Genomic DNA, 51,263 nt, shown 5'->3' on the forward strand with positions numbered 1-51,263 from the left:
TTTTTCATGACACCGGTGTCACAATAAGGGCGGTTTTATTCATTTTGTTTGTCAAAACGTATTAGCTACCTTTATTATTAAAGGTAGCATTTTTTTACTAGTGATAGCTGCTTTGAGGTGATAGCTCAAAGTAAATAAGTATCAATGATACCCCATTAAAATAATAAGTACTCATTACTTAAACAAAAGAGATAACACTATGGGTTTACACTCTAGCACACACTTTGATCCTATTCTGGTTGCCGATATTGGCGGCACAAATGCTCGTTTTGCGTTGATCACTGGGTTCGACGAATCAAGTAATCAATTTACCATTGAGCATAATCATACTTTTCCCAGTGCTAACTATGGATCGCTCGAAAGTGCTACCGAGTACTACTTATCAACAGTGTCTCATATAACCCCTAAACGCGCATGCCTTGCAGTAGCAGGCCCTATAAATGCAGGGCAAGTTCATTTAACTAATTTAGGTTGGCACTTTAGCGTTAATGATTTTAAACACCACTTTGACCTTGCTCAATTAAGCGTTATAAATGACTTTGCTGCTTTTGCCTACGCAGCACCGTATTTAGACCCTTCACAAAATGTCACCGTTAAACCTGGCCAAGCCGATGGGTCTGCCAATATAGGTGTAATGGGGCCAGGCACCGGTTTTGGTGCAGCGTGCTTAGTGAGAACCGCGCATTCGTGCGCGGTGATGAGTTCAGAAGGCGGGCATATTTCGTTAGCAGCCGTTAATCAACTTGACGCTCAACTAATTCAAGAACTTAAAAAAGATCACCCTCATGTATCAGTAGAAACGGTATTTTCGGGCCCAGGTATTGCTCATTTATATAAAGCCATGGCTGCGGTTAAAGGGGTGGCAGCAAAAAATTTAGATGCCGCACAAATTAGTAGCTTAGCTAATAGCGGTGAATGCGAAGTGTGTGATGCAACGCTTAATCAATTTTGTGACTGGATTGGCAGTGTTGCAGGCGATTTAGCGTTGGCCTACGGCGCCTTAGGCGGCCTTTATATTGGCGGGGGGATTTTACCACGCATGCAGGCTCGTTTACTTGAAAGTCGTTTTATTGAGCGCTTTTCGCAAAAAGGCATTATGTCGCAGTACACAGGTCAAATTCCGGTGACGTTAGTAACACAAGACAACATCCCTTTAATTGGGGCTGCCGCGTGTTTGCATACGAGCCAACAGGTTTAATCGCTTTGCATAGGTTTGGAAATAAATAGATGAAAAAAGTCACTATAAACAGCGTTGCCAGTCATGCAGGTGTTTCTAAAAAAACCGTATCGCGAGTACTCAACAATGAGCCTAATGTCAGTGCAGCTACACGCGAAAAAGTGTTAGCCGTATTTAAAGAGCTAGATTACACCCCAAACCCAATTGCACGCGGCCTTGCACAAAATCGCAGCTTTATCATTGGTTGCATTTACGATAACCCCAGTAAAAGTTATATCACCCGTGTGCAAACAGGCGCACTGGCTGCCTGCCAAGAGAACAACTATAACTTGCTTATTCATCCTTGTGAGCTCAGGGGCGATGCACTCATTAACAATATTGAGCAGTTATTGCAGTCATCACGCCTTGACGGTTTAGTATTAACCCCGCCATTTTGTGATTTTGGCGAGTTGGTAGATTTTTTAAAGTCGAAAAAAATCCCTTATGCTCGAGTTGCTTCTGCAATTTTAGATGATGATTCTATTTCTGTGACCAGCAACGACGAGCAGGGTGCGTTTGAAATTACCGAGCATTTAATAAATCTAGGACATACGTCTATCGCGTTTATTAAAGGTCACCCAGATCACAGTGCCACTGAGCAGCGTTTTAAAGGTTACAGGCGCGCATTAACAACTCATGGCATTGAATTTAACGAACGCTTAGTTGAAGAGGGTAACTTTAGTTACCATTCAGGAGTAGACAGTGCGCGTAGTATTTTAGATTTATCACCACGTCCTACCGCTGTATTTGCATCAAACGACTACATGGCAGCGGCAGTGCTCAAATTAGCCACGCAGCGTAACTTACGTGTACCTGATGATATTTCTATCGCTGGGTTTGATAATGCACCAATAGCGCGCCACATTTGGCCTGGGCTGACCACCATAGCGCAACCTGTAGAAGAAATGACAAAACAAGCCGTTACGCAATTGATCACCCATATTATTGAGCCGCAAGAGTCGCCATATAAAGTGATTTTAGAAGCAAAATTAATCACGCGTGAGTCTACCGCAGCCGTAAAATAACACCGATTTTTCACAGTAGCCCGAGTATGAGTGACGCTTACTCGGGCTTTTTTTATCTGCATTTTTAATCTTCATTATTTTCCACTGATATTTCATTAAAAATTCACGTTTATTTATTGTACATGTTAAAAAAAAGGACTATTTTTATTACTCAGGGTTGACACCGGTGTCAGTGTCATGCGTTAATACCCTGACACCGGTGTCAGGGTTGTTGTGAGAGGCTCCCTGGTAGCGTACCTTTGAACGGGTAAGTCAAAGATGCTCAGTACAGTTATTTTCGTGGAGTCTATAATTGTTACTGAGCCTTTATCCTCTAACGAATAGAGATGAGTAAAATTATGTTGCACCCTCGAATTCAAGAAGTCACAGAACGCGTTATTGAGCGCAGTAAACAAACCCGTCAAGCCTATTTAGATCGTATTTCGCACGCAAAAAAACAAACAAGAGTTCGTGCTGGTTTAGGCTGTGGCAATATCGCCCATGTTATGGCTGCGTGCAGCAGCGACGACAAAGCGCGTTTAAAAGCAGATGAGGTTCCAAACCTTGCAATTATTAATTCATATAACGACATGTTATCTGCGCATGTGCCTTACAAAGAATACCCAGATTTAATTAAAAGCATTGCCACTAAATTTGACGCGACCGCGCAAGTTGCTGGCGGTGTTCCTGCGATGTGTGATGGCGTTACCCAAGGGCGTGACGGCATGGAACTATCGCTGTTTTCTCGTGACGTGATTGCTATGTCTACTGCGGTATCTTTATCGCATGACGTGTTTGATGGTGTGTTTTGTTTAGGAGTATGTGACAAAATTGTCCCAGGCCTATTAATTGGCGCTTTATCCTTTGGCCACTTACCTGTGTATTTCTTACCAGCAGGGCCAATGCAGTCAGGTATTCCAAATAAAGACAAAGCACGTATTCGTCAAAAGTTTGCACAAGGCTTAGTGTCTCGTGAAGAGCTATTAGAGGCAGAAAGCGCATCTTACCACAGCGCTGGTACCTGTACCTTTTATGGCACTGCAAATTCAAACCAAATGCTAATGGAAATTATGGGCTTACACCTTCCAGGTAGCTCGTTTATCAATCCATACACAGAATTGCGCGATGGCTTAACCGGTAATGCGGTTGAAACCATGCTCAAGCAGCTTACAGAAAACAAAGATGGCCCGTGTTTAGCGGATGTGATCAGCGAAAAAACCATTATTAATGGTCTCGTTGGTTTGCTATCAACTGGTGGCTCAACTAATCATGCAATCCATATTGTGGCAATTGCAAAAGCGGCTGGTATTCAGGTTACGTGGAAAGACATGTCTGATTTATCAGCAGTTGTACCACTACTGACGCGTATTTACCCTAACGGTTCAGCAGATGTGAACCATTTCCAAGCAGCCGGTGGTATGGGCTTCTTAATGCGTGAATTAGCAGGTGCTGGTTACCTACATACAGATGTGATGACTATTTTAGGCGAAGGTCTTGCACCTTACATGTGTGAGCCGCTACTCGATAAAGACGATAACTTGATTATGAGTAATGCAAATGGCCCAAGCAAAGTTAAATGGGTTGCGTGTCCTGAAAACTCACATGATGAAGAAGTTCTTCGCCCTGTGAGTAATCCATTTAGTAAGCAAGGCGGTTTACAGCTACTAACGGGTAACTTAGGTAAAGCCGTTATTAAAGTATCAGCCGTTGCAGAGTCGCATCAAGTGGTGTCTGCGCCAGCTAAAGTATTTAGCTCACAAGGTGAGTTACAAGATGCCTACAGCCGTGGTGAACTTAACCAAGATTTTATTGCAGTTCTTAAAGAGCAAGGCCCTAAAGCTAAAGGTATGCCAGAGCTTCATAAACTCACTCCGGTAATGGCAACATTGCAAGATCAGGGCTACAAAGTGGCCATTGTTACCGACGGACGTATGTCGGGTGCATCAGGTAAAGTACCTGCGGCAATTCACTTAGCACCTGAAGCGGTTGAAGGTGGCATTATAGCCAAGATACATGAAGGCGATATTGTTACTTTAGATGCGCCAAATGGTATTTTAAAACTGCATGTGAGTGATGAAGAGCTTGCTCAGCGTGAGCTACAGATTAGCCAAGCAACGCAAACATTTGGTACAGGACGTGAATTATTTACTGGATTTAGAAATATCGTAAGCAGTGCCGATTTAGGTGCAAGTGCTTTTGGACTTGAATAATAATTAGCCATCTTGGGTAATGAGGAACAAGTAATGAGTATTGAAAAAATCTTAGCATCGGCACCGGTTGTGCCAGTAGTGGTAATCGAAAAATTAGAAGATGCCGCACCACTTGCAAGAGCGTTATACAACGGTGGCTTAAAAGCACTTGAAATTACACTACGTACGCCAATTGCTGCACAAGCTGTAAAGCTAATGAAAGCTGAGGTACCAGAAGCTTATGTAGGTACTGGCACTGTGGTTGATAAAGCAAGCTTTAACGCCTCAGTAGAAGCGGGCGCTGACTTTATGGTTAGCCCTGGTGTAAGTGATGAACTGTTAGCATTGGCACAAGAGTCGAGTATCCCTTTTTTACCAGGTGCAGCTACCCCAAGCGAAGTGATGAACTTGGCAGCGTATGGCTTTAAATTTTTAAAGTTTTTCCCTGCAGAAGCCGCAGGCGGTACTGCAATGATTAAGTCGATTGGCGGCCCATTACCTGATATTACTTTTTGTCCAACCGGTGGCATTAGTTTAGCTACTGCGCCTGATTACTTAGCACTTAACAATGTTATTTGCGTAGGTGGTACCTGGATGTTAGATAAACAACTTATTGAAAATAAAGACTGGCAAGCTATTGAAACGCTTGCTCGCCAAGCATGTGAAGTTAATAGGAGTCAAAAATGATTAATGTAGCAATTAATGGCTACGGCCGTATCGGTCGTAATGTATTGCGTGCACTGTATGAGTCAGCGCAAAATAATGAAATTAAAATTGTAGCTATTAACGATTTAGCGCCAGCCAATGTAAATGCTCATCTGACTCAGTTTGACTCAGTACATGGTCGTTTTTCACAGCAAGTAACACTTAAAGATAATACTATGCTAATTGGCGATGATGTGATCACGCTAACGCAAGAGCGTGACCCTGCTAATTTACCGTGGAAAGCTCTAAACGTCGATATCGTACTTGAATGTACGGGGTTATTTACTTCTCGCGAAGCAGCTAATAAGCATATTGAAGCGGGCGCGAAAAAAGTAGTGGTATCGGCTCCTGGTACTGATATGGATGCAACGGTAGTACACGGTGTAAATAGCGATGTAATTAATGCCGATAGCAACATTATTTCTAATGCTTCATGTACAACCAATTGTTTAGCGCCTGTTGCTAAAGCGATTAACGATACAGTAGGAATTGAACAAGGTAGCATGACCACCATTCATGCTTACACTAACGACCAAAATTTATCTGATGTATACCACCCAGATTTATACCGTGCGCGTAGTGCAACTCAATCTATGATCCCAACTAAAACGGGCGCAGCGAAAGCAGTTGGTTTAGTACTGCCTGAACTTGCAGGTAAATTAGATGGCATGGCGGTTCGTGTACCAACCATCAATGTCTCGTTAGTTGATTTAACCTTTATTGCTAAGCGCGATACAAGCATTGAAGAAATTAACCAAGTGGTTAAAGACGCTGCGTTTGGCTCTATGAAAGGTATTTTAGAGTACAACGAGCTACCGCTTGTTTCTATCGACTTTAACCATAACCCAGCATCATCTATTTTTGATGCAACGCAAACGCGTGCTGATGGTAAATTAGTTAAAGTAATGGCGTGGTACGACAACGAATGGGGTTTCTCAAACCGCATGTTAGATCAAGTTAAAGCGCTGGGTGCTTATTTATAATTTTTCCGTGTAGTTAAATTTTACTTTATCCAGCCAAGCCACGCACTGCGTGGCTTTTTTTATTTATAATACCAATCCGCAATAATACTTAATCATTTTGCGGGGCTAAACGTGTCGCTACCTGTGTTAAAAAATTCTCATTTACGACTGCATGGATGCAGAAGGTAGAGCAATGCAGGAGCAATTGCCGAGAACAACTAAATAGCGAATTTTTTTCCTAGCTATCAACTCGTTTTTCCAGCCTCAAAATAGACCGCTTAATTAAGCGAATTGGTATAACAAATGATTTTAGCTTGGGATCATAAACAACCCGCCAGATATTCAAACGAAGGGCGTTTTGTACTATTTTCATTCATGCATTGCTTTGCAATATGTTGTAGGTGGATCACCTCTTCGCTTTGTTCGTTACAGGTAGAGAGTAAATCATCAATTAAACAGCCTATAGCACGGACTTCTATGCGTTGCATTTGTTGCTGTTGGTAGTTACTGAGCGTGACTAAGTTTGTCGCCGCACCAAAATCACCAAACACTATTTCATCATTTTCATTGATCATAATGTTATGCGCATAAATATCGCCATGGCTAAGTGTATGCTGGTGTAGGTGAGCAACAGTACTGACGAGCTGCTTAGCAATAGCATAAATTGTTGCCGTGCTGTAATGGCAATCATCTTTGAAGGTGTCTCGTGTGCAGGTTTCTAAACTAGGAGGCAGCCCTAAGTTAACGTAGCTAGGGTCAATAAGCTCCATAGCTAACCCAAGTTGCTCATTGTGTTCAATATAAGCAAGCACTTTAATTAAGTTTGGGTGTAACTGTGCTTGTAAGCAACAGTTAACTTCGTCTAATGGATAACCATCACTGGTTATAGCGCCTTTAAACAGTTTTACGGCAATCGTGCTATTTTGCCATTGGGCACTATGAATAATACCCGATGCACCTTGGCCAATAACTTTATCCAGTTCAATCTCAGTTAATGGTGTACGCGGGAATAACTCATGGTTAAGTTGTTGTGAGCGATTGAACTCATTCCCTGCAAACGCTAACCAAGTCAGTTTAGGGAGTTCAAATAGCCAGTCATCAAGTTGGGTTAGTGTATTAGCACTTAAACGCACCAGCTCTAGTGCTGTACAGTTTTGCATAGTCACGGGTAAATGGGTGAGTTGGTTTCCTGCCAGCGCTAGCTTTTTAAGTTTGGTTAGTTCACCCATAGAGTCAGGTAATTGAGTAAGCTGATTGTCAGTTAATATTAACCACTGAGTGCTTTGTGGCAGACTATGCTCACTAAATTCAGTAATTTGATTCCCTTTAAAGGCTATCATTATTAATTCAGGGCATTGACTTAATACACGAGGAATATGCTGAAATTGGTTAAATGATAAAAATAACCGTTTTAACTTTGTAAGTTTAGCAAAGTTAGCGGGTAAATCGCTTAATTGATTGTTTGATAAGTCCAGCACTTCAAGGGTATCGGCAAGAGTGAAAATTTCTTCTGGAAAGTCAGTGAGGTTTTCAGCCAATTGTAAGTGACTAACACCAGTTAAGGCACCGGTACGTAGCTTTGTCAGGGTATTCAAAATTAACTAATCCATTTTACATAAAACAAAAAGGCCAACTAAGTTGGCCTTTAAACATTTATTATCAAAAGTTCAGGTTATTTGCTTAACGATTAAAATTGAGCATTATGGTAAACGTTTTGTACGTCATCACAATCTTCAAGCATGGCTAAAAAGCGCTCCATAACTTCAACGTCTTCGCCTTCAATAGGGGCTTCAACTTGAGGTACAAAGGCAATTAAGTCTTCATCAAATTCTGTAACACCCATTTCTTCAAGTGCTGTGCGGGTATTGTTGTATTCAGTGTGCGGTGCAAATACGGTCACTTTGCCGTCTTCTACTTCAACGTCGGTAACATCAACATCTGCCATCATCAGTGCTTCAAGTACGGTTTCATCGTCGTCACCGTCAAACACAAAAATAGCAAGGTGATCAAACAAGTGTGAAACTGAGTTTTGTGCGCCAATTTTAGCGTTTGCTTTGGTAAAACATACACGTACATCAGCAAAAGTACGTTTGTTGTTGTCGGTTAAACAGTCAACAATAATCATACAGTTACCTGGCCCGTAGCCTTCGTAACGCGTGGCAGCATAGTCTTCACCGCCGCCACCTTTGGCTTTATCAATAGCACGTTCAATTACGTGAGCCGGTACTTGGTCTTTTTTAGCGCGTTCAATTAAACGACGCAGTGCTAAGTTTCCATCTGGATCAACACCGCCGTTTTTTGCACAAATATAAATTTCTTTACCGTATTTTGAATAAACTTTAGTTTTAGCACCCGCAGTTTTAGCCATTGAATCTTTTTTGTTTTGGTAAGCTCTTCCCATCTGCGTTTCGCCTTAATATGTATAAATAATTGAAAAAATTTGCAAGCCCGTATTCTAAAGGTAAATGCCGGGCAGGGCTAGTAAGTATTGAGATTGATCAGAAGCCAAAAATAAAACAACCCGCCAAAGCGGGTTGTTTATTCGTAACAAATGATGAACGTTTGTCAGGGTATTACCAAATACGAACGCGTTCGTCTTCTGGTAGGTATAATTCATCACCTGGTTTTACATCAAATGCTTTATACCAAGCGTCATGGTTACGAGGCGCTTGTGCTCTAAAGCGACCTGGTGCGTGCGTACCACCACGTAATTGGTTTAACATGCTTTGTTCAGTACGTTTTTCTTTCCATACTTGTGCCCATGCTAAGAAGAAACGTTGATCGCCGGTTACGCCGTCAATTACCGGTGCTTCTTTACCGTTTAAGCTTAGTTTATAAGCATGATAAGCCATGGCTAAACCACCCACATCACCAATATTTTCACCTAAACTGTTGCGGCCATTTACAAAGTTACCTGGAATTGGTTCGTATTTGCTGTACTGGGCTGCAAGTTTGTCGGCTTTAGCATCAAAAGCAGCACGATCTTCATCAGTCCACCAGTTACGTTGTATGCCGTTAGCGTCAGACTTTGAGCCTTGATCATCAAAACCATGACCCATTTCGTGGCCAATCACAGCACCAATACCACCGTAGTTTACCGCTGGATCTGCATTTGGATCGAAAAACGGTGGTTGTAATATAGCGGCAGGGAATACAATTTCGTTAAACGAACTATTGTAATAAGCATTTACACGTTGTGGTGTCATGCCCCAACGATTACGATCGGTCTTTTTCAGCTCTTTTTCTACACTTTCAGCTTGGAAAAACTCACGCATATTTTTTACATTAGCCATTAAGTCATTGTTGCTAATGCTTAAGCCTTCATACGATTGCCATTCATCTGGGTAACCAATTTTTGGCACAAACGCTGCTAATTTTGCACGCGCATTTACTTTTGTTTCTGCGCCCATCCAATCTAAGTTATCAATACGCTCACCAAGTGCTGTGCGTAAGTTTTCAACAAGCTCAGACATTTGTTGCTTAGATGACTCAGGGAAATAACGATCTACGTAAATTTTACCAATTGCAAAGCCCAATGAGCTGGTGCCAGACATTTGGCTGATAGCGCGTTTCCAGCGTGGACGTGGCTCTTGCTGACCATTTAACTCTTTTCCATAAAAGGCAAAGCTAGTGTTAAATATTTTTTCAGATAATAGTCGTGAGTTACCATTAATCGCATGATATGTAAGGTAGTCTTTCCATACGCTTAAATCTTCGTTATTGATTAAGTCAATCATGGCTTTAACAGGTTCAGGCTGCGATACGTTTAATTGTGGTACTTTATAACCTGTTTGTGCAAAGTATAAATCCCAGTTAAATCCTGGGTATTGCGCACTTAACTCATCACGTTTTACTTGGTTTAGGGTTAAATCACGATTACGGCGTTTTTCACGTGGCCAATGACCTTCTGCAATTTTGGTTTCAAGCGCTAAAATCGCTTGTGCACGCTCTGTGGTATTATCAACCTTTGCAAATTTAAGCATATCGGCAATATGTGCAACATACGCTTCACGGGTTTTTACAAAACGTTCTGCATCTTCAAGGTAGTAAGAACGATCAGGTAAACCTAAGCCACCTGCACCTAATGACATTTCGTATTTATTGGGATCTAAACGGTTAAACCACATACCGCCACCAAGTGGTGCACTTAAACCCGTAAGCCAAGATTGGCCAAATACTTTTGCCAAATCATCAGTAGAGGCAACCGAATTGATGTCGTTAAGCAACGGCTTAATTGGCGTGATACCAAGTTTGTTAAGCGTCTCAGTATCCATGTACGAGTTATAAAAGTCAGCGACCAGTTGCTCTTCGGCGTTTAAGTTTTCACGCGCTGCAATTTCTTCAATAATTTCTTTAACGCGATCTTCACTGCGCTCAGCTAGCGCAGAGAATGCACCGTAACGGGTTTTATCTGCTGGCATTTCATAGTTGTCGTACCATGAACCACTGGCGTACATGAAGAAATCGTCGCCTGGTTTTACAGCTTCGTTACGCGCAGTTAAATCAACCCCAAACGTGCCTAATTCGGCTTGCTCTGTTGCTTGTGGCTTTTCTGCAACTGCTGCTACTTGCTCAGTTTTTGTTGTTTGTGGCTCAGAACAGCCAGTAATAAATGTGGCAGCGAGCGCCGCTGCAATTAAACTCTTTTTCATTATTTTCCCCTATGAATTCACGTTATTTAATTCGTTATATTTTTGTTATAAAAATAGCTACTTGATTGTATTGATAACTTCACTGCAAACAAACCTTTTGAGGTGAATAACCGTACCGGTCGATAAGATGAATGAAATACTAGCAAAATAGCAAAAAAGCACTCAGATACTTCAATCGTACCCGAGAGGCTTAGTTTATTGCGCCTTTGACTGCTTTTGTTGTAAGGTCCACATGTGCGCATATTCACCATTTTGCATGAGTAATTCATCATGTTTACCTTGTTCTACTACTTCTCCCGCTTTGAGTACGATAATTGTATCGGCATCGGTAATTGTTGATAAGCGGTGCGCAATAACAATACTGGTATGATTAGAGGCAACTTCTCGCATAGCATTTAATATGGCTTGCTCAGATTGTGAGTCCAGCGCCGAAGTGGCTTCGTCAAAAATTAAAATTGGCGATTGTTTTAAAATAGCGCGAGCAATAGCAATACGTTGTTTTTCGCCACCAGAGACTTTTAGTCCGCGTTCACCTACTAAGGTTTTATCGCCTTTATCTAGGCTATTAATAAAGTCTGTTAGATGCGCCATGTTTATAGCTTTGTTTACTTCATCTTCACTGGCGCTGGGTCTGCCGTAGTGAATATTTTCGCGTATGCTGGTATTAAATAACACAGTATCTTGCGGCACTATGGCAATAGCTTTACGCAAACTTGCGAGGGTAACTGTGTTTATGGCTTGATTATCAATTCTTATAGCGCCCGATGAAAGTTCATAAAAACGGTATAACAAGCGGGCTAACGAGCTTTTACCTGCGCCACTAGCACCTACAACCGCTACCTTAGCACCAGGATTTACATGAAAACTGACGTTCTTAAGAATAGGACGCTTGCTATCGTAGCTAAAGCTGACGTTTTCAAAGCTAATTGCCCCATTTTTGAGTGCTAATGGTTGCGCGGTTTCGCTATCTGCTACTTTGGGGGAGGTATTTAATAACCCAAGCATGTTTTCAAGGTCAGTAAGGGCACGGCGTATTTCACGGTATACAAATCCCAAGAAGTTAAGCGGTAAAAATAATTGGATCATATACGCATTGATCATTACCAGCTCACCAATCGTTAACTCGCCGGTAACCACTTCATTAGCGCCAAGCCACATTAATGCGGTTATGGCACACGCAATGATCAGCGCTTGCCCTGAATTTAGCGCCAGTAACGAGAGTCTGTTTTTTAATCGAGCTTGTTCCCATGTTGCTAAAAACGTATCGTAAGTTTTAGCTTCATGCTGTTCATTATTAAAGTATTTTACGGTTTCGTAATTTAATAAACTGTCGATGGCACGGGTGTTACTTTGGTTGTCGGCAGCATTTGACTCACGAATAAAGCGGTTTCGCCATTGGGTAACCGTCACGGTAAAAAAAATATAAATAGCCACAGCCAATAGGGTGATCAGCGCAAACCAAATAGAAAACAAGCTGCCAAAAATAATCGCCACAGTCATTATTTCAAACAACGTGGGCACAATATTAAACATTAAAAAACGCATTAAAAAGCTTAAGCCACTGGTGCCGCGCTCTATGTCTCGACTTATGCCGCCAGTTTGCCTATCTAAATGAAAAGCTAAATCTAATGAGTGCAAATGTTTAAACACTTTAAGTCCAATATCTCGCATGGCATGCTCGGTGACTCGCGAAAATACCGCATCGCGTACTTCACCCAAAAATACGCTAGCAAAGCGCAATGCGCCGTACATAACGAGTAATAAAGTAGGAACAAGAAGTAGTGGATTAATTGATTTATCAACCGAATCAATTATTTCTTTTAAAGCCCATGGCATGAGTAATGTCGCGCCTTTAGCACCGATGAGCGCTAATATAGCAATCAGCACACGGCCTTTAAACTTAGTGATATAAGGCCAAAGAGTTTGAATGCTTTGTTTTAAATTCATGGCGTCGGGGCGTTTTACTGAACTTTGTCTGGAGCGCATCGAGGATCTCAGTATTTGTTTTTATAAATGAATTAGCTTAAGAACTGCTATTGTATTTTAATTAGCTGCCCTTATATACTAGCTATCCTTTATTTTAGTTTTAAATGACCAATGTTTAAATTTCGCGTTTTTTTAGCTACTTGCTTGTTTTTTGCTGCACTCTTTAGTGTGCAAAGCCATGCTATGGGCGTAAAGCACGAATTAAACAGTAACCAAAGCAGTTATAGCGATGTTATCAATGTTGACCATTTAACTAACATTTCCGTACCTACAAAATCGCTTGGCGATTTACAGCATAAAAACTCAAAGCATTCTGATTTTGATGCGCATCAACCTAGGCTAACAGCCAATAACTCATTTTTATTTTTACACAGTGCGCAGGGCGATCCTGAATACGATGTAGTGCATGAGTTTTTTGCCCTAAATGGGTGTAGGCATATTTTTTTGCGACCGCAAGCAGTCAACATAAGTCAGCCTTGGTATACCTGGGTATTTAAAAGTAAAAAGTCGCGCTTGAGCGGCTGGAAAGACGCTAACCTGTTATACACCGCTGTAACCACCTACCACGCTTAATGTTTCTTATTTAATTTAATTGGTTTTAACGCTTCGCGTTTTGACCTGCAGATTAATTGTGCCTAATAGGTACGTTACTGGGCTATGCCGAGTAATAAGGAATAACTATGTTAAGTCTAAAAAAAGATAAAAAGCCATTTATGGCTAAATTTAAATTAAGCTATGTAGCCATGCTGATTGTATTGGTTTTACTAGCAATAAGCGCCTTACCTAATTTATATCCGAATAAGTCATGGTTGCATATTAGTGCAGCTTCTGAGGTTAAAACGCAAGCATTGCCAAGTACTGAGAACCTAGTTAGCTTTTTAAATAGCCAAGGGTTTGAGGTCAGCCGAGGGGTAGAAAACCAAGCAACAATTAATGTGCTTTTAAATACGCCTACGCAAAGTGCCCAAGCTCAAGCGGCTTTAAAATCAAATTACCCAAATACACAGGTTAAAATTGTTGAACATGCAACCAGCCCTATTTGGTTACAAGAGTTTGGTTTATCGCCTATAAAGCTGGGTCTTGATTTAAACGGCGGGGTATTGTTTGTACTTGATGTTGATTTAGATAAAGCCATTGATGAGCAATTGCTCAGTGCATATCAACAAACAAAAGCCATTATTGTTAAACAAAAAGCCTATGGCGTTAAAGCGCAGCAGACTAACCAAGGATTTGAAATAAGTGCATTAGAGAGTGCGACCGATAAGCTAATCACAGTTATTAGCGATCTTAAAAGCCGTTTTGAAAACCTCACTACTACCACAGCAACTAATGACAACTTACAGGTCGTTAAAGTGAGTTATTCTGAGCAAGGGCGTAGCGCATTTGATAAAGAAGTGATGAGCCAAACACTCACTACGCTTCGTTCACGCATAGAAGAGCTCGGCATAACCGAGGCCGTTACACAGCGCCAAGGTAAGCAGCGCATTCGCATTGAGCTACCCGGCGTACAAGACCCAGCTGAGGCAAAACGTATAATAGGTGCTACCGCGTCATTGGGGTTTTATCAACTTAAAGAGAGTGGCGGGCAAACGTTCAATTTGCAATCGGGTGGGACTATCAAGCTCGACCCTGTGCCTATTTTTACCGGTGAGCATATTAATAACGCTAATATAGGCCGTGATGATTGGGGTAAACCTTTGGTACAACTGAGCCTAGATAGCCAAGGTGGCGATGCTATGTCGGCGTTTTCAAAGGCAAATATAGGCAAACCGATGGCAACGCTCTATTCAGAGTATTCACAAAATGCTAAAGGTGAAGTGGTTAAAAAAAGCGAAGTTATTAATGTGGCGAACATTGCCCAGCATTTAAGCTCACGGTTTAGTATAACCAATATGCAGAGCCAACAAGCCGCTGCCGATTTAGCGCTACTACTACGCGCAGGATCACTTACTGCGCCTGTAACGATAGTGCATGAGCAAACTATTGGCCCAAGCCTTGGCCAAGACAATATTAATAATGGATTAGCAGCGTTAATGTTAGGCATGGGTTTAACACTTGCGTTTATGGCACTGTGGTACCGCCGTTTAGGGCTTATTGCAAATGTTGCGTTAATTTTAAATTTAACCTCTTTAGTGGGGCTAATGTCGTTATTACCTGGGGTGGTTTTAACTCTTCCAGGGATAGCAGGCTTAGTATTAACTATAGGAATGGCGGTTGATACTAACGTGATTATATTTGAACGCATAAAAGAAGAGCGTCGCAAAGGTCGTCCCCCGTATCAAGCGATACAAGAGGGCTATAAACAAGCTGCGAATACGATTTTAGATGCCAATATTACCACCATGATCACCGCGATTATTTTATATGGCATAGGTTATGGCCCTGTAAAAGGCTTTGCGATAACGTTGGCGCTTGGTCTTATCACATCGGTATTTACTGGTGTGTATGTATCGAAATATTTAAGCCAAAGCTTATATTTAAAGCTGGGTAAAAAAGCAGGAGTAAACGCGCATGCTTAACACTTTTTTAAAATGTGAGACAGGGTCACGTATGCGTTATACAGGCTTGCTTATAAGTGCCATGTTTGTGTTGTTATCGGTATTCACCATTGCACAAAAAGGGCTAAACTTTGGCCTTGATTTTACGGGTGGATACTTAACAGAGTTTACCACCAGCCAAGGTGTTGAACTAAAACAGCTTGAGCAATTTATTGCTAAAAACCATCAAGGTGAATTTGAACTTACAGCACAGGGCAATAATCATTTTCAATTAACGCAAGCGCCAAGTGAGGAAGCTAATAATGATGCTTGGAAAACCGCGATTAGCCAAAACCCTGCTATAAATGCTGAAGTTTTATCATCGGCTTATATTGGCTCTCAAGTGGGTGATGAACTATTTGAACAAGGCTGCTTAGCATTATTTGCTGCTATGGTTGCGGTAATGATTTATTTAGCTGTTCGTTTTGAATGGCGTTTGGCATTAGGCTCTGTGGTGGCTTTATTACATGACTTGGTGCTAGTGGTTGGCTTATTTGCATGGTTACAAATAGAGTTTAACCTAACCGTTTTAGCCAGTTTGTTGGCGATTATTGGCTACTCACTAAATGACTCAATAATAGTGGGTGACAGGGTGCGCGAGCTGTTGCGCATACCAACAAACATCACGCTCAAACCAAGCAGTATCATAAATAGCGCAATTAAAAGTACCTTAACCCGTACGCTCATTACCTCCGGGACTACGCTAGCTACGGTGGCAAGTGTTTGGCTGTTAGCCGGGGCGCCGCTGCAGGGGTTTGCCATTGCTTTGTTTGCAGGAATAGTTGTAGGCACGCTGTCGTCTATCTGTATTGCTGCTACATTACCCGAGCTACTTGGGTTAAGTGCTAAAAACTACGATAAGCAAGTGGATCAGCAAACGCAGGCATTAATGGATATGCCATAGGCTTAAATCAGCATTGTTGTTACACAGCAAAGGGATAGTGTTAGGTGTAGCAACAATGCTAATACCAACCTACATAAATATTTGAACAATTTAACGAATTAAATCCCCCTATAACGTTGTTAAAATTTTTTCATTTAGAACAACTAGATGTCAAAAATTTTGCCTAGTTATAGAGCAATTTTCTTATCGTTAAAATAGGTCCCATATCCAAGCAGATTGGTATAAAATAGCAAATTATTTTTATCGAATTGAGTGAATTCTCCAAATGAATAAAGCCCATGTTACAGAGCACCTGCGTTTTGCCTTAGAAGAGCAGCTCAATACTGCGAAAATTGCAGCTCAAACAGCCCACGATACCGCGACCCACGAAGAAAGTATTGCAGAAACTCAATATGATACGCTCGGGCTTGAAGCTGCGTATTTAGCGCAAGGTCACGCTGATCGGGTGAATGAGTGTTATAAAGAAATACAACTATTTGAAGCCATCTACAACGACGCCGTTACAGGCACAATAGCAGTCAGTTCATTGGTGTGTTTAGAAGATGATGCAGGCACACAAAAATGGTTTTATTTAGGCCCTGCAGCTGGTGGATTAACCGTTGATATTAAAGGCACAACTATTCAAGTACTTACCTCTGGTGCACCATTAGGCCAACAGTTATTAGGTAAACAAGTCGATGATGAAGTTAGTTTAACACTCGGTGATGTAAAACATAGTTACGATGTGGTTAAAGTGCTTTGAATGTAGTATTTATTTGTCTCTTACTCTGAGACGCAGCATCTCGTAGGCCTCTTTGTTAAATAATTGCCTGAAACTTAAAGAATAAAATTAAAGATGAGCCGTTTATGAACTTAGTTTTGGTTAATGATATATTTGGTAAAACAGCGGCTTTAAAAGCATTAGCTGAAGAGCTAAACGCTCAGTCTATTGTCGAACCCTATGGCGGGGTGGATATGGCATTTTACAATGAACAGCAGGCCTATGAGTATTTTAGTCAGCATATTAGCCTTGATGAGTATGTCGCTATTTTACAAAAAGCGATTAAACCACTCGCTGGTAACATCATATTGATTGGTTTTAGTGTTGGCGCATCGGCAATTTGGTCAATGTCTGCACATCCGGCGATTAAAACGATAGTTTAGGGCATTTGTTTTTACAGCTCGCAAATTAGGCACCATACAGACTTACAACCACAGTTTGAGATTGAACTTATACTTCCGCATTATGAACCGCACTTTGATGTTAAATCACTGCACGTTGAGCTGGCAACAAAAGCTAATGTTAATGTAAAGCATGTTAATTACTTACATGGTTTTATGAACCCACACTCAAGTAACTTTAATCAAAATGCTTACGATCAAACATTAACTGTGTCATCTAATAAGCTAATATAATAAACTAGTTAAGGAGTGTTTATAACTCGATGTTAGCCGGTTTCACTCAATCACAACTAAGGCATTTATAGCGTGAACTTATAAGATTTGCTTGAGTCTGATAATCATTAACGGATAAGCAGTTAAATAAAGGACATAAATTTAAGGGAATATTATGGAGATAGGGATTTTTACCGTCACAATTACGGGTGTTTTACTCACGGCTTTATTTATAAAGTACTTAACGTTTAGGCCTGAGCGTGTTTTTTCTGATATTGGAGAAAACGTTCTACTTTGCAAAAAACCTCACTGGTTCAATAATAATAAAAGTAGAATGCAGCTTATTCCTAAAGGGGCGATAATTAAAATACAGCTAGCGTCAAATACCGTTACTTTATTTTGTAAAAGTGGCAATGTTATTGATATACCAGTGCCAAACTCAAAGTTTACTGCCGATGTTTTGCAAAGCGCAAAATCACACTTTTACAAAGCAGAAGTAGTAATACTAGACAACTAACACACCACTATGAGAACTGAATATAGATTTTCAATTTTTTAAAAGGCGCTGAAAATCAATTAGTTAAAGTGTATGTCAGTTTGTTAATGCAATAAAGCGCCAAGATTACACTGGTTATTGCTGTATTTAATTGTTTATCTCAATGGGTTTAGGCTTTTTTAACAAATTTAGCCGTCACCATCATTTCACCTATGCCATCTACTTTACAGTCAAGCTCATGATCTTTTTTATCAAGTACACGTCTTACTAAGGCCTTGGTGCCAATTTTAATAACTTGTGAGCTACCTTTAATTTTTAAATCTTTGGCAACGGTTACTTTGTCACCATCGGCTAGTAAAGTGCCGTTTGTATCTGTTACCAAAATAGCGTCTTCATCGCTTGTATTATTTGGATTCCATTCATAGGCACATTCTGGGCATATAAGCAGTTGTTGGTCTTCGTAAACGTATTCACATTGGCACTTAGGGCAAGCGGGAAGAGACATGATGATCACTTTTAGTGGTAAATTTTGGCTATTTTAAAACACAAATTAACAATAAAAAAGTTCATCAAATATTTTTATCTTCACGCTAAAAATATCTCGTTTGTGTGGATGTAAAAAAGGGCTTATAAATCACCTGTCGCTTAAGCAATTTAAGCGCTAACGTTTATAGTAGATATTCGTTAAAGCACCTATCGTATTAAGTGATTTGCTATTTGCTGCACTTAGTGCGATAGGTGTTTCTATTTGCTGTTTTATTCGCTGAGCTAAGTGATTAGCAAGGCTGCTTTGTATATTTTGACTTAACTAGGAAAAGTCGTGTTTAAAACCTTAATTGTGGTTGATAACAATGAGCAAACGCTTGCTCTTTCATTTGAAAATGTCATTACATTTGACACCTATTTACGAGATTACCCCAAACGCAACGAACCAAAAACCCGCATAATAAATCTATGTGATGCTAGCCAGTATTTAAGTAAAGGCTATTACTGTTCGTTACTTGCTGAGGCACGCAAGCATCAAGTATTACCGAGTGTAAAAACAATTAACGCGCTTCGAAGCAATCAAGCGTCATTACAAAATATTGGCCATATTGATGGTGCTGTTTATTTTGGTCACGCGGGAAATGAACAACAAGCTAAAGCCGCTAAATCGGTATTTAAACAATATCCAGCGCCTATTTTATTTGTAGATGAGCAAGGCCTATTACAACAAGGATCATTAGCGTCCTTGAGCGAGCAGCAACACACTGATTTTGTTGAAAAACTAAATGAGTTTACCCAAACACAGTGGCGAATTGGTAAAGTAGAGCGCCGTTTCCGTTGGGATATGGCGATATTGGTTGATCATAACGAAAAAGTACCGCCAAGTGATAAAGATGCAATAGCCCGTTTTATAAAAGCAGCAGCGAAACATGGTATTAACGCAAAAGCACTCAGCTTTGAGGAAATAGACAATATTGCCCAATTTGATGCGTTGTTTATTCGCCAAACAACAGCGATTGATCACCCAACCTACCGTCTTGCAAGTAAAGCGCAAAGCTTAGGTTTAGTGGTGATTGACGATGCGGAGTCTATTTTACGATGCTGTAATAAAGTGTACTTACATGATGCATTTAATTATCAGAAAGTACCGAGCTTAAAAACCGTGGTGGTGGCAGAACAATCAAAAGACACAATTGAGCAACTAGAAGCGTCGTTTACTTATCCGCTGGTATTAAAAATGCCAGAAGGGTCGTTTTCAAAAGGCGTGTATAAAGTTGCTAATCGTGATGAATTAGAAGCTAAGCTTAGTGAATTATTTGCTTTAAGTGCGTTAGTTCTGGCGCAAGAGTACATGTACACAGAATACGATTGGCGTGTAGGGGTACTTAATGGTCGTGCTATTTATGCGTGTCGTTATTTAATGGCGCGTAACCATTGGCAAATATATAACCATGACGCAAAACGCTTTTTCTCTGGTGGCTTTGAAACATTACCTACGTTTGAATTACCTAAAGCTGTACTGGATGCTGCTTTAAAAGCATGTAAAACCGTGGGTAAGGGTTTATACGGTGTGGATGTAAAAGAGCATCAAGGCCGTGCGTATGTGTTGGAAGTAAACGATAACCCAAGTATTGATCACAAAGTAGAAGATGGTTACTTAGGTGATGAGTTATACATGATCATTATGGATGAGTTTAAACAGCGCCTTGAAGCACGAGGTCGCGGCTAATGCTTAACGCATTGTCTGATATAACGATTTTTGCAGGAGCGGGTATTAGTATTCGCCCTGCAAGCGCGAGTGATTTAAACGCCTTAGTGGCGCTTGAAAATGCCTGCTTTAGTAACGATAAGCTTAGTGCGCGAAGTTTAAAGCGTTGGCTTAGTGCTAAACATGGGATTTTATTAGTTGCCGAGCACAATGCGCAATTATGTGGTTACGGTTTGGTGTGGTGCCATAAAGGCACGCGGTTAGCGCGTTTGTATTCGTTAGCCGTATTACCGACGATGCAGGGCAAAGGAATCGCTAAAACGCTGCTTAAAGCGCTTGAAAAAGTCACTAGTGAGCGTGGGCGTATTTATTTGCGTTTAGAAGTGGCGGTAAATAACGACAGTGCCATAGGGCTTTATAAAAGTGTAGGGTATCGTGTTTTTGGTCAATATAGTGATTATTACGATGATCACAGTGATGCCTTGCGCATGCAAAAAAACATTCGCCAAACCAGCGAATTGCAAGTTGAGCGTTTAACGCCATGGTATCAGCAAACCACCGAGTTTACCTGTGGACCTGCTGCGTTATTAATGGCAATGGGCTCGCTTGATAACAGCACAGAGCTGAGTCAGTCACATGAATTAGCCTTATGGCGTGAAGGCACCACCATTTTTATGACCTCGGGACATGGCGGTTGTCATCCGTTTGGCTTGGCATTGGCTGCAAATAAACGGGGATTTAAAAGTGAGGTCATTGTTAATACCTCAGAGCCATTATTTTTAGATGGGGTACGCAGTGATAATAAAAAAATGGTGCTGGCGACAGTACATCAGCAATTTGTTGAAGGCATAGCCTCGGCTAATATTCCTGTTACCTATAAAGATGTTGAACTAACCGATATAGAAACGTGGTTAAACCAAGGTTTTAGTGTGTTACTGTTAATAAGCACTTATCGGTTTGATGGAAAAAAATCACCGCATTGGGTATGTGTTACTCATTTAGATGCGCACTGTGTGTACGTACATGACCCGTTTTGCGAACCAGGTAACGACAATCAATTAGCGATTGACTGTCAATATGTGCCAATTGCACGCAGCGATTTTAGTAAAATGTCGGCTTTTGGTAGTCAAAGGCTTAGAACGGCAGTTGCTATTGGTAAAAAATAATAGATTAGGATTTTAAGTGACATTTTTAGATTTTATCGATGTAGCCCCATACTCGTGGGCAGCTATTGGTACGGCGGCTTTTTGTGGTGCTATTATTGGTATAGAACGGCAATTGCGTGGCAAACCTGTAGGTATTCGCACATCAGCGTTAATAACCTTAGGTACATATTTGTTTTTATCAACGGCGTTTAACTTACAAGGAGATGTGATTGATCATTCTCGTGTAGTGGGGCAAATAATCACGGGTATTGGCTTTTTAGGCGCAGGCGTTATGCTAGCAAAAGACGGTGCAGTAGTAGGGGTTACCTCCGCTGCCACTATTTGGGTGCTCGCGTCTATTGGGGTGATGATAGCAACCGAAAACTTAGGTGCTGCAATTAAGCTTTCTATATTGGTGGTTGGTATTTTATATGGTGTTGATGTGCTCGAAGCTAAGTTTAAAAGCCTCAGCAAAGGTGTGCATGCTAAAGTAAAAAGTTATCACAAACGTTATTATCGAAAAGACAGTATAGATAGCGAACGCCACTAAATAGTGGCGTTTTTATGCGGGTAGTGCTTTGTTTTGGAAGCTAAGCGCATCTTCAATTGGTGCGGGGCGGCCAATAAAATAACCTTGTACACTGTCTACATTGAGTATTCTTAACGAGTTGAGTTCTTCTGCGGTTTCGATCCCTTCGGCAACAATGGTGCAGTCGATTGCTTTTGCAAATCCACACAGTGCTTTTGCCAGTAAAAATTTACGATCGTCTGTGTTTATATTTTGAGTCAGGCTAATGTCTAATTTTATAATATCGGCCTCAAGCTCTAGTATGTGCTGAAAAGAGGAAAAGCCAGCGCCTACATCGTCAATGGCCAAGCGCAGACCTTTGTTTCTGAGAGGCCTAAGTGCTGCTCGCATTTTTTCGTAGTTTGAGATTGGCGAATGCTCAGTAATTTCTAATACTAGCCTAGTGCAGTCAATGTTTTGTAATGTATTTTCAAGTGCACCGCTAAGAATGTGCGAAGGCGAGCAATTAATGGCAATGTAAGTTGTATCATTTAACTGTGCCATGTCTGCGACTGCATTTTTAATAGCGAGCATTTCTAATGCTTCATTTAAGCCAACCTTACTTGCTTCTTTAAACCATATATCAGGGGTTTTATAAGGAGTGGTAAAAAACCGAGCAAGTGATTCAAAACCTACAACTTTATTATTTAGTTGACTATAAATAGGCTGAAAATAGATACTAATATCATTATCGCTAATAATTTGCTCAATAGTTGATTTTGTGTGGTTGTACGATACGCTTTTATCTAAACTCTTTTCAATTAATCCGGTCGCTATTTCTGAAATAATATTTAAAAAAGATAAATCGCGCTCATTTAAGCTCTCATCATGGTGTGATTTATAACAACAAAACGTACCATATAATTTCCCGTTCGACAGGTTGATAGGTACACCTATATATGCCCCTATACCTAATTTTTTTGTAACCGGCATCGCTTTGGTTATTGGGTTTGCTTTGGTATTAGTAATAATAGGGCTAAGCTTGTTGTCGGTGATTTGTTGGCAATACGTTTCATTAATCGGATCGGCATTACCCACTTTAACAATTTGGTTTTCAGAGGGGTTATCGACCACTTTAAAAACACGCTCATCGTTAATAAATTCAGATATAAAAGCAACATCCATATCTAAATGTTTACGAACCAAAGTGAGTAAGTTAGCTAGTTTAGCCTTAATGGATGCATTGTTGTGTTGTTCGACAAGCAAATTGGTTAATTCATCCATCGGCTATCTCCCTATGTTAATACCACTACACCTAATGAGTAATACTATAATTTATATATATAAAAAGATCTAATCAAGGCCTATCAATCTTTGTTCACGCATATTTAAATTTAGGCTAATATTAGCTGTTATAGTAAGTAGGCTTACATATAAGTTGTAGTTATTATCTATTTTTTAATCCTAGGCTGATATGCTTGAAGTTTATGGGAGGTAATAATTTAAAGGGATATTAATGCATCAGCATTCATTTGATAAAACAGAATCAGTCAGATTAACCGTATTCAAAAATATAAGCTTAATAATTACATTAGTTGCTTTAGTTGTCGCTTACGTTAATGTGTTTATGAGTAAAAATTATGTTTTGGGCTTTATTGAACTTGCATTAGCTTTTTTTGTATTTATACGTATCACCAAACGAGAACAAATCGCTCTAAATTATGGCATCGCTATGCTGTTATTTATACTTACTTTGCAGTTGTGTTGCTTGCTATCACCGCAATTAACTTAGAGACTGGCATATCGCATTGGGTGTGTACTCTTCCTGTATTGGTTTGCTTATTGTTTGGAAAAAAGCATGGCTTTATAAGCAGCTTTAGCTTTTTGATTACGTTGTTACTGCTGTTTTATGTGATCGACAAACGGTTAGTTGAAATAAATTTTAAGCTCATCATTAATCTTTCGCTGACGTATATTATTGTGTGGGGTGTTTCACATGTTTTTGAATCGATGAGAGCCTCTAATCAAGAGGAAATTATTAATTTAGCATTACGCGACAGCTTAACGCAGGCTTATAACCGGCGTGCTTTTAAAAGCCATTTTCATAACCATATCGACTTTTCTAACCCCTATTGTTTTGCCTTGGCTGATCTGGATTTTTTTAAAAAGTAAACGATAAATATGGGCACGATGCCGGTGATGCAGTGTAGGTGCAATTAACGCAGTTATTTAAAAAACATTTAGGCGATGAACATGTTTATCGTTTTGGCGGTGAAGAATTTACATTGGTGGTAAATGACGACATAGAGGTCGCTATAATCACAATGGATAAGCTAAGAACTGACATACAAAATCATCAATTTACTTATATGCAGAGCACGTTAAACATCACTATCAGTATTGGCTTGGTCGGTATTGATGCACATGAGCATACTCACCTGAGTGAAATTTTAAGATTAGCCGATAATTATTTATATTTAGCTAAAAACAACGGTCGAAACTGCGTTGTCAACGGCCTGAATAAAATATCAAACAAGGGCAAAGAAACATTAACCAAATAACTTTCGTCTGACTACTTTTCTGTATTCGCTCGGGGTTTGGCTCAATACCTTTTTAAACACACGGGTCAAGTGTCCTTGATCGTTATAGCCAACTTCTAACGCGACTTCCTGAATTGATAAGTTTGATGAGGCCAGTAATTCTTTTGCACCTTCAACACGTAGCTGCTGCCAATACTCTATAGGGCTTTGATTTGTAGCAAGTCGAAACCTGCGTGTAAACGTGCGGTAGCTTAAGCTAAATTGTGCCGCGACTTCTTGTAAATCTAACTCACTAGATAAATTAGTTTTTAACCAAAATTGTATTTGTGCAATAAGTTCATCAGCATGTCGGTTAACGGCGCCTTCTAAATAGCGTTGATCTTCGTAGGGTTTACGTATTTCATGTGAAAAGTTCCGCTCAACATGCTGCGCCGCTTCTTTACCATAGTATTGGCTAATAATATGAACAATAACGTCAGCTAAGGCATTTAAACTGGCTACCGTATACATGCGCTCTGATTGGGTAATAAAAAAATCAGGTTTTAAGCTAACGTTTGGATAATCTTGAGAAAATTGCTTGGCATAATGCCAGTGAGTGGTTGCAGGGTGACCATCAAGTAAACCGGCTTCTGCGAGCAAACAATTGCCGGTACCAACACCAATAATATGGCTTCCCATCGTAAAACTCTCATTGAGCCAATTAACTATTGGTTGATTCGTTTTAACAACCGGGCGTGGATTACGCCAAATACCCGGAACAATGATTAAATCGCAATAGGGGGCGTTATCACTGCTGCAATCAGGCACGATGGCTAAACCTGTTCTGGTTGCAATAGGAGCCATATTTTTAGCAATTAAATGAATATTCAGCGCTCTAAAGTGTTGCTTACTAGTGTGCCCTTTGGCGAACGCTTCACCTGCTCGGAGCATTTCAATTGGCAGGGTTAAACTAGTTACCAGTAGGTGCGAGTAAACAGCAATGGCTATATTTAATGGTGGATTTGTTGGGTTATTGCTCATTTAAATGCTCCGACCAGTTGTTTTTGGCCTTTTGTACTTAATATTTGGCTATTAAAGCACAAAGATGTGTGCGTAATCCATTTAAACTAACTTCATATTCTTATAACACGTTTTTTTTAAAGGTAAATTATGACCGCATTACCCGTCATTGTCGGCATGGGAGGCATTAATGCCGCTGGCCGTACTTCTTTTCACCAAGGTTATCGTCGTATCGTGTTAGATAGCTTAGAGTCTCAAGCTCGCCAAGAAACATTTTTAGGCCTTGCCACATTAATGAATTTAGTGAGTGCTGTGAATGGACAACTACAAGACATGCAAGGCAATAATGTTGAGCAAAGCGACATAGAAGCACGTTTTGGTGAGCAAATTATTGCAGGTACATTAATTCGTAAAATTGAAAAACAACATTTTGATGTAGATGCCACGCCATGGCAGCAAAAAATGACGTTAACCGCATCGGATGAAAACGCGATTGTGTTTGAAACACGCCGTCGTGATTTACCTTCGCCAGTTCCTGAAAGTTGGCACGTAGAAGAACTTGTAAATAAAAAAGTGAAAGTAACTATTGCTGCTCAATTTGATATTAAACATGATTCTACTCGTGATAACCCAATTAAATCTGCTGGGCAACTACCCACAGGGTTTGATCCGTCAATTATGTACAATAGCCGCTACCAACCTCGTGGTTTACAAGCCACTATTTTTGCTGCCACCGATGCAATAAAATCAACCGGACTTGATTGGCAATACATTATGAATAGTGTTGAGCCTGATAAAATTGGTACCTATTCAGCATCGGTTATTGGCCAAATGGACGATAAAGGCTTAGGTGGGTTAGTCAAAGCGCGCCAGCAGGGTGATCGTGTCAGCACTAAGCAGCTAGCACTGGGTTTAAATACAATGTCGACTGATTTTATCAATGCCTATGTTACGGGCAATGTAGGGACTACTTTTTCTACATCGGGTGCGTGTGCTACTTTTTTATATAACTTGCGCGCAGCAGTAAATGATATACAAGCGGGGCGCACACGTGTTGCAATTGTGGCAAGTGTAGAATGTGCGATTACCCCTGAAGTGGTTGAAGGCTTTGGCAATATGAGTGCGCTGGCTAATATTGAAGGTTTGCGCCGCTTAGATGATTTAAGTAATGACGATGAACCTGATTATCGTAGAAGCAGCCGCCCATTTGGCGAAAACTGTGGCTTTACTTTAGGTGAAGGCGCACAAGTGGCTATATTAATGGATGATGCGCTGGCACTTGAACTAGGTGCAGACATTATGGGCTGTGTGCCTGATGTATTTGTTAACGCCGATGGAGTAAAAAAATCAATTACTTCACCTGGGCCTGGTAACTACATTACCATGGCAAAATCGGCTGCACTTGCCAGTAGCTTACTAGGTAAAGAGGCATTACAGCAACGTAGCTTTATTTTAGCCCATGGTTCAAGCACACCACAAAACCGCGTAACTGAGTCGTTAATTTATCATAAAGTAGCGCAAACATTTGCAATAGATAATTGGAAAGTAACCGCCCCTAAAGCGTATGTTGGCCATACTATAGCACCTGCCAGTGGCGATCAGCTTGCCATTGCCTTAGGTGTATTTAGTCATAATATTATGCCGGGTATTACCACTATAGATAAAGTGGCTGATGATGTTTATGCAGATCATTTAGATATTCGTAACAGTCACTATGATTGTGGTGATATGGATATTGCATTTATAAATTCTAAAGGGTTTGGTGGTAATAATGCAACAGCCACAGTGCTTTCAGCAAAAGTAACGATGCAGATGCTTACTAAGCGTCATGGCGATGAAATGATGGGGCTCTATACCAGCAAACATGCAACGGTAAAAGAAGCACAACAGCACTATCAACAACAAGCAGATTTAGGTCAATACGCGTTAGTTTATCGTTTTGGTGATGGGCTGATTGATGAAAATGACATTGTTATTGATGAGCACAGCATTCAGCTGCCAGGCTTTGAAAAAGCAATTATATTCAATACAACAAATTCCTATCAAGATATGTTCTAAGCACACATACTTGTTAGCAAGGCGCTTTTTAGCGCCTTTTTTAATGACTAAAAACAACAGCGTAATAACTAAATATATTTAGCAATCAGGCTGTTTTTATTGCGATATTTCCAGTTTAAGTAGCGCTTAGCGAGTAAGGCGGTAAGCACAACCACTACAGCTATCATCGCCATGGTTGCAATATAACTCATACCATACCCTGATGGTAAGCCAACAAGGGTTTCACCATAGGTCATATCACTAAAGTTAAATCCAAGAGCAGGTATTAAAAGCCAACTGATAGCATGCAGCAAATACAAGTGAGTGAGGTAAGAAAACATGCTGGTTTTACCTAGGACTTGCAGAAAATTTTGCGAAAAACTAGCCTTTAAGTGGCTCAATAGTTTTAGCGCAATTAAACCAAGCCCTACAGTAAGTAACATAAATTGTAACGACAACGGATATTTAGTCGGATTTAAAAACGACATAATAGTCAGCAGTGGATCTGTATGTGTAGAAAACTGTGACATATCACCGTATAAATTAAAGCCGCGTAGTATTGAATAAAGTGCTAGGCAGCTCATACCCAAAATAAACGCGTAATTCATCACTTTTTTACTATAATGCTGAGATTTATAATATACACCTGCATAATAAGCCAAACACATGAGTCCAACAATAGGCGCAACGGGGTAGGTCGTTCTAATAGAAAAACCAAACGGCAGTGCTAATACATTTTTTTGATGAACGATAGACCACAGTGTATGCGCGATGGTGTTACTTTCAAAGGTAATACCATCTAATAAGTTATGACCAAATATCAGTATTAACCCAGCTATAAATACAGGGTATATACCTATTAAGCGAAGCAAGCCAAGCACCACAAAGCCCCAGCCAATCGCCCAAACTACTTGAGCATATAACATCGGGAAAAGAGGGTTAAAACTCCATGACCATGACACAATTGTAAACTCAAATAAAATAAGCACTAAGCCTCGAACTATTAAAGCGTTAGCAAACTGACGAGTACACGCGTATTTATGCTCTGTAATAGTGGCAGAGAGGCCTGACTAAAAATACAAATAATGGCGCACAAAAATGCGATATAAAGCGTGTGAAAAAAGTAAGCGCATCTGTTCCGGGTATGGTCATGGGATCAGTTACTGAATAATTTAGACAATAATACATGCCGTGATCTATCACCATAAATATGATGATAATGCCGCGTAATAGATCAATATGATGCAAGCGACTTTGCGACAAAGATAATGGCATAAAATACAATTAATAAGAATGAAAAAAATGAACTTGATTATATGTTATATTATATCAAAAGGCGAGTTTGAAGATTGAATTTAACAGGGTGATCGCATCAGCGCTAAGCAATTAATTATAATTTTCATTATTTAAATTTTTTAACATACCTAAGCGTTATGAAGTTTATTACTGCCAACAAAATAGCTATTTCATAGCGGCTGTACGCAATAGCGATACCAATTAAACCCATATTCCAAATACTCGCAGCTGTTGCTGTTTCAGATGTAGACTGGTTATTTTTTAAAATAGCGCCACCACCAATAAAACCAATACCTGTAATAATACCTTGTAACATTTTAGATTGCGCCTCTGCCCCCTCCAAAACTGACATAGCAATCAGTGCATAACCACAGGATGCGACGGCAACTAAAGGAAACGTTCTTAGACCTGCACCATTATGGCTATGCTCTCTATCATATGCCATTGGCAGGGCAAGTAAATACGCCATGCCAAGATGAATCAAGTTATCAATAATGTCTCTCCACTGTAAATCAATTTCCATTGCTATTTCCACGGATAAATTTTAAATAAGTAGCAAAAATTGAATCAAGGTATTAATTTAAATAAAATCAATATGTTACCTTTGTTTTATCGAGGGGGATGAGTGGCGTTAGCAATATTTACACAATAAAGTGCGTTTTTACCCAGCAATGAATTTCAGCTGCGTACCACACAAGCAAACTCTATTATGTAAAATTGTGGGGCTTACATATTTTTACAACACTCCTTTTTTAAGTCGTATATAATTTGGCTTATTTGCAACGAGAGTTTACATGCGTATTTTATTAATTATTATCTTTTTAAATATATTAAGTGGTTGCACAGTAATGGGTATATTTTTGGATGAAACGGCGAGATCCAATTCAAACATCAATAGCACTAATAGTTTTGTAAAGGATAAAGATGGTTTAAGTTTTAGCAAACTTGATTACGAAACTGATAAAGCCATATTTGAATTTATAAAAGGAGATGACGGTGTGATTAAAAAATGTAGGCAGGTTACTAAGGTCTTAAAAGAATGTGTAGAAGTAGATAAATCTACTCTACACAGTAATGAATCTAAGCCGATAAAAACTGATGATGAAATAATAAGTGTTGGTCTATAAAGCTACTAATAAAAAAGTAACTATGATCGTAGCCAGCGTGCATTTCGAGCTGCAGCGGATACGCTTTTGTATTAGCGATATCGACCAAATTTTGCGGCTTAAGCTGCTCTTCTAAAAAGTTATCAGCATCACCTTGGCTTACCAGCATAGGTAAATAGTTAGCTTGCTCGGCCTGTTGCATTAATTCGCAAGTATCGTAGTGTGCCCACGTTGTTTTGTCGTCACCTAAGTAGCCTGTAAATGCTTTTACACCCCACGGACACGCCATAGGATTAACAATAGGACTAAATGCCGAAGCGCTGGTGTACGATTGTGGGTTTTTAAGTGCAATCATCAATGCGCCGTGCCCGCCCATTGAATGACCACTAATTGCTTTTTTATCTGTAACAGGAAAGTGTTGCTCAATTAGTGCCGGTAACTCATTAACAACGTAATCATACATATTAAAATGGGTGTTGTAGGGCGCTTTTGTGGCATTAAGGTAAAACCCAGCACCTTGTGCAAAATCATAGCTGTCTTCGTTTGGCACGTTTTCACCACGTGGGCTCGTATCTGGCGCTACAATAGCGATACCCAGCTCCGCTGCTTTTTTAAATGCGCCTGCTTTTTGCATAAAGTTTTCATCGGTACAGGTTAAACCTGATAACCAGTACAGTACCGGCACCTTATTGGTTTCACTGGCGCCTGGCGGTAAAAAAACTGCAAAACGCATAGTACAACGAGTGCTTGAGGCGCTATGGCTGTATTGCTTATGCCATCCGCCAGCCACTTTAGCTGTTGAAATATTTTCTAACATAACAATCCTTAAAAGCCGTTACTTAATAGCAACGGCTTGTGATGGTAATTAAGTGAAATGAGCGTATTAGTAATGAATTACAGTACGAATACTTTTACCTTCATGCATTAAATCAAAGGCATCGTTAATTTCTTCTAGGCTCATGGTATGAGTGATAAAGTCGTTTAGCGCAAATTCACCCGCCATGTAACGCTCTACAATTTCAGGAAGTTGTGAGCGGCCTTTAACACCACCAAATGCGCTACCACGCCATACACGGCCAGTAACAAGTTGGAACGGACGAGTTGAAATTTCTTGGCCAGCACCAGCTACACCAATAATCACAGACTCTCCCCAACCCTTATGACAACACTCAAGCGCAGAGCGCATTACATCAACATTACCAATACATTCAAATGAGTAATCAACACCGCCATCGGTCATTTCAACAATGACTTCTTGAATTGGCTTGTCAAAGTCTTTTGGATTAATTAAGTCGGTAGCACCTAGTTTGGTCGCCAAGTCAAATTTAGAGGTATTAATATCAATACCAATAATACGGCTTGCACCAGCCATTTTAGCGCCAATAATGGCAGATAAACCAATACCGCCTAAACCAAAAATAGCTACCGTATCGCCCGCTTTTACTTTAGCCGTATTGGTTACAGCGCCCATACCGGTAGTAACACCACAGCCTAATAAACAAATTTCTTCTAACGACGCTTCTTTGTTTACTTTAGCCAATGAGATTTCTGGCAATACTGTGTATTCAGAAAATGTAGATGTACCCATATAGTGATAAATAGGCTCGCCATCTTTGAAAAAGCGAGTGGTGCCATCTGGCATTAAGCCTTTACCTTGCGTTTCGCGCACTGCTGAACACAAGTTTGTTTTACCTGAAGTACACATTTTACATTCACCACATTCTGCGGTGTATAAAGGAATAACGTGATCGCCAACTTCTACACTCGTAACGCCTTCGCCCACAGCATAAACCACACCCGCGCCTTCATGACCTAAAATAGCGGGGAAAATACCTTCAGGATCTTCACCTGATAAAGTAAAAGCGTCTGTATGGCATACACCAGTGGCAGTGATTTTTACCATTACTTCGCCTTTTTTAGGCATCATCACATCAACTTCTTCAACGCTTAAAGGCTGATTAGGGCCCCAGGCAATCGCTGCTTTTGATTTTATAAATTCAGACATGTGTATATCCTTTGTAGTGGTTTGAATATGAATTGTAGACCCATACTGTTTGGGTGATTAGGTTATTGTATTTGTTTCTCAGATAATGATAATCTTCAATTTAATAAAACACTTTTACAGTATGGTAATAATTATGCGTTGGGAAGGTATTGATGAGTTTATTGCTGTTGGCGAAGAGGGGAGTTTTACCCAAGCTGCACAGACGTTAGGTTTATCGGTTGCTCATATTAGCCGCCATGTTACAAAGCTAGAACAACGGTTAAATACGCAATTATTAACACGTACCACTCGAAAGGTTGTGTTAACCAAAGAGGGCGAGCAGTTTTTACACCAAGTTAAACATTTACAGCACGCAATGGACGAGGCCACTCAAGGCTTAGCATCGGTACAAACCTCACCTAAAGGTAAAATTAAATTAACAGCACCGGTTATGTATGGTGAAAGTTTTATTATGCCCATTGTGCATTCATTTATGCATGATCACCCTGAGGTAGAAGTAATCGCAACGCTCTCTAACGAGCAAGAAAACTTATTAGAGGGGGGCTTTGATTTAGCCATTCGACTAGGCCATTTAAAAGATTCAAGCTTAAAAGCGCGGCGCTTGAGCTCGCGACGATTTATTATGTGTGCTTCACCTGCATATTTAGCGCGTTTTGGTGAGCCTCACACTTTGGGGGAGCTTAATAATCATCAATGTTTAATTGGCAATAGTAGTTATTGGCGAGTAAATGAAAATAATCGTGATAAACATATTAAGGTAGCAGGGCGATTGCATTGTAATAGCGGCTGGGCACTCGTTGACGGCGCTATAAAGGGTTTAGGTATTGTTCAGTTGCCTGATTACTATATTGAAAATGAAATCAAATCCGGTCAGTTAGTACCTATATTAACTGCATACCAACCACAACAAGAGGGCGTGTGGGGTCTATATCCGCCACGGCAATTTGTGGCTACTAATGTGCGGGTATTACTTGATTACTTAGTAACAGGGCTGAAAGTTTAGCAGGGTTTACTGGCTTGTTTAAAATATAGCCAAGTATCAGATTTATAAATTATTTCGTACATTTATGGTGATATTCAATTGCGCTGAGTTCGTGCTACTATAACGCCACACTTTTGGCATTAATGTTTTAATTAATATGTTTCAACCTGTTAGCCTATTTATCGGACTCAGATATAGCCGCTCCTCTAAAGGCAATGCGTTTATTTCGTTCATTTCGTTTTTTTCTATTGCAGGTATAGCGATTGGTTTAATGGCGCTTTTTACGGTCAGTAGTGTAATGAACGGCTTTGAGAGTAGTTTAAAATCAAATATGTTGGGGCTTATTCCACACGTTGAAGTACAAGCCAAAGATCACTCCAAAGCGCAAATGAATTCGTTAAAACCTGCGCTTGAGCAATCACCGTATGTTGATCATGTTAGTTTGTACCGCCACGGTGAAGCCATATTGCAAACCAATAAAGATCTTCACGGGGTGTTATTACAAGGGCTTTACGACAATAACGGCTCGCTGTATAAAATCACCGACAAAATAGTCCACGGCAATTGGCAAAGCGTACTAAACAATAATTATAACATTGCAATAAGTCGTTATTTAAGCCGCAAACTTGGCGTTGGCTTAGGCGATAAGTTACGAGTAATTATGCCTAACGCATCTACGTACACCCCACTTGGGCGCATGCCAAGCCAACGTTTATTTAAAATTGCTGCTATTTATGAAACTGGCTCTGAAATAGACATGGGACTAGCATTTACCAGTGGCGTATCACTCCAACGGGTTTTAAAACTTAGCAACAATACGGTACCTAATTTAAGCGTGTCACTGCATGAGCCGTTTGCACTTGACCAGTTTATGCAAGACAGCCAACACATACTCAATGACTTTAAACTCACCGACTGGCGGAGCAGTCAAGGCACTTTATTTGCCGCCGTTGCGATGGAAAAACGTATTATGTCTATGCTCCTTGGCTTAATTGTGCTGGTGGCGGTATTTAATATTGTATCGGCACTGACCATGATGGTCAGTGAAAAACAAAGCGAAGTAGCAATCTTGCAAACATTAGGGCTCACACCAAGCCAAGTGCAAACCGTATTTATGGTACAAGGGCTCTATAACGGAGTAATTGGCACGGCCGTGGGCGCCTCTTTAGGTATTTTATTAAGCTTATATATAAATGAACTGCTGGCTTTGGTTGGTTTAAATTTACTATCGGGAATTTCACTCCCCGTCAAATTTGATGTGGTTAGTTTAAGTGTTATTGCCGTTTTAAGCTTAGCAATGAGCTTTTTAGCGACTTTATATCCAGCACGCCAAGCCGCTAAAGTAAACCCAGCAGAGGTATTACGTTATGAATGATTTAGTAATTAGTTGTGAAAAAATAAGTAAAGTGTACCAAGACGGGCAAAATCAGGTTGAGGTATTAAAAGGCGTTGATTTAGCCCTAACGCAAGGTGAAATGCTGGCAATTGTAGGCAGCTCAGGTTCAGGTAAAAGCACCTTGTTACATATTTTAGGCACCTTAGACACGGCCAGTGCGGGTAGTGCAAAAATAAAAAACCAAGACGTTGCTAAGTTATCTCGCTCGCAGCAAGCGGCTTTCAGAAATAAAAATTTAGGGTTTATTTATCAGTTTCACCACTTATTAATGGAATTTAGTGCGGTTGAAAACGTTGCCATGCCATTACTCATTAAAGGATTGAGCGCAAAAGAAGCCAATAAAAAAGCACTTAACATGCTAGATAAAGTAGGCCTTGCACACAGAAGTAGCCACAAGCCTTCGGCTCTTTCTGGTGGTGAGCGTCAGCGTGTTGCCATTGCTCGCGCTTTAGTGACAGAGCCTGCGCTGGTGCTTGCTGATGAGCCAACGGGTAATTTAGATAAGCAAAATGCGATTAAAATTTACGATTTAATTAATGAGTTAAATAAAAGTTTAAACACCAGCTTTGTGGTAGTGACTCATGATTTAGAGCTGGCTGATAAGCTGGGTAAAATAGCGTACTTAGATGATGGAAAACTATCAATAAAAGAGTCTAGCCATGTTGCTTAGTGCCTTTATTAGTAAACGCTTTAGAGCCTATTCAGGCCATAAAGATGAAAAAAATGCCTTTGTAAGTTTTATAGCCAAAGCATCCACTATCGGTATTTTACTTGGTGTTGCCGTGTTAATTGTGGCGTTATCGGTGATTAATGGGTTTGAGCAGCAATTAGTGCATCGTTTATTAAGTGTAGTGCCGCAAGTTGAATATGTTGCCCCAAGTAGGCCAATTGCCGATTGGCCCACTAAAGTCGAAAAGTTAAAACAGCAACCACACGTAACAGGCGCAGCCCCATTTATTGCCGTTAATGGTATGGCGCAATTTAAAAGCCAATTAAAAGCGGTTGAGATTCGAGGTGTTGAGCCTTCGTTGGAAGGTGATGTGTCAGCCATCAATCAATTTACACAAGGTAAATTAGTCAGCCAGTTAGCTGGTGATGATGTTATTTTAGGCAAGCAAATTGTTAAGCAACTTAACATCGCATTAGGTGATAATGTGACCTTGTTAATCCCACAAATTAGTGAAAAAGGCCAGTCATTACTTGCCCCAAAACGCGTTACCCTCACGCTTGCGGGCATTATAGAAATGGGTGGACCAATCGACAGCAGCGCTGCTTTTATTCATCTTAACAAAGCACAACAAACCTTAGGCTACGATCAAAGCCAAGTAACAGGATTACGCTTGCGTGTTGATGATGTGTTTTCGGCGCATCAAATAGCGCTTCGTGTTGGCCAAACCATTACCGATTACGTGTATATTTCGAGTTGGCTTAGAACGCAAGGTAGCTTGTATCAAGATATTCAAATGGTGCGCACGATTGTTTATATTGTGGTGTTTTTAATTATTGCAGTCGCTAGTTTTAACATTGTTTCGTCATTAGTGATGGAAGTGCGCGAAAAAGAAGGCAATATTGCCATTTTAAAAACCATGGGTGCCAAAGACAGTACTATTTTGGCTACTTTTGTAATGCAAGGCTTAACCCAAGCGTTTGTTGGCGTTGTTTTAGGCTCTATTATTGGAGTCATTCTAGCAATCAATATTAGTGAGCTCTTTACTTGGCTGAGTTTATTGCTGGGTGAAAATCCGCTAGAAGGTGTGTATTTTATCGAATTCTTACCGAGTAAATTAGTTTGGCAAGATATAGTGTTAACTGTTATTGCCACCTTTGTGCTTGCAATATTGGCGACGCTGTATCCAGCATGGCAAGCAACACGTGTTGATCCGGCAAAAGTATTGGGTAATTAAACACAGTATTTAATAGGGCGCTACGTGTAACTCTGATAAACTGCGCCGCTATTAAACAGCTTTTGTTTGCTGAGCACTTATTTACCTTGGGATTTACTTTGACACATAACGATATTTTACGCCGTATTCGCTACACCTTCGATTTAACCGATTCAGCAATGGTTGACGTGTTCGCCGCTGCAGAGCAGAGCGTCAGCACTGAGCAGGTGATTGCATGGTTAACTAAAGAGGGCGAGCAAGGTTACACCCCAATAAGTGACACCGAATTTGCGGTATTTTTAAATGGCTTTATAAACACTAAGCGCGGTAAACGTGACGGTGAGCAGCCAATCCCAGAGACTAAATTAAACAATAATATTATTTTTATGAAATTACGTATTGCTTTAAATATGAAAGCAGAAGACGTGATTGCCACACTAGCCTTAGTTGATTTTGATTTAAGTAAGCATGAGCTCAGTGCATTTTCACGTAAAGTTGAAAACAAACATTACCGTGTGTGTAACGATCAAGTTTTACGTTTATTTTTAACTGGTGTGCAGCGTACTTTTCGCCCAGATGGCGAAAAAGCTTAATGCATTTTATGGAGGTTGGTTAGCAATCTCCATTTAAACCTCTTAAACGAACTCACTAAAATCTACGCTATTATTAGTCTTATCCTTCTACAACTTCAGTCTTATAAAGCATTTTATGTTGTCGCTCTCGTAAAAACGTAGAGTCGTCTTTTGTTTTACTATTTTTTTAATACTTTTAACGTGTTATTCATTTAAATTGGTATTTTTAGCATATAAATTCTTTTTTAACGGGTTTTTATACAAAAGAAACAACAATTTAATTCAACATCAAACACGTGCATCCAGTTTATCTATGATGTTAAAGTGTAAAAATAATGATCGCATAATCAATTTCTCTACTAACAATAACGTTGATCATTTTTCCTGTTTCGAATTTAAAAATACCCACATGGAAGAATAAATATGAATTATATACACAGAACAATTGCGCAATTAAAGCAGACGAGTCCTGCGCAATGTGAGTTTTATCAGGCAGTAGAAGAAGTGCTAGACTCGCTAGAGCCTGTATTTGCGCAAACCAGTCATTACCAACAACAAGCAATTATTCAAAGAATGGTAGAGCCAGAGCGTCAGTTAATGTTTCGCGTGCCTTGGGTTGATGACGAGGGCAATATTCAAGTTAATAAAGGCTACCGTATCGAATTTAATTCGGCGCTTGGCCCTTACAAAGGCGGCTTACGTTTTCATCCAAGTGTAAATGCCAGCATCATAAAATTTTTAGGCTTTGAACAAATTTTTAAAAATGCACTGACTGGTTTGCCTATAGGCGGCGGCAAAGGAGGCGCTAATTTTGATCCTAAAGGACGCTCTGATGGCGAGATAATGCGTTTTTGCCAATCGTTTATGACCGAGTTATATCGTCATATTGGCCCGACTACCGATGTACCTGCAGGGGATATTGGTGTAGGGGCACGAGAAATTGGTTATATGTTTGGCCAATACAAACGCTTAACAGGGCGCTATGAAGGCGTACTAACCGGTAAAAGTTTACTTTGGGGCGGATCGCTTGCTCGCAAAGAAGCAACGGGTTATGGCGCAGTGTATTTTGCTAACTATATGCTTGAAGATCGTGATGACAGCTTATCAGGAAAACGCTGTTTAATTTCAGGCTCTGGCAATGTGGCAATTTATGCCATGGAAAAATTATATCAATTAGGGGCTACGCCTATCACCTGTAGTGACTCAAAAGGCACTTTGTACGATGAGAGTGGCATTGACTTAAAACTCATTAAGCAATTAAAAGAGCAATCACGAGGGTGTTTGAGTGACTACCTAGATACTCACCCTCAGGCAAAGTATACGCCTCGCGATGAGTACCCTCAGGATGGTCATGCGGTATGGCGTTACAGTGCGGATGCGGCTTTTCCTTGTGCTACACAAAATGAATTAACCCAAGCGGATGCAAAAGCACTACTTGAAAATGGCTGTACTTTAGTCAGTGAAGGAGCAAATATGCCTTCAACCAAAGAAGCGATTGATTGTTTCATAGAAGCAAAAATTGCTTATGGACCTGGCAAAGCAGCAAATGCAGGTGGCGTGGCAACCAGCCAACTAGAAATGGCGCAAAATGCCAGTATGCAAAGCTGGACATTTGAGCAAGTAGATGAAAAGCTCAAACAAATAATGAAAGATATTTTCACAACAGCAAGCGATACCGCAAAAGAATTTGATCAGCCCGGTAATCTATTACTAGGCGCTAACATCGCCGGTTTTAGACGTGTAGCCGATGCAATGATTGAACAAGGCGTTGTATAGTAGCGCCTCGGCTATTTAATTAACTCTCTACTTTTATTCTTTATACCCTGAATAGGGATTGTTCAGGATATAGCAAAAGTAATGTATAATATTATTTAATAAGGTAAATTTAACTCGCTAATTAATAACAATAAACTATAGTGTGGATAAGGATAAGTGAGCTTATTAAGGAGAGTGCAGGTGCGTCTTATTCCCGCAGTTTTTTATTTTTCAAGTGCAACAGAGCACAACTTCCAAAATCAACTCAATAAAAGCTCAATGCGTCTTGCTGATGCATCACTCTATCTAGTAACACTGTTTTTATTGTCTTTTATTTTTATGTCTTGGTTTAATCAACAAGAGCCTGCTAATTCAACCATAACAATTTTACGTGTAGTTATGGTGTTGTTATCGATAGTCCTCATTATTATAAATAAAACACTAAGTTCAGAGTACTTGCATTCGCGCTTTTTCATTTATGCGGTTTTATTTTGTTTTTTATTTAGTTATTTCTTCTGGGTATATGTGCAACGCTATAGTGAATTAAAAGAGGGTGGACCTATGCTTGTCGCTGCTGCATTTATAGCCATACCGATGCTGCACTTAGGACATAAACTGGTTTTATGGTCAATAATTGGCATTGCCCTGATATTTATTGAGCTTTTTTCTTCTACTTCGATTGCGTGGACACTTTATTTTTATTTCAGCATAGTTATTGTACTGGCCATAGTGCAATATCAACTAGATATCCTATTAAGAAAGCAATATAAAGCGGAATTATTTGAAACTGAAAAAGCCAATACCGATCAATTAACAGGTATGCATAATCGGCATAGTTTTGATAGACGCTGTAAAGCATTAATTAACAAGTTAGCGCCATCACAATATTTAGGGTTAGCCATGATTGATGTCGACTATTTTAAAAATTATAACGATAACTACGGCCACTTAGAGGGAGACAACGTACTAATAGCAGTCGCAAACCGCCTAAAACATTGTGACGCTGATATTGTGGTGCGTTTTGGTGGTGAAGAATTTATATTGGTAAAAATATTACAGGCAAATGAGTTAGATTGGTTGAGTGACTTACCTAAACGCTTTGCAGACGATCCGATTGCGCATCAGTATTCACCCTTTAACCGTATTACTGTCTCTGCTGGTATTGCAATTGATAAATACACTACATATAGACCTTCAATTAAATCATTGTTGGCAACAGCTGATGTAGGGGTTTATAAAGCTAAAAATGCAGGACGAAATATCAGTATTACCGATTTTGTTGACCCTAAACAACCTGAAATTGAGTAAGACAATGCAAAGCACTAAGCTGATAGTGCTTCGCATTAAATCGGATTACGAAAATGCAGATTCGGCGAGCTCTTCTTGCATTTGTTCACGCATTTTAAATTTTTGCAATTTGCCGGTTACCGTCATCGGGTAATTTTCAACAAAGCGAATGTATTTAGGTTGTTTAAAGTAGGCGAGTTTGTCCTTTAAAAACAGACGAATTGCTTGCTCATCAAGCACTTCACCTTCTTTAGGCTGGATCCAAGCACAGACTTCTTCGCCAAATTTTTCATCACTAATGCCAAAAATAGCGGCGTCTTGTATACCCGGATAGGTGTAAAGCACTTCTTCAATTTCACGCGGATAAATGTTTTCACCACCACGAATAATCATGTCTTTAATTCTGCCAACAATGCTAACAAAGCCCTCACTGTCCATTACCCCTAAATCGCCCGAGTGCAGCCAGCCTTCATTGTCAATGGTTGCTTTGGTTTTCTCTTCATCATTCCAGTAGCAACGCATTATACCGGCTCCACGGCTACAGACTTCACCAGGCTGCCCGATTTTTTGAATTTCACCAACCTCATCAATAATTTTTACTTCGGTGTGTGCAAGTGCTCGGCCAACCGTAGTGACTTGACGCTCAATAGAAGAGTCGGTTTCGGTAATGTTATTAATTGGGCTGCATTCTGTTTGCCCATAGGCAATTACCACCTGATTCATATTCATGAGTGTTTGTACTTTACGCATCACCTGTTCAGGACAAGTTGAGCCTGCCATAACACCCGTTCGCAGTGTACTTAAGTCATACTCGTTAAAGTTATTGAGCTCTAACTCGCTTATAAACATAGTGGGTACACCATGAAGGCCGGAGCATTTTTCTTGTTGTACCACCTCTAATGTAGTTTTTGGATCAAAAGAATCACTTGGATAAATTGCAGCGGCCCCTTTACTGACACACAATAAACTGCCTAATACCATGCCAAAGCAGTGATATAGCGGAACAGGAATACAGAGCTTATCGCGCTCAGTAAAGTGCATAGCTTGTGCGACTAAAAGCGCATTATTCAATATATTTTTATGCGTCAACGTAGCCCCTTTAGGGTTTCCGGTGGTGCCAGAGGTAAATTGAATATTGATATCTTGATTGCAATCGAGGGTTTTGGCCACCGCTTGCAGTTCTAATTTATGTGCATCGGTGGGCATGCTCATAACCTCATTAAAGGAAAACATCCCATCGACGGGTTCATCACCAATACAAATTACATTTTTTAAAGTGGGTAATTTGACTGCGGTTAACTCACCTTTGTTACAACCGCTAAGCTCAGGCGCTAAACTTTGCAGCATATTAATATAGTGGCTGCCTTTAAATTCAGTTGCAGTTATAAGCGTAGAGCATTCCACACTGTTTAGTGCATATTGCAGTTCACTAGGGCGGTAAGCTGGGTTAATGCATACCATAATGGCACCTATTTTAGCGGTGGCAAATTGTGTTAAGCACCACTGTATATTGTTCGGTGACCAAATACCGACCCGTTCACCAGGTTTTACCCCTAAAGCCAGTAACCCCATAGCAAGTTGATTAATCTGCTGTTGAAATTGCTTATAGCTTAAACGTATATTTTGATGGGCAACGACTACGGCCAGAGCGTCTGGGTTATTGTCGACAATGGCGTCAAAGTAATCGCCTATGGTTTGTTCTACTAATGGTGTGCTCTGAATTCCTTTGAAATAGCTGCTTGATAGCGGTATAGTGTTTATTTGCTCTACTTCTTTTATCACTTTTTGTGTCGCTTTCATGACATACTCCATGTTTTTATTTTTGAGAGGCCTGCTGTTTAAATAAACACGAATTGTCGACAAAAGGAAGAGGGTTAGACTAATGTATTATACCAATCGGCAATAATACTAAATCATTTTGAGGGGGCAAATCAGACGCTAGCTGTGTTAAAAATTTCTCATTTAGAACAACTAACTAACGAAATTTTTGCTTTGATATCGACACGATTTTCCTCCCTCAAATTAGATCACTTAGTTAAGCGAATTGGTATTACTGTTTTTATGTAGAATTTAAAGACAAAAAAACGCGTACTCTCTAGCGAATACGCGTTTTTATAAGGGTGTAATTAATTTACATTTCGTCGCTGCGATACGTTTTTTTCATGATGTAAACGTAAGCATTAACAAATGCATTTTCTTGATACTTTTTAAGACCGGTGTCTTCAAACGCGATAGGTATCGGATTACGTTTTACTTGTTCTTTTATTTCGGTGGTTGAAAACACGCGTACATCGAGATTATCGATTAACTGAATAGCGGTTTCCATTTTGAATCCTTTAGCGCTGCCAGCAAACTTACCTTTAGGTTGGCGTTCGCGAATGGCAACCGAATCAATTTGGTAATCTTGCATTAACTTGGCAAAATCAAACTGAAACTTACGCATTACTTCAGTGTCGTTACCGTTACCTAAGGTAAAACGTGTTTGGCGCACATCACGAATATCAAAAACGTCATTATCTTTACTTAAAATACAAAGTAGTACATCACTACCGGTAATTTCTACACCACATGTTCTCATTGCTAATCTCTACTATAACTTAATTACCCGTTATTATACGCAACACGCATTAAAATGCGAGTTTAAGCACTTACAGTGGTGTTTTTGTTAGCGCTTAACGTCCATTCGTCATTTTGATGTAACAAGGTCTGTTTATCTTTGCGGCTAAATGTGCAGCCCTCCTTTTTTTAGCCAAGACAGCGCTATGGTTTGTTTACTTTAAATAGGTGTGAGCGTTACTCAATTTTTTACTTAGCGCCAGGTGATAGCTCCCGGGCTTTAACTAAATCGCCCCTAGATTGAACAAATCCTAATATAGAAAGCCAACAGACTGCTATTAAACGTTATTAATTGCACTTTTATGGTAAAATTGAGTGGTTTTTAATAGCTTAAAACTTGTAATTAATACTGCAGCACGCGACAATAACTCTCTTGTAGTTGAGCAGACTCAGCATCTACATTAGCCATTTTTGGCGAAAAATAGTCAATGCTTATTCGTAAAAGCGTTGTCGAGTCATTCTAATTTAATTAATTAAAAATACACGTGATACATTGTAGGTGTCACCACTGTATGTAAGGATTTATAATGCCAGTTATTACTCTTCCTGACGGTAGTCAGCGTAGTTTTGAAAACCCTGTAAGCACACTTGATGTAGCAAATGATATAGGCCCAGGTCTTGCTAAAGCCACCATTGCGGGTCGTGTTAATGGCGAACGCGTGGATGCATGTGATTTAATTTCAGCCGACTCTCGTCTTGAAATTATTACAGCAAAAGATGACGATGGTTTAGAAATTATTCGCCATTCTTGTGCCCACCTAATTGGTCATGCTGTTAAGCAACTTTTCCCAGACGCTAAAATGGCGATTGGTCCTACTATTGATAACGGTTTTTACTATGATATCGATATGGAACATTCGTTATCTCAAGATGATCTTGATGCTATTGAAAAGCGTATGTTACAGCTTGCAAAAACAAACTACGATGTAGTGAAAAAAACCGTTAGCTGGCAAGAAGCACGCGATACTTTTGCGGCGCGTGGCGAAACATACAAAATAGAAATTCTTGACGAAAATATTGCTCAAGATGATCGCCCAGGTTTATACCACCACGAAGAATATGTAGATATGTGTCGTGGACCACACGTTCCTAATATGAAATTCTGCCAAAACTTCAAAATTATGAAGGTAGCGGGTGCATATTGGCGCGGTGATTCTGAAAATAAAATGCTGCAACGTATTTACGGCACAGCGTGGGGCGATAAAAAGCAACTTAAAGCGTATTTAAAGCGTTTAGAAGAAGCTGAAAAGCGCGATCACCGTCGTATTGGTAAAGCACTTGATTTATGGCACTGGCAAGAAGAAGCGCCAGGCATGGTATTTTGGCACAACGATGGTTGGAGCATTTACCGCGAGTTAGAAGAGTTTGTGCGTGAAAAATTACGTGAGTACCAATACGAAGAAGTAAAAGGTCCAATGATGATGGATCGTTCGTTATGGGAAAAATCAGGTCACTGGGAAAAATATTCAGAAGCCATGTTTACTACGGAATCTGAAAAGCGTGAATACGCAATTAAGCCAATGAACTGTCCAGGTCACGTACAAATATTTAACCAGGGTTTAAAATCATACCGTGATTTACCACTGCGTATGGCTGAGTTTGGTTGTTGTCACCGTAACGAGCCATCAGGCGCGCTTCATGGCTTAATGCGTGTGCGTGGCTTTACCCAAGATGATGCGCATGTATTCTGTACTGAAGAACAAATCATGGATGAAGTATCGGCCTGTATTAAAATGGTTTACGATACGTATGAAACATTCGGCTTTGAAAAAATTGTAGTTAAACTTTCAACTCGTCCAGAACAACGTATCGGCGAAGATGAAATGTGGGACAAAGCTGAGCTTGCACTTGCTGATGCCCTTAAAGCAAATGACATTGAATTTGATTACCTACCAGGTGAAGGGGCGTTTTATGGTCCTAAAATTGAATTTACTTTGTACGATTGCTTAGACAGAGCGTGGCAGTGTGGTACAGTGCAACTAGACTTTGCATTACCTGGTCGTTTAGGCGCAACATATGTGGCTGAAAATAACGAACGACGTACACCTGTTATGATACACCGCGCTATATTAGGGTCTATTGAGCGCTTTATCGGTATTTTAACAGAAGAGTATGCTGGTTTATTCCCAACGTGGCTTGCGCCTAAGCAAGTGGTGATTATGAATATCACCGATAAACAAGCACCGTATGTTCAGGAAATTGTACAAAAATTAAATAAACTTGGAATTAGAGCCGCTGCTGACTTGAGAAATGAGAAGATTGGCTTTAAAATCCGTGAGCATACACTTAAGCGTATTCCTTACTTATTGGTTGTTGGCGACAAAGAAGTTGAGCAACAAGAAGTAGCAGTACGAACTCGCACAGGTGAAGACCTAGGCAAATTTAATGTCGATGATTTTGTAGCTAAAATCAGTGAAGAAATCAAAAATCGACAGTAAAAATCGAGCGTGTAGGGCAAGCAAAAATAGCCAGCTACACGCTTATATTATTGATATTCTTGGAGGAACGTACTATTAGAGGCGGCAAGAAAGGGCAACAAACAGCTCAAAAAAATCGTATTAACGAAGAAATTACAGCGCAAGAAGTTCGTTTAATCGACATCGACGGCGAACAAGCTGGAATTCAGTCATTAAAAGACGCGCAAGCTATGGCTGATGCAGCGGGTGTTGATCTTGTAGAGATCAGTCCAAATGCTGAGCCGCCTGTTTGTAAGGTTATGGATTACGGTAAGTTCATCTTTGAAAAAAGCAAAGAACTAAAAGAGCAGAAGAAGAAGCAAAAGCAGATCCAGATTAAAGAAATCAAATTCCGTCCAGGTACGGATGAAGGTGATTATCAGGTTAAGCTACGCAACTTACGCAAGTTCTTAGAAGCTGGCGATAAAGCTAAGATAACTATCCGCTTCCGTGGTCGTGAAATGGCTCACCAAGAAATTGGTATCGAATTATTAAACCGTATTAAAACCGATTTAGAAGAGTTAGCAGTTGTTGAGTCTTTCCCAAATCGTGTTGAAGGTCGTCAAATGGTTATGATGATGGCACCGGTTGCTAAAAAGTAATAATTAGGCGATAATACGCACCGAATTTAGCTCAGGTTTGCAAGTGATGTGAAAATGTCCACCTGAGTTAACCGGTTTTAAAGTAAAACTGCGGTATTTATATCGGGTTTTCACCGGAACATAGCAGTAAGTTAGGCCTTTAAAGTGGAGCTATAGCAATATATCTCACGCCTTCTTACTAAATTTAAAGCAATACAATTGGAGTTATTGCAATGGCTTACAAGCTAAAAAGTCACAGAGGCGCAGCTAAGCGTTTCAAAAAGACTGCTTCTGGCGGTTTCAAGCGTAAACAAGCGCATCTTCGTCACATTCTGACTAAGAAAACTTCTAAGCGTAAGTTACACCTACGTCCTAAGATGATGGTTCATAAAAATGACCATGGTCTAGTTTCACGTATGTTACCATTCGCTTAATAGGGGTTTTTAGAAATGGCAAGAGTTAAACGCGGCGTTGTCGCACGTGCACGTCACAAAAAAGTTTTAAAACAAGCGAAAGGTTACTACGGAGCACGTTCACGTGTTTACCGCGTAGCTTTCCAGGCTGTTACTAAAGCGGGTCAATACGCTTACCGTGACCGCCGTGCTAAGAAACGTACTTTCCGTCAACTATGGATTGCACGTATCAATGCTGCTTCACGTCAAAATGGTCTGTCTTACAGCCGTTTTATCAATGGTCTTAAAAAGACATCTGTAGAAATCGATCGTAAGATCCTTGCAGATATCGCTGTTTACGACCAAGTTGCATTCGCAGCGCTTGTAGCAAAAGCAAAAGAAGGCCTAGCGGCAGCTTAAGTTTTTGTATAAGTAATGAAAAGGAGCCCATGGCTCCTTTTTTTGTGCCTGTAATTTATTATTTTTATGCGCTTGTAGGCTTTTTCCTTTATTTATTACCGTTGTGTGTTCGTTTTTTTAGGTACTTATTAGCCCTTTTTATTCAGTAGATGTTGATAGCGTGGCTGGGCTGCAACTAAAAATGCCGTTGGCTGTATTTTTTTGTTGAACCACCGCAGTTTTGGCAACTAGAAAAGTTTAATTGCTATAATTTTTCTTAATTAATGGGTTTGTTAGAGAAGTATATGTTTATAAGTTTATTGGTTTTATCTGCAAGTATGGCAAATAGCAATCATTTACCGCCATTATTACCATGGGAAGGTAGTAGTACCTCACTATTGCAACAACAGGGACCCTTAACCACAGACTTTGAAATTTCTGCAGGAGTCTCGTCTCCCAATTATGCTAATACCATGGCATTTGTTGATAGATTAGTGGCGGCGAATCCCACTCAATTTAAATCAAAAACGATTGGCTATAGTAATAGTAAACGAGCAATAAAAATGCTAATTGCTAGTGAGCAAGGTTTTTTTGATGCGGGGCAAATGGCCAATAGCACTAAACCTACCGTACTTATACAGGCAGGTATTCACGCTGGTGAGATTGATGGTAAAGATGCGATGTTTATGCTGCTTAGAGATATTGCGACAGGTAAGCGCCGTGACATTTTAAAAAAGGTAAATATTTTATTTATCCCAATATTAAACGTTGATGGTCACGAGCGTAGTAGTGCGTTTAATCGTATTAATCAGCGTGGCCCTGTCAAAATGGGTTTTAGAACAAACGCAAATAACCTTAATTTAAATCGTGATTACACTAAGCTTGATACGCCAGAGGTTAAAAGCGTACTTCAAGTAATTAATGACTATAATCCGAATTTGTATATTGACGTACACGTCACTGATGGGGCTGATTACCAATACGATGTAACGTATGGCTATAATCCTGTTTTTTCCAGTGAGTCGCCAGCCATTTCAGATGCGCTTAATCGTTATTTTAAACCTGTGATTGATCAAACCCTTGCTGAACAAGGCCATATACCGGGCCCATTAGTGTTTGTTATGGATAAACAAGAATTTAAATCAGGGCTGGCCGGTTGGGTTGCCACACCACGGTTTTCAAACGGGTGGGGTGATTTAAAGTCATTGCCTACCATTTTAGTTGAAAACCATTCTTTAAAGCCATACAAGCAACGCGTTTTAGGGACTTATGTGTTTATAGATGGTGCTATTGAGGCATTATCAGCGCATAAAGATAAACTCGCTAATGCAGTAAAAAAAGAACAAGAATTTGTTCCTAAGCAATTAATTGTTAAGCGTGGTTATTCTAAGCAGCCTGATCACATTGCGTTTAAAGGTATTGCTTATTCTAAAAGCCTGAGCCCATTGTCAAATCAACAAGAAGTAAGCTACTTGGGTAAAAAACAGGATTATGACAAGCTGCCTATTTTTTGGCAAAAAGAGGTGGAGCACACGGTTGAAGTACCAAAATCATTTTTTATTCCACCTGTTTACACCGATATTATTGAGAAATTAGCCTTGCATGGTGTGTCAATTAATAAGCTCAGTGGTGCCAACACTCAGCCCTTAAAAATGGCAAAAGTGGCGCAATATAGTTTTGATAAAGCGCCATTTGAGGGGCGTTTCAGAGTGTCGGCTAGTTTTGATTATGTACCGGCTACAAATGTGGATTTAGATGGTTGGTTTGAAGTCAGTACACAGCAAAAGGCGGGGGAGTTAGCTGTCCACTTATTACATCCTGAAGCGCCTGATTCATTTTTTGCATGGGGGGAGTTTAATACTATTTTTCAGCGCACTGAGTATATGGAAAATTATGCTTTGATCCCGTTTGCTGAAAAAATGCTTGCTGATGACCTTAAATTAGCCCAAGAATTTGATAAAAAAGTGAAGCAGGATAAAGACTTTGCTAAGAACGCTGATGCACGTTTAAACTGGTTATATGAGCATAGCCCATTTTATGATCAAGCTTATTTGAAATACCCAATTTTAATGTCATACGAAGAGAATATAGTTATTCCAGCGCAAAAAGATAAAGAAATATAAGATGAAAATAATCACTATTCCCGTAACCCCGTTTATGCAAAATTGCCGCATTATAGTATGTGAACAAACCCAGCAAGCTGTCGTGGTCGACCCTGGCGGTGATGCTGAAAAAATTAATGCATCACTTAAGCAGCATAATTTATCATTAGCAGCGATTTGGTTAACCCATGGGCATTTAGATCATGTAGGCGCTGCGCATAATTTACGCGAGCAACATAAGGTAAAGATGATTGGGCCTCATGAGAATGAACGTTTTTGGTTCGACAATTTACCGATGCAAGCCACTATGTTTGGCTTTAAACCGATCAACTCCTTCTATCCTGATGAATGGTTAGCCCATGGTGATAGTATCAAGGTTGGGCAGCTTGAATTTAAAGTACTTCATTGCCCAGGGCATACGCCAGGGCATGTTGTGTTTTATCAACAAGCACACAATACGGTTATCGTCGGGGATGTTATTTTCAAAGGTTCAATAGGGCGTACCGACTTTCCTAAAGGCGACAGCAAGCAGCTAATCGACTCTATAATGCAACATATCATGACATTACCACCGAACACTGCAATTTTAAGTGGCCATGGTGACAACACCCATGTTGCTCATGAACAGGCTACTAACCCATTTGTAAGTGGCCAGTTTGGTTGATGTGCATATTTGTTAAAAATAAGCAGACTGCTTTTTAAAAAGGCTGTATAATTTAACCAATTTATTAGATAAATAAGAAATAAAATGTCTCTAAATCACGTAGATCGCCAAATATTGGCACTTTTACAACAAGATGCAAGTTTATCAACCGCTGAAATTGCAGATAAAGTAGGCTTATCTCAGTCTCCTTGTTGGCGTCGTATTGCTAAATTAGAACAAGATGGCTACATCAAAAGTAAAGTCGCATTGCTTGATGAAAAAAAGCTTGGCTTTGATATGTTGGTTTACGCCCATGTACGTTTATCAAACCATGGTAAAAAGAATTTAGCTGAGTTTGAAAAATTAATACTTAGCTATGATGAAGTGACTGAATGTTACACCATGGCTGGCACTATGGACTTTATGTTGCGTATTATTTCTCAAGGCATAGAAGGTTATGAGCACTTTGTACGCGATAACTTGCTTAGCTTAGAATATGTACAAGAGGTTCATTCTAATGTGACCATGACGTGTGTTAAACGAAGCACGGCACTGCCACTTTAAACTTTACTAAGCAGCTAAAAACATACAGGCTGAATTAACTATAATTGTGAAATGAGCGCTAATTTGATAAAACCTAGCGCTTTTTTTGTTAGCGAAATAAAACTGAGGAACTCAATGTTTAACTTACTCAGCAGAGCGCCGAGCTCTGCTAAAAACGATATTCTCTCTGGATTGACAGTGGCACTTGCCTTGATCCCAGAAGCTGTTGCATTTGCCTTTGTTGCAAATGTAGAACCTCTTGTTGGTTTATACGCTGCATTTATTGTGGGCTTAATTACGGCTATTTTTGGTGGTCGTCCGGGTATGATTTCGGGTGCAACCGGTGCATTAGCGGTTGTGATGGTAAGTTTAGTACTTGATCACGGAGTGGAATACCTATTTGCCACTGTGTTGCTGATGGGACTACTACAAATATTGGCTGGGGTATTTAAGCTTGGTAAATTTATTCGTATGGTTCCGCATCCTGTTATGCTCGGTTTCGTTAACGGTTTAGCGATTGTTATATTTTTAGCCCAGCTTGGACAGTTTAAAGTGCCTGATGGTGCTGGCGGCCAAATGTGGATGACGGGCAGTGCGCTTTACATCATGTTAGGTTTAGTGGCGCTAACGATGGCAATTATTCACTTTTTACCAAAATTAACTACCGCAGTGCCTTCATCACTGGTTGCTATTGTTACTGTAACGGGTTTAGTGATTGGTCTTGATTTAGAAGCGCGTACAGTACTTGATTTCTTAAAAGGCATGACAGGAAATGAAGCTGCAACCATTGCCGGTGGCTTACCACAGTTTCATATTCCTATGGTCCCTTTTAACCTAGAAACACTACAAATTATCTTTCCATATGCGCTTATTCTTGCAGCAATTGGCTTAATTGAATCGCTGTTAACGCTAAGCTTGATTGACGAAATTACAGAAACCCGTGGCCATTCTAATAAAGAATGTATTGGCCAAGGTGCGGCCAACGTCACATGTGGTTTCTTTGGTGCAATGGGTGGATGTGCCATGATTGGCCAATCTATGATCAACATTAATTCAGGTGGGCGTTCGCGTTTATCAGGTATTAGTGCAGCATTGATGTTACTTGCATTTATTATCTTCGCTTCAAGCTTAATCGAAATGATTCCACTGGCGGCATTAGTTGGGGTTATGTTTATGGTGGTGCTGGGTACGTTTGAATGGGCGAGTTTCAAAATGATGAAACGCGTCCCTTTATCTGATGCTTTTGTAATTGTATTAGTTTCGGGTGTAACGGTTATTACCGACCTTGCGATTGCGGTGTGTGTAGGTGTTATTGTCTCTGCGTTAGTGTTTGCATGGCAGCATGCAAAACATATTTACACAACTAACTATATTGATAAAGAAGGTTCAAAAGTGTACGAGCTACATGGGCCTTTATTTTTTGGTTCGGTTAAAAACTTTGCAGATTTATTTGATGTTAAGAATGACCCTAAAGATGTGATTGTTGAGTTTAAATACAGTCGCGTTGCGGATCATAGTGCGATTGAGGCCATCGACAGCTTAGCTGACAAATACAATAAAGCGGGTAAAAAGCTGCACTTGCGTCACTTAAGTAAAGACTGTACAGAACTACTTCATAAAGCACGTGACTTAGTTGAAGTGAACGTAATTGAAGATCCGACTTATAAAGTTGCTTCAGATAAGCTTGCTTAAAAAATAAAAGTAAACATTGATAAGCGAAAGGTGAATTCCTTTCGCTTTTTTTATGCGCTTTAAACCATCCGCAAGGGGTAATTGCAACACGAGTTTTAGCCGGTTCAAC

Annotated in this window: 46 protein-coding genes and 1 pseudogene; 34 read left to right on the forward strand and 13 right to left on the reverse strand. The window is 40.0% G+C overall.

The genetic code is table 11. The features are described 5' to 3' along the window. Positions 1-199 precede the first annotated feature (199 nt). The 5 genes from glk (at position 200) to gap (ending at position 6,097) form a co-directional block, all read left to right on the forward strand. Positions 200-1,198, forward strand: a complete 999-nt coding sequence (glk, locus tag P20439_RS11280) for a glucokinase (RefSeq protein ID WP_008110550.1) — start codon at positions 200-202, stop codon at positions 1,196-1,198. 29 nt (positions 1,199-1,227) lie between these two features. Next, positions 1,228-2,241 (forward strand): LacI family DNA-binding transcriptional regulator, encoded by a 1,014-nt coding sequence (locus P20439_RS11285; protein ID WP_008110549.1) that lies wholly within the window; start codon positions 1,228-1,230, stop codon positions 2,239-2,241. 338 nt (positions 2,242-2,579) lie between these two features. Then, positions 2,580-4,430: a phosphogluconate dehydratase gene (edd, locus tag P20439_RS11290; protein ID WP_008110548.1), complete on the forward strand. Its 1,851-nt coding sequence runs from the start codon at positions 2,580-2,582 to the stop codon at positions 4,428-4,430. Between the two features lie 33 nt (positions 4,431-4,463). Then, the gene (locus P20439_RS11295) at positions 4,464-5,096 is read left to right on the forward strand and encodes a bifunctional 4-hydroxy-2-oxoglutarate aldolase/2-dehydro-3-deoxy-phosphogluconate aldolase (RefSeq protein WP_008110547.1); all 633 of its coding nucleotides are present in this window, start codon (positions 4,464-4,466) and stop codon (positions 5,094-5,096) included. Further along, complete coding sequence (gene gap, locus P20439_RS11300; protein ID WP_008110546.1) at positions 5,093-6,097, forward strand: type I glyceraldehyde-3-phosphate dehydrogenase; 1,005 nt, start codon at positions 5,093-5,095, stop codon at positions 6,095-6,097. The genes P20439_RS11295 and gap overlap by 4 nt, the downstream gene beginning before the upstream one ends. Positions 6,098-6,396: 299 nt before the next feature. Here the strand turns inward: gap and P20439_RS11305 are convergent, their stop codons facing one another. From P20439_RS11305 to P20439_RS11320, 4 genes are all read right to left on the reverse strand, one after another. After that, entirely contained in the window at positions 6,397-7,671 is a 1,275-nt protein-coding gene (locus P20439_RS11305) for a leucine-rich repeat-containing protein kinase family protein (RefSeq protein WP_008110545.1), read from the reverse strand. Between the two features lie 92 nt (positions 7,672-7,763). Next, complete coding sequence (locus P20439_RS11310) at positions 7,764-8,477, reverse strand: YebC/PmpR family DNA-binding transcriptional regulator (protein WP_008110544.1); 714 nt, start codon at positions 8,475-8,477, stop codon at positions 7,764-7,766. A gap of 172 nt (positions 8,478-8,649) precedes the next feature. Continuing rightward, positions 8,650-10,728, reverse strand: coding sequence for a M13 family metallopeptidase (locus tag P20439_RS11315; protein WP_008466916.1), 2,079 nt, complete (start codon positions 10,726-10,728; stop codon positions 8,650-8,652). Positions 10,729-10,923: 195 nt separating this feature from the next. Beyond that, a complete protein-coding gene (locus P20439_RS11320; protein ID WP_008466918.1) occupies positions 10,924-12,714 on the reverse strand; it encodes an ABC transporter ATP-binding protein/permease in 1,791 nt (596 codons plus the stop codon). Positions 12,715-12,825: 111 nt separating this feature from the next. Between P20439_RS11320 and P20439_RS11325 the strand changes: the two genes are divergently transcribed. The 6 genes from P20439_RS11325 (at position 12,826) to P20439_RS11350 (ending at position 18,046) form a co-directional block, all read left to right on the forward strand. Continuing rightward, the gene (locus P20439_RS11325) at positions 12,826-13,287 is read left to right on the forward strand and encodes a hypothetical protein (protein ID WP_008466921.1); all 462 of its coding nucleotides are present in this window, start codon (positions 12,826-12,828) and stop codon (positions 13,285-13,287) included. Between the two features lie 107 nt (positions 13,288-13,394). Further along, entirely contained in the window at positions 13,395-15,233 is a 1,839-nt protein-coding gene (secD, locus tag P20439_RS11330) for a protein translocase subunit SecD (RefSeq protein WP_008466922.1), read from the forward strand. Beyond that, positions 15,226-16,155 carry a protein translocase subunit SecF gene (gene secF, locus P20439_RS11335; protein WP_008466924.1) on the forward strand — a complete coding sequence of 310 codons (930 nt, stop codon included), beginning with the start codon at positions 15,226-15,228 and terminating at the stop codon, positions 16,153-16,155. The genes secD and secF overlap by 8 nt, the downstream gene beginning before the upstream one ends. A gap of 265 nt (positions 16,156-16,420) precedes the next feature. After that, entirely contained in the window at positions 16,421-16,897 is a 477-nt protein-coding gene (locus P20439_RS11340) for a GreA/GreB family elongation factor (RefSeq protein ID WP_008110531.1), read from the forward strand. 104 nt (positions 16,898-17,001) lie between these two features. Next, positions 17,002-17,298, forward strand: coding sequence for a hypothetical protein (locus tag P20439_RS18995; protein WP_008110529.1), 297 nt, complete (start codon positions 17,002-17,004; stop codon positions 17,296-17,298). A gap of 406 nt (positions 17,299-17,704) precedes the next feature. Then, on the forward strand, positions 17,705-18,046 hold the full coding sequence (locus tag P20439_RS11350; protein ID WP_008110527.1) for a hypothetical protein: 342 nt from the start codon (positions 17,705-17,707) through the stop codon (positions 18,044-18,046). Between the two features lie 148 nt (positions 18,047-18,194). Here the strand turns inward: P20439_RS11350 and P20439_RS11355 are convergent, their stop codons facing one another. After that, positions 18,195-18,530, reverse strand: coding sequence for a zinc ribbon domain-containing protein YjdM (locus P20439_RS11355; protein WP_008110524.1), 336 nt, complete (start codon positions 18,528-18,530; stop codon positions 18,195-18,197). Positions 18,531-18,845: 315 nt separating this feature from the next. On the opposite strand from P20439_RS11355, the gene P20439_RS11360 reads away from it, so the two are divergent. Genes P20439_RS11360 through P20439_RS11370 form a run of 3 tightly spaced genes read left to right on the forward strand, consistent with a single transcriptional unit; the run spans position 18,846 to position 21,914 of the window. Beyond that, the gene (locus tag P20439_RS11360; protein WP_008110523.1) at positions 18,846-20,240 is read left to right on the forward strand and encodes a RimK family protein; all 1,395 of its coding nucleotides are present in this window, start codon (positions 18,846-18,848) and stop codon (positions 20,238-20,240) included. Next, complete coding sequence (locus P20439_RS11365; RefSeq protein WP_008110521.1) at positions 20,240-21,385, forward strand: GNAT family N-acetyltransferase/peptidase C39 family protein; 1,146 nt, start codon at positions 20,240-20,242, stop codon at positions 21,383-21,385. The genes P20439_RS11360 and P20439_RS11365 overlap by 1 nt, the downstream gene beginning before the upstream one ends. Before the next feature lie 16 nt (positions 21,386-21,401). Continuing rightward, positions 21,402-21,914 carry an MgtC/SapB family protein gene (locus P20439_RS11370; protein ID WP_008110519.1) on the forward strand — a complete coding sequence of 171 codons (513 nt, stop codon included), beginning with the start codon at positions 21,402-21,404 and terminating at the stop codon, positions 21,912-21,914. A gap of 12 nt (positions 21,915-21,926) precedes the next feature. On the opposite strand, the gene P20439_RS11375 is transcribed toward P20439_RS11370, so the two are convergent. Continuing rightward, positions 21,927-23,156 (reverse strand): EAL domain-containing protein, encoded by a 1,230-nt coding sequence (locus tag P20439_RS11375; protein ID WP_008110517.1) that lies wholly within the window; start codon positions 23,154-23,156, stop codon positions 21,927-21,929. A 232-nt stretch (positions 23,157-23,388) separates the two neighbouring features. On the opposite strand from P20439_RS11375, the gene P20439_RS19195 reads away from it, so the two are divergent. The 3 genes from P20439_RS19195 to P20439_RS11390 are packed head-to-tail and all read left to right on the forward strand — an operon-like array spanning position 23,389 to position 24,433. Then, positions 23,389-23,664, forward strand: coding sequence for a hypothetical protein (locus P20439_RS19195; RefSeq protein WP_008466929.1), 276 nt, complete (start codon positions 23,389-23,391; stop codon positions 23,662-23,664). Next, complete coding sequence (locus tag P20439_RS19200; protein WP_374750667.1) at positions 23,553-24,044, forward strand: GGDEF domain-containing protein; 492 nt, start codon at positions 23,553-23,555, stop codon at positions 24,042-24,044. Before P20439_RS19195 ends, P20439_RS19200 begins: the two co-directional genes overlap by 112 nt. Before the next feature lie 38 nt (positions 24,045-24,082). After that, positions 24,083-24,433: a GGDEF domain-containing protein gene (locus tag P20439_RS11390; protein ID WP_008110514.1), complete on the forward strand. Its 351-nt coding sequence runs from the start codon at positions 24,083-24,085 to the stop codon at positions 24,431-24,433. Here the strand turns inward: P20439_RS11390 and P20439_RS11395 are convergent. Beyond that, positions 24,422-25,432: a GlxA family transcriptional regulator gene (locus P20439_RS11395; protein WP_008110511.1), complete on the reverse strand. Its 1,011-nt coding sequence runs from the start codon at positions 25,430-25,432 to the stop codon at positions 24,422-24,424. The two genes, P20439_RS11390 and P20439_RS11395, sit on opposite strands and share 12 nt — an antisense overlap. A 129-nt stretch (positions 25,433-25,561) precedes the next feature. Here P20439_RS11395 and P20439_RS11400 point away from each other — a divergent pair, with 129 nt between their 5' ends. Then, a complete protein-coding gene (locus P20439_RS11400; protein ID WP_008110509.1) occupies positions 25,562-27,469 on the forward strand; it encodes a beta-ketoacyl synthase in 1,908 nt (635 codons plus the stop codon). A gap of 68 nt (positions 27,470-27,537) precedes the next feature. Here the strand turns inward: P20439_RS11400 and P20439_RS11405 are convergent. Continuing rightward, positions 27,538-28,723 (reverse strand): annotated as a pseudogene (locus tag P20439_RS11405) (DUF1624 domain-containing protein). A gap of 127 nt (positions 28,724-28,850) precedes the next feature. Continuing rightward, positions 28,851-29,267, reverse strand: a complete 417-nt coding sequence (locus P20439_RS11410; RefSeq protein ID WP_008110504.1) for an MgtC/SapB family protein — start codon at positions 29,265-29,267, stop codon at positions 28,851-28,853. Positions 29,268-29,538: 271 nt separating this feature from the next. Between P20439_RS11410 and P20439_RS11415 the strand changes: the two genes are divergently transcribed. Then, positions 29,539-29,871: a hypothetical protein gene (locus P20439_RS11415; RefSeq protein ID WP_008110502.1), complete on the forward strand. Its 333-nt coding sequence runs from the start codon at positions 29,539-29,541 to the stop codon at positions 29,869-29,871. Here P20439_RS11415 and fghA read toward each other — a convergent pair. Both fghA and P20439_RS11425 read right to left on the reverse strand, forming a co-directional pair. Next, positions 29,825-30,667: an S-formylglutathione hydrolase gene (gene fghA / locus P20439_RS11420; protein WP_008110501.1), complete on the reverse strand. Its 843-nt coding sequence runs from the start codon at positions 30,665-30,667 to the stop codon at positions 29,825-29,827. The two genes, P20439_RS11415 and fghA, sit on opposite strands and share 47 nt — an antisense overlap. A 66-nt stretch (positions 30,668-30,733) precedes the next feature. Continuing rightward, entirely contained in the window at positions 30,734-31,855 is a 1,122-nt protein-coding gene (locus tag P20439_RS11425; protein ID WP_008110499.1) for an S-(hydroxymethyl)glutathione dehydrogenase/class III alcohol dehydrogenase, read from the reverse strand. A gap of 130 nt (positions 31,856-31,985) precedes the next feature. Here P20439_RS11425 and P20439_RS11430 point away from each other — a divergent pair, with 130 nt between their 5' ends. The 7 genes from P20439_RS11430 (at position 31,986) to P20439_RS11460 (ending at position 39,751) form a co-directional block, all read left to right on the forward strand. Beyond that, on the forward strand, positions 31,986-32,858 hold the full coding sequence (locus tag P20439_RS11430; protein WP_029609976.1) for a LysR family transcriptional regulator: 873 nt from the start codon (positions 31,986-31,988) through the stop codon (positions 32,856-32,858). Between the two features lie 136 nt (positions 32,859-32,994). Further along, a complete protein-coding gene (locus P20439_RS11435; RefSeq protein ID WP_008110495.1) occupies positions 32,995-34,212 on the forward strand; it encodes a lipoprotein-releasing ABC transporter permease subunit in 1,218 nt (405 codons plus the stop codon). Then, a complete protein-coding gene (gene lolD / locus P20439_RS11440) occupies positions 34,205-34,903 on the forward strand; it encodes a lipoprotein-releasing ABC transporter ATP-binding protein LolD (protein WP_008110493.1) in 699 nt (232 codons plus the stop codon). Before P20439_RS11435 ends, lolD begins: the two co-directional genes overlap by 8 nt. Beyond that, entirely contained in the window at positions 34,893-36,137 is a 1,245-nt protein-coding gene (locus tag P20439_RS11445) for a lipoprotein-releasing ABC transporter permease subunit (protein ID WP_008110491.1), read from the forward strand. Before lolD ends, P20439_RS11445 begins: the two co-directional genes overlap by 11 nt. 98 nt (positions 36,138-36,235) lie before the next feature. Further along, positions 36,236-36,709: a DUF1456 family protein gene (locus tag P20439_RS11450; RefSeq protein WP_008466937.1), complete on the forward strand. Its 474-nt coding sequence runs from the start codon at positions 36,236-36,238 to the stop codon at positions 36,707-36,709. 402 nt (positions 36,710-37,111) lie between these two features. Next, positions 37,112-38,464 (forward strand): NADP-specific glutamate dehydrogenase, encoded by a 1,353-nt coding sequence (gene gdhA, locus P20439_RS11455; protein WP_008110487.1) that lies wholly within the window; start codon positions 37,112-37,114, stop codon positions 38,462-38,464. A gap of 180 nt (positions 38,465-38,644) precedes the next feature. Beyond that, positions 38,645-39,751, forward strand: a complete 1,107-nt coding sequence (locus P20439_RS11460) for a GGDEF domain-containing protein (RefSeq protein ID WP_008466938.1) — start codon at positions 38,645-38,647, stop codon at positions 39,749-39,751. A 45-nt stretch (positions 39,752-39,796) separates the two neighbouring features. Here the strand turns inward: P20439_RS11460 and P20439_RS11465 are convergent, their stop codons facing one another. Together P20439_RS11465 and P20439_RS11470 are read right to left on the reverse strand one after the other, a co-directional pair. After that, complete coding sequence (locus P20439_RS11465) at positions 39,797-41,530, reverse strand: AMP-binding protein (RefSeq protein WP_008466941.1); 1,734 nt, start codon at positions 41,528-41,530, stop codon at positions 39,797-39,799. Positions 41,531-41,861: 331 nt separating this feature from the next. Beyond that, entirely contained in the window at positions 41,862-42,308 is a 447-nt protein-coding gene (locus P20439_RS11470; RefSeq protein WP_008110482.1) for a DUF3010 family protein, read from the reverse strand. Positions 42,309-42,873: 565 nt separating this feature from the next. Here P20439_RS11470 and thrS point away from each other — a divergent pair. From thrS to P20439_RS11510, 8 genes are all read left to right on the forward strand, one after another. Then, positions 42,874-44,784, forward strand: coding sequence for a threonine--tRNA ligase (gene thrS / locus P20439_RS11475; protein WP_008466944.1), 1,911 nt, complete (start codon positions 42,874-42,876; stop codon positions 44,782-44,784). A 59-nt stretch (positions 44,785-44,843) separates the two neighbouring features. Further along, the gene (gene infC / locus P20439_RS11480; RefSeq protein ID WP_008466946.1) at positions 44,844-45,404 is read left to right on the forward strand and encodes a translation initiation factor IF-3; all 561 of its coding nucleotides are present in this window, start codon (positions 44,844-44,846) and stop codon (positions 45,402-45,404) included. 212 nt (positions 45,405-45,616) lie between these two features. Further along, positions 45,617-45,817, forward strand: coding sequence for a 50S ribosomal protein L35 (rpmI, locus tag P20439_RS11485; protein ID WP_004587840.1), 201 nt, complete (start codon positions 45,617-45,619; stop codon positions 45,815-45,817). A 15-nt stretch (positions 45,818-45,832) separates the two neighbouring features. Continuing rightward, complete coding sequence (rplT, locus tag P20439_RS11490; protein ID WP_008110477.1) at positions 45,833-46,195, forward strand: 50S ribosomal protein L20; 363 nt, start codon at positions 45,833-45,835, stop codon at positions 46,193-46,195. Between the two features lie 284 nt (positions 46,196-46,479). Continuing rightward, positions 46,480-48,297 carry a M14 family metallopeptidase gene (locus tag P20439_RS11495; protein ID WP_008466950.1) on the forward strand — a complete coding sequence of 606 codons (1,818 nt, stop codon included), beginning with the start codon at positions 46,480-46,482 and terminating at the stop codon, positions 48,295-48,297. Position 48,298: 1 nt separating this feature from the next. Beyond that, positions 48,299-48,940 carry an MBL fold metallo-hydrolase gene (locus P20439_RS11500; protein ID WP_008466952.1) on the forward strand — a complete coding sequence of 214 codons (642 nt, stop codon included), beginning with the start codon at positions 48,299-48,301 and terminating at the stop codon, positions 48,938-48,940. 84 nt (positions 48,941-49,024) lie between these two features. Then, the gene (locus P20439_RS11505) at positions 49,025-49,483 is read left to right on the forward strand and encodes an Lrp/AsnC family transcriptional regulator (protein ID WP_008110469.1); all 459 of its coding nucleotides are present in this window, start codon (positions 49,025-49,027) and stop codon (positions 49,481-49,483) included. 114 nt (positions 49,484-49,597) lie between these two features. Then, on the forward strand, positions 49,598-51,154 hold the full coding sequence (locus P20439_RS11510) for a SulP family inorganic anion transporter (RefSeq protein ID WP_008110467.1): 1,557 nt from the start codon (positions 49,598-49,600) through the stop codon (positions 51,152-51,154). Positions 51,155-51,263 lie beyond the last annotated feature (109 nt).

It is taken from the genome of Pseudoalteromonas sp. BSi20439 (assembly GCF_000241165.1).
Lineage (GTDB): Bacteria > Pseudomonadota > Gammaproteobacteria > Enterobacterales > Alteromonadaceae > Pseudoalteromonas.

Bases quoted from the DNA above. Each gene is read 5' to 3' on its own strand.
- glk (WP_008110550.1), top strand. From the start codon at position 200: ATGGGTTTACACTCTAGCACACACTTTGATCCTATTCTGGTTGCCGAT.
- P20439_RS11285 (WP_008110549.1), top strand. From the start codon at position 1,228: ATGAAAAAAGTCACTATAAACAGCGTTGCCAGTCATGCAGGTGTTTCT.
- edd (WP_008110548.1), top strand. From the start codon at position 2,580: ATGTTGCACCCTCGAATTCAAGAAGTCACAGAACGCGTTATTGAGCGC.
- P20439_RS11295 (WP_008110547.1), top strand. From the start codon at position 4,464: ATGAGTATTGAAAAAATCTTAGCATCGGCACCGGTTGTGCCAGTAGTG.
- gap (WP_008110546.1), top strand. From the start codon at position 5,093: ATGATTAATGTAGCAATTAATGGCTACGGCCGTATCGGTCGTAATGTA.
- P20439_RS11310 (WP_008110544.1), bottom strand. From the start codon at position 8,477: ATGGGAAGAGCTTACCAAAACAAAAAAGATTCAATGGCTAAAACTGCG.
- P20439_RS11315 (WP_008466916.1), bottom strand. From the start codon at position 10,728: ATGAAAAAGAGTTTAATTGCAGCGGCGCTCGCTGCCACATTTATTACT.
- P20439_RS11320 (WP_008466918.1), bottom strand. From the start codon at position 12,714: ATGCGCTCCAGACAAAGTTCAGTAAAACGCCCCGACGCCATGAATTTA.
- P20439_RS11325 (WP_008466921.1), top strand. From the start codon at position 12,826: ATGTTTAAATTTCGCGTTTTTTTAGCTACTTGCTTGTTTTTTGCTGCA.
- secD (WP_008466922.1), top strand. From the start codon at position 13,395: ATGTTAAGTCTAAAAAAAGATAAAAAGCCATTTATGGCTAAATTTAAA.
- secF (WP_008466924.1), top strand. From the start codon at position 15,226: ATGCTTAACACTTTTTTAAAATGTGAGACAGGGTCACGTATGCGTTAT.
- P20439_RS11340 (WP_008110531.1), top strand. From the start codon at position 16,421: ATGAATAAAGCCCATGTTACAGAGCACCTGCGTTTTGCCTTAGAAGAG.
- P20439_RS18995 (WP_008110529.1), top strand. From the start codon at position 17,002: ATGAACTTAGTTTTGGTTAATGATATATTTGGTAAAACAGCGGCTTTA.
- P20439_RS11350 (WP_008110527.1), top strand. From the start codon at position 17,705: ATGGAGATAGGGATTTTTACCGTCACAATTACGGGTGTTTTACTCACG.
- P20439_RS11355 (WP_008110524.1), bottom strand. From the start codon at position 18,530: ATGTCTCTTCCCGCTTGCCCTAAGTGCCAATGTGAATACGTTTACGAA.
- P20439_RS11365 (WP_008110521.1), top strand. From the start codon at position 20,240: ATGCTTAACGCATTGTCTGATATAACGATTTTTGCAGGAGCGGGTATT.
- P20439_RS11375 (WP_008110517.1), bottom strand. From the start codon at position 23,156: ATGGATGAATTAACCAATTTGCTTGTCGAACAACACAACAATGCATCC.
- P20439_RS19195 (WP_008466929.1), top strand. From the start codon at position 23,389: ATGCATCAGCATTCATTTGATAAAACAGAATCAGTCAGATTAACCGTA.
- P20439_RS11395 (WP_008110511.1), bottom strand. From the start codon at position 25,432: ATGAGCAATAACCCAACAAATCCACCATTAAATATAGCCATTGCTGTT.
- P20439_RS11400 (WP_008110509.1), top strand. From the start codon at position 25,562: ATGACCGCATTACCCGTCATTGTCGGCATGGGAGGCATTAATGCCGCT.
- P20439_RS11410 (WP_008110504.1), bottom strand. From the start codon at position 29,267: ATGGAAATTGATTTACAGTGGAGAGACATTATTGATAACTTGATTCAT.
- P20439_RS11415 (WP_008110502.1), top strand. From the start codon at position 29,539: ATGCGTATTTTATTAATTATTATCTTTTTAAATATATTAAGTGGTTGC.
- fghA (WP_008110501.1), bottom strand. From the start codon at position 30,667: ATGTTAGAAAATATTTCAACAGCTAAAGTGGCTGGCGGATGGCATAAG.
- P20439_RS11425 (WP_008110499.1), bottom strand. From the start codon at position 31,855: ATGTCTGAATTTATAAAATCAAAAGCAGCGATTGCCTGGGGCCCTAAT.
- P20439_RS11435 (WP_008110495.1), top strand. From the start codon at position 32,995: ATGTTTCAACCTGTTAGCCTATTTATCGGACTCAGATATAGCCGCTCC.
- lolD (WP_008110493.1), top strand. From the start codon at position 34,205: ATGAATGATTTAGTAATTAGTTGTGAAAAAATAAGTAAAGTGTACCAA.
- P20439_RS11445 (WP_008110491.1), top strand. From the start codon at position 34,893: ATGTTGCTTAGTGCCTTTATTAGTAAACGCTTTAGAGCCTATTCAGGC.
- gdhA (WP_008110487.1), top strand. From the start codon at position 37,112: ATGAATTATATACACAGAACAATTGCGCAATTAAAGCAGACGAGTCCT.
- P20439_RS11465 (WP_008466941.1), bottom strand. From the start codon at position 41,530: ATGAAAGCGACACAAAAAGTGATAAAAGAAGTAGAGCAAATAAACACT.
- P20439_RS11470 (WP_008110482.1), bottom strand. From the start codon at position 42,308: ATGAGAACATGTGGTGTAGAAATTACCGGTAGTGATGTACTACTTTGT.
- thrS (WP_008466944.1), top strand. From the start codon at position 42,874: ATGCCAGTTATTACTCTTCCTGACGGTAGTCAGCGTAGTTTTGAAAAC.
- rpmI (WP_004587840.1), top strand. From the start codon at position 45,617: ATGGCTTACAAGCTAAAAAGTCACAGAGGCGCAGCTAAGCGTTTCAAA.
- rplT (WP_008110477.1), top strand. From the start codon at position 45,833: ATGGCAAGAGTTAAACGCGGCGTTGTCGCACGTGCACGTCACAAAAAA.
- P20439_RS11495 (WP_008466950.1), top strand. From the start codon at position 46,480: ATGTTTATAAGTTTATTGGTTTTATCTGCAAGTATGGCAAATAGCAAT.
- P20439_RS11500 (WP_008466952.1), top strand. From the start codon at position 48,299: ATGAAAATAATCACTATTCCCGTAACCCCGTTTATGCAAAATTGCCGC.
- P20439_RS11505 (WP_008110469.1), top strand. From the start codon at position 49,025: ATGTCTCTAAATCACGTAGATCGCCAAATATTGGCACTTTTACAACAA.
- P20439_RS11510 (WP_008110467.1), top strand. From the start codon at position 49,598: ATGTTTAACTTACTCAGCAGAGCGCCGAGCTCTGCTAAAAACGATATT.